This is a genomic window from Bradyrhizobium cosmicum, assembly GCF_032290525.1.
Taxonomy (GTDB): Bacteria; Pseudomonadota; Alphaproteobacteria; order Rhizobiales; family Xanthobacteraceae; genus Bradyrhizobium; species Bradyrhizobium cosmicum_A.
In genome coordinates, this window is sequence record NZ_JASXTA010000021.1 from 56,021 (window position 1) to 109,845 (window position 53,825).

59 protein-coding genes, 2 pseudogenes and 1 riboswitch (2 of these 62 running past the window's edge) are annotated in these 53,825 nt (G+C 64.7%); of the genes and pseudogenes, 29 read left to right on the plus strand and 32 right to left on the minus strand.

Translation table 11 applies throughout. The annotated features are described in order from the left end of the window. Both QSV46_RS30610 and QSV46_RS30615 read right to left on the minus strand, forming a co-directional pair. Window positions 1-178 carry the start of an acyl-CoA dehydrogenase family protein gene (locus tag QSV46_RS30610; protein WP_314960431.1) on the minus strand. 944 nt of this gene lie to the left of the window's left edge, so 178 of the gene's 1,122 nt are visible here — the first part of the coding sequence; its start codon is at window positions 176-178; its stop codon lies off the left edge, out of view. Between the two features lie 34 nt (window positions 179-212). Next, entirely contained in the window at window positions 213-755 is a 543-nt protein-coding gene (locus QSV46_RS30615) for an OsmC family protein (RefSeq protein ID WP_314960433.1), read from the minus strand. A gap of 245 nt (window positions 756-1,000) precedes the next feature. On the opposite strand from QSV46_RS30615, the gene QSV46_RS30620 reads away from it, so the two are divergent. Both QSV46_RS30620 and QSV46_RS30625 read left to right on the plus strand, forming a co-directional pair. After that, window positions 1,001-1,651, plus strand: coding sequence for a TetR/AcrR family transcriptional regulator (locus QSV46_RS30620; protein WP_314960435.1), 651 nt, complete (start codon window positions 1,001-1,003; stop codon window positions 1,649-1,651). 267 nt (window positions 1,652-1,918) lie between these two features. Beyond that, complete coding sequence (locus tag QSV46_RS30625; protein WP_314960436.1) at window positions 1,919-2,068, plus strand: hypothetical protein; 150 nt, start codon at window positions 1,919-1,921, stop codon at window positions 2,066-2,068. Between the two features lie 6 nt (window positions 2,069-2,074). Here QSV46_RS30625 and QSV46_RS30630 read toward each other — a convergent pair whose 3' ends face one another. Further along, window positions 2,075-2,518: a DoxX family protein gene (locus QSV46_RS30630; protein WP_314960437.1), complete on the minus strand. Its 444-nt coding sequence runs from the start codon at window positions 2,516-2,518 to the stop codon at window positions 2,075-2,077. A gap of 260 nt (window positions 2,519-2,778) precedes the next feature. Next, window positions 2,779-3,987: a TrmJ/YjtD family RNA methyltransferase gene (locus QSV46_RS30635; protein WP_314960438.1), complete on the minus strand. Its 1,209-nt coding sequence runs from the start codon at window positions 3,985-3,987 to the stop codon at window positions 2,779-2,781. Between the two features lie 363 nt (window positions 3,988-4,350). Here QSV46_RS30635 and QSV46_RS30640 point away from each other — a divergent pair, with 363 nt between their 5' ends. Continuing rightward, window positions 4,351-5,565, plus strand: coding sequence for an NADP-dependent isocitrate dehydrogenase (locus QSV46_RS30640; protein ID WP_314960440.1), 1,215 nt, complete (start codon window positions 4,351-4,353; stop codon window positions 5,563-5,565). A gap of 93 nt (window positions 5,566-5,658) precedes the next feature. Beyond that, window positions 5,659-6,153 carry a DUF3455 domain-containing protein gene (locus tag QSV46_RS30645; protein ID WP_314960441.1) on the plus strand — a complete coding sequence of 165 codons (495 nt, stop codon included), beginning with the start codon at window positions 5,659-5,661 and terminating at the stop codon, window positions 6,151-6,153. A gap of 4 nt (window positions 6,154-6,157) precedes the next feature. Here QSV46_RS30645 and QSV46_RS30650 read toward each other — a convergent pair whose 3' ends face one another. Together QSV46_RS30650 and alaS are read right to left on the minus strand one after the other, a co-directional pair. After that, window positions 6,158-7,384, minus strand: a complete 1,227-nt coding sequence (locus QSV46_RS30650) for a cyclic nucleotide-gated ion channel (protein ID WP_314960443.1) — start codon at window positions 7,382-7,384, stop codon at window positions 6,158-6,160. Window positions 7,385-7,388: 4 nt separating this feature from the next. After that, window positions 7,389-10,070: an alanine--tRNA ligase gene (alaS, locus tag QSV46_RS30655; RefSeq protein ID WP_314960445.1), complete on the minus strand. Its 2,682-nt coding sequence runs from the start codon at window positions 10,068-10,070 to the stop codon at window positions 7,389-7,391. A gap of 221 nt (window positions 10,071-10,291) precedes the next feature. Next, window positions 10,292-10,383: riboswitch (glycine riboswitch) on the plus strand. A 144-nt stretch (window positions 10,384-10,527) separates the two neighbouring features. On the opposite strand from alaS, the gene gcvT reads away from it, so the two are divergent. Genes gcvT through gcvP form a run of 3 tightly spaced genes read left to right on the plus strand, consistent with a single transcriptional unit; the run spans window position 10,528 to window position 14,939 of the window. Beyond that, window positions 10,528-11,676, plus strand: a complete 1,149-nt coding sequence (gcvT, locus tag QSV46_RS30660) for a glycine cleavage system aminomethyltransferase GcvT (RefSeq protein WP_314960446.1) — start codon at window positions 10,528-10,530, stop codon at window positions 11,674-11,676. A 9-nt stretch (window positions 11,677-11,685) separates the two neighbouring features. Further along, window positions 11,686-12,054: a glycine cleavage system protein GcvH gene (gene gcvH / locus QSV46_RS30665; protein WP_314960448.1), complete on the plus strand. Its 369-nt coding sequence runs from the start codon at window positions 11,686-11,688 to the stop codon at window positions 12,052-12,054. Between the two features lie 17 nt (window positions 12,055-12,071). After that, complete coding sequence (gene gcvP / locus QSV46_RS30670) at window positions 12,072-14,939, plus strand: aminomethyl-transferring glycine dehydrogenase (RefSeq protein ID WP_314960451.1); 2,868 nt, start codon at window positions 12,072-12,074, stop codon at window positions 14,937-14,939. Window positions 14,940-15,071: 132 nt separating this feature from the next. Here gcvP and QSV46_RS30675 read toward each other — a convergent pair whose 3' ends face one another. The 4 genes and pseudogenes from QSV46_RS30675 to recA all read right to left on the minus strand — a co-directional run bounded on the left by QSV46_RS30675 (window position 15,072) and on the right by recA (window position 17,508). Then, window positions 15,072-15,320, minus strand: a complete 249-nt coding sequence (locus tag QSV46_RS30675) for a hypothetical protein (RefSeq protein WP_314960453.1) — start codon at window positions 15,318-15,320, stop codon at window positions 15,072-15,074. Beyond that, window positions 15,256-16,044: a hypothetical protein gene (locus tag QSV46_RS30680; protein ID WP_314960454.1), complete on the minus strand. Its 789-nt coding sequence runs from the start codon at window positions 16,042-16,044 to the stop codon at window positions 15,256-15,258. The genes QSV46_RS30675 and QSV46_RS30680 overlap by 65 nt, the downstream gene beginning before the upstream one ends. A gap of 28 nt (window positions 16,045-16,072) precedes the next feature. Continuing rightward, window positions 16,073-16,294: pseudogene (locus tag QSV46_RS30685) on the minus strand (hypothetical protein); the annotation flags it as partial. 125 nt (window positions 16,295-16,419) lie between these two features. Continuing rightward, complete coding sequence (gene recA / locus QSV46_RS30690) at window positions 16,420-17,508, minus strand: recombinase RecA (protein ID WP_314960456.1); 1,089 nt, start codon at window positions 17,506-17,508, stop codon at window positions 16,420-16,422. A 791-nt stretch (window positions 17,509-18,299) separates the two neighbouring features. Here recA and QSV46_RS30695 point away from each other — a divergent pair. After that, window positions 18,300-18,467, plus strand: coding sequence for a hypothetical protein (locus QSV46_RS30695; RefSeq protein WP_314960457.1), 168 nt, complete (start codon window positions 18,300-18,302; stop codon window positions 18,465-18,467). 843 nt (window positions 18,468-19,310) lie between these two features. On the opposite strand, the gene QSV46_RS30700 is transcribed toward QSV46_RS30695, so the two are convergent. Both QSV46_RS30700 and QSV46_RS30705 read right to left on the minus strand, forming a co-directional pair. After that, entirely contained in the window at window positions 19,311-19,550 is a 240-nt protein-coding gene (locus QSV46_RS30700) for a DUF2798 domain-containing protein (RefSeq protein ID WP_314960458.1), read from the minus strand. A 105-nt stretch (window positions 19,551-19,655) separates the two neighbouring features. After that, complete coding sequence (locus QSV46_RS30705) at window positions 19,656-19,907, minus strand: hypothetical protein (RefSeq protein ID WP_314960459.1); 252 nt, start codon at window positions 19,905-19,907, stop codon at window positions 19,656-19,658. Between the two features lie 521 nt (window positions 19,908-20,428). Here QSV46_RS30705 and QSV46_RS30710 point away from each other — a divergent pair. Beyond that, window positions 20,429-20,617 carry a hypothetical protein gene (locus tag QSV46_RS30710; protein WP_314960619.1) on the plus strand — a complete coding sequence of 63 codons (189 nt, stop codon included), beginning with the start codon at window positions 20,429-20,431 and terminating at the stop codon, window positions 20,615-20,617. Window positions 20,618-20,804: 187 nt separating this feature from the next. Further along, window positions 20,805-21,038, plus strand: a complete 234-nt coding sequence (locus QSV46_RS30715; protein ID WP_314960460.1) for a DUF6894 family protein — start codon at window positions 20,805-20,807, stop codon at window positions 21,036-21,038. A 10-nt stretch (window positions 21,039-21,048) separates the two neighbouring features. Here QSV46_RS30715 and QSV46_RS30720 read toward each other — a convergent pair whose 3' ends face one another. Together QSV46_RS30720 and QSV46_RS30725 are read right to left on the minus strand one after the other, a co-directional pair. After that, window positions 21,049-21,303, minus strand: a complete 255-nt coding sequence (locus QSV46_RS30720) for a hypothetical protein (protein ID WP_314960462.1) — start codon at window positions 21,301-21,303, stop codon at window positions 21,049-21,051. A gap of 102 nt (window positions 21,304-21,405) precedes the next feature. Next, the gene (locus tag QSV46_RS30725) at window positions 21,406-21,702 is read right to left on the minus strand and encodes a hypothetical protein (protein ID WP_314960464.1); all 297 of its coding nucleotides are present in this window, start codon (window positions 21,700-21,702) and stop codon (window positions 21,406-21,408) included. A 379-nt stretch (window positions 21,703-22,081) separates the two neighbouring features. Here QSV46_RS30725 and QSV46_RS30730 point away from each other — a divergent pair, with 379 nt between their 5' ends. Continuing rightward, complete coding sequence (locus QSV46_RS30730) at window positions 22,082-22,546, plus strand: PaaI family thioesterase (protein WP_314960466.1); 465 nt, start codon at window positions 22,082-22,084, stop codon at window positions 22,544-22,546. A gap of 215 nt (window positions 22,547-22,761) precedes the next feature. After that, window positions 22,762-23,004, plus strand: coding sequence for a PilZ domain-containing protein (locus tag QSV46_RS30735; RefSeq protein ID WP_314960468.1), 243 nt, complete (start codon window positions 22,762-22,764; stop codon window positions 23,002-23,004). A 44-nt stretch (window positions 23,005-23,048) separates the two neighbouring features. Here the strand turns inward: QSV46_RS30735 and QSV46_RS30740 are convergent, their stop codons facing one another. Both QSV46_RS30740 and QSV46_RS30745 read right to left on the minus strand, forming a co-directional pair. Then, on the minus strand, window positions 23,049-25,094 hold the full coding sequence (locus QSV46_RS30740; RefSeq protein ID WP_409997224.1) for a pyrroloquinoline quinone-dependent dehydrogenase: 2,046 nt from the start codon (window positions 25,092-25,094) through the stop codon (window positions 23,049-23,051). A gap of 12 nt (window positions 25,095-25,106) precedes the next feature. Beyond that, complete coding sequence (locus QSV46_RS30745; protein ID WP_314960470.1) at window positions 25,107-25,337, minus strand: hypothetical protein; 231 nt, start codon at window positions 25,335-25,337, stop codon at window positions 25,107-25,109. 165 nt (window positions 25,338-25,502) lie between these two features. Between QSV46_RS30745 and QSV46_RS30750 the strand changes: the two genes are divergently transcribed. After that, a complete protein-coding gene (locus QSV46_RS30750; RefSeq protein WP_314960471.1) occupies window positions 25,503-25,907 on the plus strand; it encodes a hypothetical protein in 405 nt (134 codons plus the stop codon). Window positions 25,908-26,029: 122 nt separating this feature from the next. Here the strand turns inward: QSV46_RS30750 and QSV46_RS30755 are convergent, their stop codons facing one another. Continuing rightward, window positions 26,030-27,265, minus strand: coding sequence for an ABC transporter substrate-binding protein (locus QSV46_RS30755; RefSeq protein ID WP_314960472.1), 1,236 nt, complete (start codon window positions 27,263-27,265; stop codon window positions 26,030-26,032). Window positions 27,266-27,334: 69 nt separating this feature from the next. Next, complete coding sequence (locus QSV46_RS30760) at window positions 27,335-28,042, minus strand: DJ-1/PfpI family protein (protein ID WP_314960473.1); 708 nt, start codon at window positions 28,040-28,042, stop codon at window positions 27,335-27,337. 105 nt (window positions 28,043-28,147) lie between these two features. Here QSV46_RS30760 and QSV46_RS30765 point away from each other — a divergent pair, with 105 nt between their 5' ends. Both QSV46_RS30765 and QSV46_RS30770 read left to right on the plus strand, forming a co-directional pair. Next, the gene (locus QSV46_RS30765; protein WP_314960474.1) at window positions 28,148-29,137 is read left to right on the plus strand and encodes a GlxA family transcriptional regulator; all 990 of its coding nucleotides are present in this window, start codon (window positions 28,148-28,150) and stop codon (window positions 29,135-29,137) included. Between the two features lie 215 nt (window positions 29,138-29,352). Then, window positions 29,353-29,679: a hypothetical protein gene (locus tag QSV46_RS30770; protein WP_314960477.1), complete on the plus strand. Its 327-nt coding sequence runs from the start codon at window positions 29,353-29,355 to the stop codon at window positions 29,677-29,679. Between the two features lie 57 nt (window positions 29,680-29,736). On the opposite strand, the pseudogene QSV46_RS30775 reads toward QSV46_RS30770, so the two are convergent. Continuing rightward, window positions 29,737-30,202, minus strand: a pseudogene (locus QSV46_RS30775) (DUF6691 family protein). A 4-nt stretch (window positions 30,203-30,206) separates the two neighbouring features. Further along, window positions 30,207-30,635, minus strand: coding sequence for a YeeE/YedE family protein (locus QSV46_RS30780; RefSeq protein WP_314960623.1), 429 nt, complete (start codon window positions 30,633-30,635; stop codon window positions 30,207-30,209). A gap of 172 nt (window positions 30,636-30,807) precedes the next feature. Here QSV46_RS30780 and QSV46_RS30785 point away from each other — a divergent pair, with 172 nt between their 5' ends. Then, the gene (locus QSV46_RS30785) at window positions 30,808-31,977 is read left to right on the plus strand and encodes a GNAT family N-acetyltransferase (RefSeq protein ID WP_314960480.1); all 1,170 of its coding nucleotides are present in this window, start codon (window positions 30,808-30,810) and stop codon (window positions 31,975-31,977) included. A gap of 1 nt (window position 31,978) precedes the next feature. Here QSV46_RS30785 and QSV46_RS30790 read toward each other — a convergent pair whose 3' ends face one another. Continuing rightward, the gene (locus QSV46_RS30790) at window positions 31,979-32,644 is read right to left on the minus strand and encodes a DsbA family oxidoreductase (RefSeq protein WP_314960481.1); all 666 of its coding nucleotides are present in this window, start codon (window positions 32,642-32,644) and stop codon (window positions 31,979-31,981) included. Between the two features lie 162 nt (window positions 32,645-32,806). Here QSV46_RS30790 and QSV46_RS30795 point away from each other — a divergent pair, with 162 nt between their 5' ends. Then, entirely contained in the window at window positions 32,807-33,607 is an 801-nt protein-coding gene (locus QSV46_RS30795; protein WP_314960483.1) for a thioesterase family protein, read from the plus strand. Here QSV46_RS30795 and QSV46_RS30800 read toward each other — a convergent pair. Then, on the minus strand, window positions 33,595-34,419 hold the full coding sequence (locus tag QSV46_RS30800; protein ID WP_314960485.1) for a helix-turn-helix transcriptional regulator: 825 nt from the start codon (window positions 34,417-34,419) through the stop codon (window positions 33,595-33,597). The genes QSV46_RS30795 and QSV46_RS30800 overlap by 13 nt on opposite strands. A gap of 40 nt (window positions 34,420-34,459) precedes the next feature. Beyond that, window positions 34,460-35,281, minus strand: coding sequence for a helix-turn-helix transcriptional regulator (locus tag QSV46_RS30805; protein ID WP_314960486.1), 822 nt, complete (start codon window positions 35,279-35,281; stop codon window positions 34,460-34,462). 101 nt (window positions 35,282-35,382) lie between these two features. Here QSV46_RS30805 and QSV46_RS30810 point away from each other — a divergent pair, with 101 nt between their 5' ends. Together QSV46_RS30810 and QSV46_RS30815 are read left to right on the plus strand one after the other, a co-directional pair. After that, window positions 35,383-35,613 (plus strand): hypothetical protein, encoded by a 231-nt coding sequence (locus QSV46_RS30810; RefSeq protein WP_314960488.1) that lies wholly within the window; start codon window positions 35,383-35,385, stop codon window positions 35,611-35,613. A gap of 38 nt (window positions 35,614-35,651) precedes the next feature. Beyond that, complete coding sequence (locus tag QSV46_RS30815) at window positions 35,652-36,050, plus strand: hypothetical protein (protein ID WP_314960490.1); 399 nt, start codon at window positions 35,652-35,654, stop codon at window positions 36,048-36,050. Window positions 36,051-36,121: 71 nt separating this feature from the next. Here QSV46_RS30815 and QSV46_RS30820 read toward each other — a convergent pair whose 3' ends face one another. Further along, window positions 36,122-36,688: an SET domain-containing protein gene (locus QSV46_RS30820; RefSeq protein WP_314960491.1), complete on the minus strand. Its 567-nt coding sequence runs from the start codon at window positions 36,686-36,688 to the stop codon at window positions 36,122-36,124. 163 nt (window positions 36,689-36,851) lie between these two features. Between QSV46_RS30820 and QSV46_RS30825 the strand changes: the two genes are divergently transcribed. Then, a complete protein-coding gene (locus QSV46_RS30825) occupies window positions 36,852-37,457 on the plus strand; it encodes a hypothetical protein (RefSeq protein WP_314960493.1) in 606 nt (201 codons plus the stop codon). 22 nt (window positions 37,458-37,479) lie between these two features. Here the strand turns inward: QSV46_RS30825 and QSV46_RS30830 are convergent, their stop codons facing one another. Continuing rightward, a complete protein-coding gene (locus QSV46_RS30830) occupies window positions 37,480-38,238 on the minus strand; it encodes a TetR/AcrR family transcriptional regulator (protein WP_314960495.1) in 759 nt (252 codons plus the stop codon). Window positions 38,239-38,344: 106 nt separating this feature from the next. Here QSV46_RS30830 and QSV46_RS30835 point away from each other — a divergent pair, with 106 nt between their 5' ends. The 6 genes from QSV46_RS30835 (at window position 38,345) to QSV46_RS30860 (ending at window position 42,624) form a co-directional block, all read left to right on the plus strand. Beyond that, complete coding sequence (locus tag QSV46_RS30835) at window positions 38,345-39,742, plus strand: carotenoid oxygenase family protein (RefSeq protein WP_314960497.1); 1,398 nt, start codon at window positions 38,345-38,347, stop codon at window positions 39,740-39,742. A gap of 70 nt (window positions 39,743-39,812) precedes the next feature. Then, window positions 39,813-40,064 (plus strand): hypothetical protein, encoded by a 252-nt coding sequence (locus QSV46_RS30840; RefSeq protein WP_314960499.1) that lies wholly within the window; start codon window positions 39,813-39,815, stop codon window positions 40,062-40,064. A 76-nt stretch (window positions 40,065-40,140) separates the two neighbouring features. Then, window positions 40,141-40,716 carry a hypothetical protein gene (locus QSV46_RS30845; protein WP_314960501.1) on the plus strand — a complete coding sequence of 192 codons (576 nt, stop codon included), beginning with the start codon at window positions 40,141-40,143 and terminating at the stop codon, window positions 40,714-40,716. Between the two features lie 14 nt (window positions 40,717-40,730). Next, a complete protein-coding gene (locus tag QSV46_RS30850) occupies window positions 40,731-41,285 on the plus strand; it encodes an inner membrane-spanning protein YciB (RefSeq protein WP_314960502.1) in 555 nt (184 codons plus the stop codon). Window positions 41,286-41,393: 108 nt separating this feature from the next. Beyond that, window positions 41,394-41,690, plus strand: coding sequence for a hypothetical protein (locus tag QSV46_RS30855; RefSeq protein WP_314960504.1), 297 nt, complete (start codon window positions 41,394-41,396; stop codon window positions 41,688-41,690). Window positions 41,691-41,703: 13 nt separating this feature from the next. Further along, window positions 41,704-42,624: an SH3 domain-containing protein gene (locus QSV46_RS30860; RefSeq protein ID WP_314960506.1), complete on the plus strand. Its 921-nt coding sequence runs from the start codon at window positions 41,704-41,706 to the stop codon at window positions 42,622-42,624. Between the two features lie 155 nt (window positions 42,625-42,779). Here QSV46_RS30860 and QSV46_RS30865 read toward each other — a convergent pair whose 3' ends face one another. Continuing rightward, a complete protein-coding gene (locus QSV46_RS30865) occupies window positions 42,780-44,435 on the minus strand; it encodes a fumarate hydratase (RefSeq protein WP_314960508.1) in 1,656 nt (551 codons plus the stop codon). Window positions 44,436-44,648: 213 nt separating this feature from the next. Between QSV46_RS30865 and QSV46_RS30870 the strand changes: the two genes are divergently transcribed. From QSV46_RS30870 to QSV46_RS30880, 3 genes are all read left to right on the plus strand, one after another. Next, window positions 44,649-45,122 (plus strand): hypothetical protein, encoded by a 474-nt coding sequence (locus QSV46_RS30870; RefSeq protein WP_314960510.1) that lies wholly within the window; start codon window positions 44,649-44,651, stop codon window positions 45,120-45,122. A 150-nt stretch (window positions 45,123-45,272) separates the two neighbouring features. After that, window positions 45,273-45,446, plus strand: coding sequence for a hypothetical protein (locus tag QSV46_RS30875; RefSeq protein WP_314960512.1), 174 nt, complete (start codon window positions 45,273-45,275; stop codon window positions 45,444-45,446). 117 nt (window positions 45,447-45,563) lie between these two features. Next, window positions 45,564-46,238: an isoprenylcysteine carboxylmethyltransferase family protein gene (locus QSV46_RS30880; RefSeq protein ID WP_314960514.1), complete on the plus strand. Its 675-nt coding sequence runs from the start codon at window positions 45,564-45,566 to the stop codon at window positions 46,236-46,238. Window positions 46,239-46,290: 52 nt separating this feature from the next. Here the strand turns inward: QSV46_RS30880 and QSV46_RS30885 are convergent, their stop codons facing one another. The 6 genes from QSV46_RS30885 to fliR all read right to left on the minus strand — a co-directional run. After that, complete coding sequence (locus tag QSV46_RS30885; RefSeq protein ID WP_314960516.1) at window positions 46,291-46,998, minus strand: glutathione S-transferase; 708 nt, start codon at window positions 46,996-46,998, stop codon at window positions 46,291-46,293. A gap of 201 nt (window positions 46,999-47,199) precedes the next feature. Next, the gene (locus QSV46_RS30890; RefSeq protein WP_314960519.1) at window positions 47,200-47,880 is read right to left on the minus strand and encodes a lectin; all 681 of its coding nucleotides are present in this window, start codon (window positions 47,878-47,880) and stop codon (window positions 47,200-47,202) included. A gap of 146 nt (window positions 47,881-48,026) precedes the next feature. Then, the gene (locus QSV46_RS30895) at window positions 48,027-49,061 is read right to left on the minus strand and encodes a Tim44 domain-containing protein (protein ID WP_314960521.1); all 1,035 of its coding nucleotides are present in this window, start codon (window positions 49,059-49,061) and stop codon (window positions 48,027-48,029) included. A 170-nt stretch (window positions 49,062-49,231) separates the two neighbouring features. Beyond that, a complete protein-coding gene (gene cckA / locus QSV46_RS30900; RefSeq protein WP_314960523.1) occupies window positions 49,232-51,817 on the minus strand; it encodes a cell cycle histidine kinase CckA in 2,586 nt (861 codons plus the stop codon). Window positions 51,818-51,977: 160 nt separating this feature from the next. Next, on the minus strand, window positions 51,978-53,051 hold the full coding sequence (gene flhB / locus QSV46_RS30905; RefSeq protein ID WP_314960525.1) for a flagellar biosynthesis protein FlhB: 1,074 nt from the start codon (window positions 53,049-53,051) through the stop codon (window positions 51,978-51,980). Between the two features lie 7 nt (window positions 53,052-53,058). Further along, window positions 53,059-53,825: the 3' portion of a flagellar biosynthetic protein FliR gene (gene fliR / locus QSV46_RS30910; RefSeq protein ID WP_314960527.1), read on the minus strand. It continues 4 nt past the right edge of the window; the window shows 767 of its 771 coding nt (coding positions 5-771); the start codon falls outside the window, past its right edge — the gene reads right to left on this strand; its stop codon occupies window positions 53,059-53,061.

Below are 53,825 nucleotides of genomic sequence, written 5' to 3' on the forward strand. Positions count from 1 at the left end.
TGCCCCACGCGCCGACCTCGCCGAATTTGCGCAGTACGTCGGCCGGATAGACCGAACCGTCGTCGATGCCGGCAGCGAGCGGGGCGAGCTGCTCGCGTGCAATCCGCGCCACCTCGCCTGCAATGGACGGTGCGGGCTGATCCAAAACTTCGGCCCGCGATAAAGCCAGTGACCCCATGATCGTCTCCCGCACCTTGTCCTGTTGTCGTCTGCTAGATGCCGACCTCGAGATTGACCGGGCGGGTGAAGGTGTTGGCGACCGGCGACCATTTCTTGACATGGGAGACCAGCGCGTTGATCTCGTCCTGCGAGATGCCCTCGCACTCCATGTCGACCTTGACGCGCACGTCCGTGAAGCCGACCGGCTTGTCCGACACGTCGCCGGTGCCCCAGACCGCGGTGATGTTGAGGTCGCCTTCGAGCTCGAGCTCAAGCTTGTTGACGATCCAGCCGCGATGGACGGCGTTGGCGTGCAGGCCGACCGCAAGGCAGGAGCCGAGCGCGGCGAGCGAGGCCTCCGACGGATTCGGCGCGGTGTCGTCGCCCAGAAGCCCCGGTGGCTCGTCGACGATATAGGGCGGCAAATTGCGGATGTAGTTGGCGTGACGGAATTTTCCTTCCGCGACCGTCTTGCACTTCAAGGTCTTGATGACCTTCGGATTGGCCTTGCCGCTCGCGATCAGTTGCTCGAGGCCATTCTTGTCGATGGGCGCGAGGCAACCCGTCAGCACTGTCTTTTGAACGACGGCAGTCATCATCTTCTCCCTGGCAGAAGTGGAAATCGGCAGGATACCGAACGGTCTGTTTCCCTGCATGGAGCGTGCCAGACGAAGCCAAAAACAAAAGGCGAAGCTTTGGAGCCGCTTAGCGTTCGTTGCCTGCGGATTGATCAGCCGCCGCTTGCTCAAAGGCGATGCAGATGCGCCTCCCGTGCGAATCTTTTCGGCGCCGAACAGATGCGGCTTGCTGATGCGACGCGGCTCCGGGTAAGTTTGGATTCATGACAAAGACGTCAAAGAAAAAGTCTCAATCGCCCCACGCCGGCGCAGGCGACGAGGAGTCCGCTCGCGGACGCCTGCTCAATGCCGCAACGCATCTGTTCTGCAAGAACGGCATCAACGCCACCGGCATCGACGCGATCATCGCGGAAGCGGGCACGGCGAAGACGACGCTCTACAAGCTGTTCGGCTCCAAGACCAATCTCGTCAACGCGGTGCTGGAGAGCGAAGGCAAGCAGTGGCGCGAATGGTTCATCGGCGCCATGGAGGAAGGCGGCGGCGACGCGCAGACAAAGCTGACGCGCATCTTCCCGGCGCTGAAAAGCTGGTTCGCCGAAGAGCGCTTCTACGGCTGCCCCTTCATCAACGCAGTCGGCGAGCACGACAAGGACGCAAAACAGTTCCGCAACATCGCGCTGAAGCACAAGAAGATCGTGCTCGGCCACATCGAGAAGCTCGCCGGCGAGCTCGGATCGACCGAGCCGGCCGTGCTCGCGCACCAGCTCGGGCTGTTGATCGACGGCGCCATCGTCGCCGCCATGATCTCGCGCGATCCAGGGGTGGCGGATACGGCAGCGCTAACCGCGGGTCCCCTGCTCGGCCAGTCCAAGGCAAGGAAGAAGCGCGCGGCCGATCAGTTAGAGGCGGTGTAAGCCCTGAGCGGAGGATTGGTTAGCGAAGCATAACGCACGCCTCTCACGCCTCTTCTCGCCTCCTGGCCCAGAGCTGCCGCGACCGACATCACTCTTCGCGGTCGCCGCACGGTGTGCTTCCGTTGACGCAAGGCTGCACGCAGACTGCAATCTTCGGGCCTATTCCGAGTGTTTCGGCGCGCCACCACTTTGACGACGGCTTGCGGTGCCGGCTCCATTGGGAGCACACTGGCGGCATTGCAGAGAAGTTATTTTTGAGAGGGCATCATGCCTGACATATTGGAATTGGTGCTGTGGTGTGCCGCGCTCGCGACGTGGCTGATGCTTCTCTTCGCCTTCGTGGGCAATGCCTTGAAGCCGCTCTCAAAGACCATCCGCCGGGCGGTCGAGGACGCTTTCAAGCTCAAGGTGAAGTGATGCCGGCTACGATGTCCGATCGACACTGAAGCGGCCTGCCCCGGTGACGAAGATCAACATCGCGCCGCCCATGATCGAGATATTCTTCAAGAAATTGTTGTATTGACCCATCTGCTGCGCACCGGCGGGATATTCCCAGTAGCGATGCGCAACAATCGTTGCCACCAATACGAACAGGAACGTCAGAATGGCGCAGTAGCGCGTACCGACGCCCAGTATCAATCCAACGGATATCAATGCTTCTACTGCGATACTCACGATAGCGACCAGCTCAGGCGCTGGAAGGTTCAGGGACCTGAAATAACCCGCCGAGCCGCTGAAGTTGGATAGCGCTCCGTATGCGCTTCCGACGAATACCCAGGCAAGTAGAACACGGCCAATCAAGATCAGTACGTCAGCTGTCCTTGTGGCGACCTCGTCGACTGCTCGCGACTCAAAATAGGATTTCACTGCTAGCCCCCTTGTTGTCCAGGACCGGCTGAACACTTCCTCTGCCGAGAGGCAGCTTATCATGATTGGCGGAGCACACGAAGCGCTGTCACCGGCCCCTATGGGGGCATGCAAGCGATGCCCGCTTCGTCAGATTGGTCCGTCTGAAATGGGGCGTCGCAAACCCGGCAGGGCGAGCGGCCACCGTTGCTCAAGGGTCAGCGGACGTGACGTACATTCGCGGGCTGAGTGGATGACAAGCAGGCGCCCTAAACTTGCGCTTACGACGCGCTCGATCCTTCCGCCATCATGCCCTGCAACCGCACCAGCTCCGCCTCCAGATCGCGCTCCACATCGGCCGCCCGCATCTCGATCACCCGATAGTCCCGCGCCTCGAGCCACGTCCGCCGCGACGCGCGGTCGGCGGCGATCGCCTCGCCCTCGCCCGCGTTCACCAGCTCGATCGCGATCCGGTGCGGGAACGAGACGAAGTCCGGGATGTGGCGGCCGACCGGGGTCTGGCGCTTGAACTGCCCTGCAAAACGCCGATCCCGCGTGAGCGCCTGCCACAGCAGGCGCTCGGCGTCGGTCGGGTTGCGGCGGAGCAGGCGGGCGAGGCCGCGCACGGTCGAGCCGCTGTCGGGGACGCCGCCGCCCTGCCCGTGCTCGGCGAGCAGCGCGCGCAAGCGCGTCGCCTGCTCGCCGTCGAGCACGCCGCCCTTGGCCGGGCCCTTGCGCCCTTCCGCGATCGCCATCACCACGCCGTGCAGGGTGTGCATGTCCTGCTTGGTCGGCTCCATCCGGGTGAAGATGTTGCGCAGGTTGACCAGCATGGTGTCGCGCTTCTCGGCCGGCCGCAGGAATTCGACCCGGTCTAGCTCCCGGATGAGATTGTCGAAGAAGGCCTGCATCTGGTGCTGCGAGGCGCGCTCGGAGCGCTCCGGCATGGCGTGCGGCAGCTCGCCGGATGTCGCCTGCTTGAACCATTCGTAGCCGACCAGCAGCACGGCCTGGGCGAGGTTGAGCGAGGCAAAGCCCGGATTGACCGGAAAGGTGATGATGCGATTGGCGAGCCCGACCTCCTCGTTGGTCAAGCCCCAGCGCTCCCGGCCGAACAGGATACCGGCCTTGCCGCCGGTCGCAACGTGCCCGGAGATTTCTGCCGCAGCCGCCTCAGGCCCGACCACGGGCTTGGCCTGGTCATGGGGGCGCGCAGTGGTGGCGAACAGCAGGTCGAGGTCGGCGACGGCCTGCTCGACCGTGTCGAACAATTCGACCTTTTCCAGAATGTGGTCGGCGCCGGCGGCGGCGCGCTGGGCGGCGATGTTGGGCCAGCCGTCCCTGGGGTTGACGATGCGCAAGGCGCCAAGCGCAAAATTGCCCATGGCGCGCGCGGCCATGCCGATGTTCTCGCCAAGCTGCGGCTCCACCAGGATCACGATGGGTCCGTCGAGGGAAAGCCCCGCCTTGCTCTTGTCAGTCCCCGACATCTCGTTTCGCTTTCACACCGGTTCTCAAGGCCCTGCCAAGACGCGATCAGGACAGGCGCTCTTCAGAAATTGATTCAAGGCCGGCCAAGGCCGGACAGTCCCGGCCTTGCCCGCCCGCCTGTCGTTTGCCTGTCCTGACGAAATTCTCAAGGGAAATAACGGGTTGGATTCGGCTTTTGAATCTTGCCTGAAACTTCAGGCCCGGCCCGGCGGCAGGACCGTATCCCGCCCCCCATCTGTGGAAGCTGGATGGGCTAAAAGTGCATAATCCCTTGGCTTTCGCCCGCCGCGCGGCGGTGCTAAGAGGCGGCGGATATTCCCGTGGCGCGCCAATAGCGCCGTTCCCAAGAGGCTTCCCCGATCATGGCAAAAATCAAGGTATCCAATCCCGTCGTCGAACTCGATGGCGACGAGATGACCCGGATCATCTGGCAGTACATCAAGGACAAGCTGATCAATCCGTACCTCGATGTCGAGCTGCTCTATTTCGACCTGGGCATGGAGTACCGCGACCACACCAACGATCAGGTCACCATCGACGCCGCCGAAGCCATCAAGAAGGTCGGCGTCGGCGTCAAATGCGCCACCATCACCCCTGATGAAGCCCGGGTGAAGGAGTTCAATCTCAAGCAGATGTGGAAGTCGCCGAACGGCACCATCCGCAACATCCTCGGCGGCGTGATCTTCCGCGAGCCGATCATCTGCAAGAACGTGCCGCGCCTGGTTCCCGGCTGGACCAAGCCGATCATCATCGGCCGCCACGCCTATGGCGACCAGTATCGCGCCACCGACATCAAGTTCCCCGGCAAGGGCACCCTGACGATGAAGTTCGTCGGCGAGGACGGCACTGTCATCGAGAAGGAAGTGTTCAAGACCCCGGGCGCCGGCGTCGCGATGCAGATGTACAATCTCGACGATTCCATCATCGACTTCGCCCGCGCTTCGTTGAACTACGGCCTGCTGCGCAACTACCCGGTCTATCTCTCGACCAAGAACACGATCATGAAGGTCTATGATGGCCGCTTCAAGGACATCTTCCAGGATATCTACGAGCGCGAGTTCAAGAAGGACTTCGACGCCAAGGGCCTGACCTATGAGCACCGCCTGATCGACGACATGGTGGCCTCGGCGCTGAAATGGTCCGGCGGCTATGTCTGGGCCTGCAAGAACTACGACGGCGACGTGCAGTCCGACACGGTCGCGCAAGGCTACGGCTCGCTCGGCCTGATGACCTCGGTGCTGCTCACCCCCGATGGCCAGACGGTGGAAGCCGAAGCTGCCCACGGCACGGTGACGCGCCATTACCGCGAGCACCAAAAGGGCAAGGAGACCTCGACCAACTCGATCGCGTCGATCTTCGCCTGGACCCGCGGCCTGTCGCACCGCGCCAAGCTCGACAACAATGCCGAGCTCGCCAAGTTCGCGAACACGCTGGAGAAGGTCTGCGTCGACACCGTCGAGGCCGGTTACATGACCAAGGACCTCGCGCTGTTGGTCGGCGCCGACCAGCGCTGGCTCTCGACCACGGGCTTCCTCGACAAGGTCGCGGAGAACCTGACGAAGGAGCTGGCGGCGTAAGCCAACCGCAATTTCGCCCGACCGGGCCGGACATCGTCACGGGCCGCGTCGCAGGCGCGGCCCGTTTTTTTAGACCCGCGCGGAGATGCGACCATGTCGATCAAGCTTGCCGTTCCCTGTCTGATGTTGCTCGCTGGACCGGCTGCGGCCGCAGAGCCGCTCCCCGAAGCCATCGCCGCGCCCGGCGAGACCGTCGTGCTCAGTGTCCACGCCGAGGGCGCACAGGTCTATGAATGCAAGGCGGGCACGGACGGCAAGCTCGCCTGGGCGTTCCGCGAGCCGATCGCCACGCTGCTGGCCGAGGGCAAGACGGTCGGACGGCACTATGCCGGGCCGAACTGGGAACACGCCGACGGCAGCGCGGTGGTCGGCAAGGCAATCGGCAACGCGCCGGGCGCAACCGCGGCCGACATCCCCTGGCTGAAGCTGGAAGTGACAGCTCACCGCGGCAGTGGCGTCCTCACTCCCGTCACCACGGTCCAGCGCACCAACACCCTTGGCGGCAAGCTCGACGGCACATGCGACAAGGCTGGCGAGTTTAGAAGCGCGACCTACTCGGCAGTGTACGTTTTCCTGAAGAAGGGCTGATCGCTCAGCGATCGGTGCCCTCCCGCTCGCCCTGCGCCAGCTCCCCCGCCGCAAGATCGCCAGTCTCCTCCAGCCGCGCTTTCGCGGTCTTGTGGACATGTGCAGCCAGCGTCGGCATGCGCGCGATCAGGGCGTGAAAATCCTGGGCGTCGAGCACGAGCAGGCGCGTCTTGCGGGTGGCCGTTACCGTGCCGCTGCGTTTGGTCTTGTGCAGCAGCGCGATCTCGCCGAAGAAGGTGCCGTCGGCGAGCCGCACCTGCTGGCTCGGCAGCGCGATCTCGACCTCGCCGGCGCTGATGAAATACATCGACGAGGCGGCATCGCCCCGCCGCACCAAAACCTCGCCCTGCTCGATGGTGCGGGCGCGGAGCAGCCGCATGATGTCGGCGATCTCGGACGCCGAAAGATGCGAGAACAGCGGCACCCGCGCCAGCATGTCCCAGGTGACGACGAAGTCGCGCCGCTTCAGCTCTTCGGCAAAAGCGGTGGAGATGATCGCGACCGGCAGCGCGATCATAGCGAAGCCCGAGATGATCGCGAATACCGAAACGAATTTTCCGAGCGCCGTCACCGGCACGACGTCGCCATAGCCGACGGTGCCGAGCGTCACGATCGCCCACCACATCGCGTCCGGAATGGTGCCAAGCTTGCTGGGCTGCACGTCGCGCTCGATGGCGTAGAGCAGCGAGGCGAACGTCAGCACCGCCCCGGTCAGGATGACGATGCAGCCGATCAGCGCCCGCCGCTCGGCATGCACGGCCGCGAGCAGCGAGCGCATCGCCGGCGAGTACCGCACTAGCTTGAAGAACGGCAGTACGCCGAGGGCCGCCAGCGTCGCGTGCCGTCCGGTGGCCAGCACGATTGCCGCGGGCAGGAATGCCATGAGGTCGATAATGCCGAGTGCCGAGAACGCATAGCCGAGCCGGTCGGCCAGCGCCGAGCCCTTGCGCGGTGTGTGGCCCGCCACCGTCCATAGCCGCGCGGCATATTCCAGCGCGAACACAACCACCGACAAGATGGTGATCGCTGAGAACAGCGCGCCGAACTGCGCGTCCAGCTCCGGCACCGAGGCGAGAATCATCGCGGCGACGTCGAGCACGATGACGCCGATGATCAGCTGGATGAAGCGCGACCCGGCAGAGGAGGCCAGCGGATCGTGCTCCAGCAATTCGTAGAGGCGATCCCTCAAGTCGGGATCGCGAAACCCGATTCCTCGCGGAACGAGGCGCACGGCCTCACGCGCCGATCATGGCTTTTTCGATCGCGGTCAGCGCCGCGGCCGCATTGGCACCATCGGGACCGCCGGCCTGCGCCATGTCGGGCCGGCCGCCGCCGCCCTTGCCGCCGAGCGCCTCGGAGGCAATCCGCACCAAATTCACGGCATTGAAGCGCGCGGTGAGATCCGCAGTGACGCCGACCACCACGCCGGCCTTGCCGTCCTCGGTGACGCCGACGATGGCGACCACCCCGGAGCCGATCTGCTTCTTGCCGTCGTCGGCAAGGCTCTTGAGATCCTTCATCTCGATGCCTTCGACCGCGCGCGCCATCAGCTTGACGTCGCCGACCTCGCGCACGCCGCTGGCCGCGCCATTGCTGCCGGCGGACGCGCCGCCGCCCATTGCGAGCTTCTTGCGGGCGTCGGAGAGCTCGCGCTCGAGCTTCTTGCGCTCCTCCATCAGCGCGGCAATGCGCGCCGGGACGTCGTCGATCGAGGTGCGCAGCTCGTTCGCTGCGGTCTTGGCCAGCGCCATGGTGTCGTTGGCGTGCCGGCGCGCGTAATTGCCGGTCAGCGCCTCGATGCGGCGCACGCCGGAGGCAACCGCGCTCTCGCCGGTCAGCGTGATCAGGCCGATATCGCCGGTGCGCTTGACGTGGGTGCCGCCGCAGAGTTCGACCGACCAGCCGAGCGCGTTGGCGCCGCGCTCGCGCGCGGTCCGGCCCATCGAGACCACGCGGACCTCGTCGCCATATTTCTCGCCGAACAGCGCGCGCGCGCCGGCCTCGCGGGCCTCATCCACGCCCATCACGCGCGTGGTGACCTCGTCGTTCTCCAGCACCACGTCGTTGGCGATGTCCTCGACGCGGGCGAGCTCTTCCGCCGTGATCGGCTTCGGATGCACGAAGTCGAAGCGCAAGCGATCCGGCGCAACCATCGAGCCGCGCTGGGCGATGTGATCGCCGAGCACCTGGCGCAGCGCCTCGTGAATGAGATGCGTCGCCGAGTGATGCGCGCGGATCGAGGAACGACGCGAATGATCGACCTCGAGCTGCAGCGCGGTGCCGAGCTTGACTTCGCCGCTCTCCAACGTGCCGACGTGAACGAAGAAATCGCCGAGCTTCTTCTGCGTGTCGGTGACGCGGAACTTGATGCCGCCCTCGCCCGTCAGCACGCCGGTGTCGCCGACCTGACCGCCGGACTCCGCATAGAACGGCGTCTGGTTCAGCACGATGGCGCCGGTGTCGCCGGCCTTGAGGCCGGCGGCTTCCTTGCCGTCCTTCACCAGCGCGGTCACCACGCCCTCTGCGCTTTCGGTCTCGTAGCCCAAAAATTCGGTGGCGCCGAGCTTCTCGCGCAGCGGGAACCAGATCGCTTCGGATGCCGCCTCGCCCGACCCCTTCCACGACTCGCGCGCCTTGGCCTTCTGGCGCTCCATCGCGTCGCTGAAGGCGGACTGGTCCACACCGATGCCGCGCGACTTCAGCGCGTCCTGGGTCAGATCGAGCGGGAAGCCATAGGTGTCGTAGAGCGTGAAGGCGACGTCGCCGTCGAACATGTCGCCCTTCTTCAGGGACGCGCTCTTCTCGTCGAGGATGGCAAGGCCGCGCACCAGGGTCTTGCGGAACCGGGTCTCTTCCAGCCGCAACGTTTCCTCGATCAGGTTTTCCGCGCGCATCAGCTCGGGATAGGCCTGGCCCATCTCGCGCACCAGCGCCCAGACCAGCCGATGCATCAGCGGCTCTTTCGCCCCGAGCAGCTGCGCATGGCGCATCGCGCGGCGCATGATCCGGCGCAGCACATAGCCGCGGCCCTCGTTCGAGGGCAGCACGCCGTCGGCGACGAGGAAGGCCGAGGAACGCAGATGGTCGGCAATGACGCGGAACGAGGCCACGGTCTTCTCGTCCGGTCCACTGCCGAGCGCGGACGCAGTCGCGTCGATCAGATGACGGAACAGATCGGTCTCGAACACGCTGTCGACGCCCTGCATGATGCAGGCCATGCGCTCCAGGCCCATTCCGGTGTCGATCGAGGGACGCGGCAGCGCCACGCGCTCCTCCTTCGTCACCTGCTCGTACTGCATGAACACCAGGTTCCAGAACTCGAGGAAGCGGTCGCCGTCCTCTTCCGGCGAGCCCGGAGGTCCGCCCCAGATGTGGTCGCCGCGATCGATGAAGATCTCAGAGCACGGCCCGCACGGGCCGGTGTCGCCCATCGCCCAGAAATTGTCCGAGGTCGGGATGCGGATGATGCGGTCGTCGGAGAAGCCGGCGATCTTCTTCCACAGGCCGGCCGCCTCGTCGTCGGTGTGATAGACGGTGACGAGCAGCTTGTCCTTCTTCAACCCGAACTCCCGGGTGATCAGCGTCCAGGCGAGCTCGATCGCGCGCTCCTTGAAATAGTCGCCGAACGAGAAATTGCCCAGCATCTCGAAGAAGGTGAGATGGCGCGCGGTGTAGCCGACATTGTCGAGATCGTTGTGCTTGCCGCCGGCACGCACGCATTTCTGCGAGGTGGTGGCGCGCTGATAGGGCCGCTTCTCCACCCCGGTGAAGACGTTCTTGAACTGCACCATGCCGGCATTGGTGAACATCAACGTCGGGTCGTTGCGCGGCACCAATGGCGAGGACGACACGATCTCGTGGCCGTTCTCGGCAAAGAAGTTCAGAAAGGTCGACCTGATCTCGTTGACGCCGCTCATGTTCATCCAATCGGGTGTGCTTGGACCCGCGTCCTGGCCGTCCAAACGCAAGTCTGGGCTGATATCTGCGGGTCAGAGCGCTTTTAGACAAGGCCAGCTTCGCTGTCCAGAAACTGTGCAGATGGATCAGTGGGTTGCCGCAGGCGCTCATTCCCGTTGAAAGGAGCCGAAGCTGCGTTGACAGGCTTGGCTGCCTTGTGGTCTCTACCCATCTGTATCGTACGGCCACGTCGGGAGAGACCGGCAACTTGGTAGCCGGCGCCGAAGGAGCAACCGCCCCGGAAACTCTCAGGCAAAAGGACCGCGTGGCTTTGACGACATCTGGAAAGAGGCGCCGACGGGGTTAGACCCCGGACGACGTCCGCCGACGGGATAATACTCTCAGGCACAGCGACAGATGGGGCTTCGACTGGTGTCCACGGGAAATCGTTCCCGGGTAACCGCCGAGGGCCCCGTAATGCTTGCGCGTGACGACAAAGACTCCCTGAAACGCACCCCCCTTTACGACCTGCATGTGGCGCTTGGCGGCAAGATGGTGCCGTTCGCGGGCTATGACATGCCCGTGCAATATCCGGCCGGCGTCCTGAAGGAACACCTCCATACCCGCTCCTCCGCCGGCCTGTTCGACGTCTCCCACATGGGCCAGATCCGCTTGCTGCCGAAGTCCGGGAGGATCGAGGATGCCGCCCGCGCGCTGGAGCGGCTGGTGCCGCAGGACATCGTGGCGATCGCGCCGGGGCGGCAGCGCTATGCCCAGTTCACCAATGCCGAGGGCGGCCTTCTGGACGATCTGATGGTCGCCAATTTCGGCAATCACCTGTTCCTGGTCGTCAACGCCGCCTGCAAGGAACAGGACGAGGCGCATCTGCGCGCGAATCTCTCGGGCGACTGCGTGATCGAGCACCTTGCGGACCGCGCGCTGATCGCGCTGCAGGGCCCGAAGGCGGAAGCCGCGCTGGCGAAATTGTGTGCAGAGGCGCCCGCCATGAAGTTCATGGACGCCGGCCCGCACAGGGTTGCGGGGCTCGACTGTTTCGTCTCGCGCTCAGGCTACACCGGCGAGGACGGTTTTGAGATTTCGGTACCCGCTGCGGATGCCGAGCGCCTCGCCAAGACCCTCCTTGAAAACCCTGACGTGATGCCGATCGGCCTCGGCGCCCGGGACAGCCTGCGGCTGGAAGCCGGGCTCTGCCTCTACGGCCACGACATCGACACCACGACCACGCCGGTCGAGGCCGCGCTGGAATGGTCGGTGCAGAAGACCCGCCGCACCGGCGGCGCCCGCGCCGGCGGCTTTCCCGGGGCGGAAAAGATTCTCGCTCATTTCGATGACGGCGCATCCCGCCGCCGCGTCGGCCTGCTCGCCCAGGGCCGCGCGCCGGTGCGCGAGGGCGCGCTGCTGTTTGCTGATAGCGCAGGCGGCGAGCCGGTCGGAAAGGTCACCTCGGGCGGTTTCGGCCCCAGCCTGAACGCGCCGGTGGCGATGGGCTATGTGCCCACCAGCCAGAGCGCGCTCGGCACACAAATCTTCGCCGAGGTGCGCGGCCAGCGGCTGCCGCTCACCGTCGCCGCCATGCCCTTCGTGAAAAACACCTACAAACGCTGAGGATCGACAATGACCACGACGCTGTACACCTCCGACCATGAATGGCTGGCCATCGACGGCGACGTCGCCACCGTCGGGATCACCGATTACGCGCAGCAGCAGCTCGGCGATGTCGTGTTCGTCGAGCTGCCCAAGCTCGGGCGCGTGCTGAAGAAGGCGGAAGCTGCAGCGGTGGTTGAATCCGTGAAGGCTGCCTCCGACGTCTACGCGCCTGTCACGGGCGAAGTGCTCGAAACCAATGCTGCGCTCGCCGCCGAGCCGGCGCTGGTCAATACGGATGCGCAAGGCGCCGCCTGGTTCTTCAAGATCAGAATTGCCGACAAGGGCGAGCTCGGCGGCCTCATGGATGAAGCCGCCTACAAGGCGCATACGGCTTAAGGACGATGGAGCAAGCGATGACCGCGCACCGTAAATCCAGCGGCGAGACCGCCGCCACTTTCGCTTGCCGCCACATCGGCCCGTCGGCGCGCGATGTCGCCTCGATGCTGGAGACCGTCGGGGCGAAAAGCGTCGACGCGCTGATGGCGGAGACGCTGCCGGCTTCGATCCGGCAGGCCGCCCCGCTCGATCTCGGCAAGGCGCTCAGCGAAAGCGAAGCGATCGCACATATGGCCGAGCTCGCGCGCGACAATCAGGTCTTCACTTCGCTGATCGGCCAAGGCTATTCCGGCACGATCCTGCCCGCGGTGATCCAGCGCAACATTCTGGAGAACCCGGCCTGGTACACGGCCTACACGCCCTACCAGCCCGAGATCAGCCAGGGCCGGCTGGAGGCGCTGCTCAACTTCCAGACCATGATCTGCGATCTCACCGGGCTCGACGTCGCCAACGCCTCGCTGCTCGATGAAGCCACCGCCGCGGCCGAAGCCATGGCGCTCGCCGAGCGGCACTCGAAGGTGGAAGCGAAAGCCTTCTTCGTCGACAAGGACGTGCATCCGCAGACGCTCGCTGTGATGCGCACCCGCGCAGAGCCGCTGGGTTGGAAGCTGATCGTCGGCGATCCCCTCACCGATCTCGACAAGGCCGACGTGCTCGGCGCGCTGCTGCAATATCCGGGAACATCGGGCGCGGTGCGCGACCTCAGGCCTGCGATCGCCAGCCTGAAGGCAAAGGGCGCGCTCGCGATCATTGCCGCCGATCTCTTGGCGCTGACGCTGCTCGCCTCGCCCGGAGAGCTAGGAGCCGACATCGCGATCGGTTCGGCGCAGCGTTTTGGCGTGCCGATGGGCTATGGCGGACCGCACGCGGCCTATATGGCGGTGCGCGACGCGCTGAAGCGCTCGCTGCCCGGCCGCATCGTCGGCCTCTCCGTGGATTCGCGCGGGATGCCGGCCTATCGCCTCGCGCTGCAGACCCGCGAGCAGCACATCCGCCGCGAGAAGGCGACCTCCAACATCTGCACCGCACAGGTGCTGCTCGCCGTGATCGCCTCGATGTATGCGGTCTATCACGGCCCCGAGGGCCTCTCGCAGATCGCGCGCAATGTGCATCGCCGCGCCGCCGTGCTCGCGGCCGGCCTGCGCAAGCTCGGCTTTGCGCTGCAATCGGAAACCTTCTTCGACACGCTCAGCGTCGACGCAGGTAGCAAGCGCGCCGAGATCGTCGCGCGCGCGGCCGCCGAGAAGATCAATCTCGACATCGGAGACACCAGCTTGCGCATCGCGCTCGACGAGACCACGACGCCTGCAACCGTCGAAGCGGTCTGGCGCGCCTTCGGCGGCCAGCTTTCCTACGCCGAGATCGACGCCACCACGCGCGAGGCGCTGCCGGAGGCGCTGAAGCGCGGGACCGCTTTCCTGACCCATCCCGTGTTCCACGCGCATCGCTCGGAGACCGAGATGCTGCGCTACATGCGCAAGCTCAGCGACCGCGACCTCGCGCTCGACCGCGCCATGATCCCGCTCGGCTCGTGCACGATGAAGCTGAACGCGACCACCGAAATGATGCCGCTGACCTGGCCGGAATTCGGCTCGCTGCACCCGTTCGCGCCGCGCGAGCAGGCACGCGGCTATCACGCGCTGTTTGCGCGGCTGGAAAAATGGCTGTGCGACATCACCGGCTATGACGCGATTTCGCTGCAGCCCAACTCCGGCGCGCAAGGCGAATATGCCGGGTTGCTGGCGATCCGCGGTTATCATGCGGCGCGCGGGGAGAGCCACCGAAAAATCTGCCTGATCCCCTCCTCCGCCCACGGCACCAATCCGGCCTCCGCCGCGATGGTCGGCATGGACGTGGTGGTGGTCGCCTGCGAAAAGAACGGCGACGTCGACGTCAATGATCTCCGCGCCAAGGGGGAAAAGCATTCGGCCAATCTCGCCGCGGTCATGATCACCTATCCCTCGACCCATGGCGTGTTCGAGGAGCACATTCGCGAGATCTGCGACATCGTCCATGGCCATGGCGGCCAGGTGTATCTGGATGGCGCAAACCTCAACGCGCAGGTCGGCCTATCCAGGCCCGGCGATTACGGCGCCGATGTCAGCCATCTCAACCTGCACAAGACGTTCTGCATTCCGCATGGCGGCGGCGGTCCCGGCATGGGCCCGATCGGCGTCAAGGCCCATCTGGCGCCATTCCTGCCGGGTCACCCCGCGGCGCAAGGCGACGCGCCGGTCGGTCCGGTCTCCGCCGCGCCGTTCGGCTCGGCCTCGATCCTGACCATCTCCTACATCTACATTCTGATGATGGGCGGCGACGGCCTCAAGCGCGCCACCGAGATCGCGATCCTCAACGCCAACTACATCGCAGCACGGCTCGATCCGCACTTCCCGGTGCTCTACAAGAACGAGAAGGGTCGCGTCGCGCATGAGTGCATCGTCGATCCCCGCGCGCTGAAGACGACCAGCGGCGTCACCGTCGACGACATCGCCAAGCGCCTGATCGATTACGGCTTCCACGCCCCGACCATGAGCTTCCCGGTCCCGGGCACGCTGATGATCGAGCCGACCGAATCGGAGTCCAAGGCGGAGCTGGATCGCTTCTGCGATGCCATGATCGCGATCCGCAAGGAGATCGCCGAGGTCGAGGCCGGCCGCTTCAAGATCGAAGCATCGCCGCTGCGCCACGCTCCGCACACCGTGCACGACATCGCGGATGATGCGTGGAATCGCGCCTATACGCGCAGCGAAGGCTGCTTCCCCGCAGGCACCTCGCGCACCGACAAATACTGGAGCCCGGTCGGCCGCGTCGACAACGTCTACGGCGACCGCAACCTGGTGTGCTCGTGCCCGCCGGTCAGCGATTATGCGGAAGCCGCTGAGTAACCGTTTGTAGGGTGGGTTAGCCACCGGCTGCGCGAAGCGCAGTCGCTGGCGCAACCCACCACTTCGGTCTCCGAGGAAATGGAAGAGGTGGGTTACGCTTCGCTAACCCACCCTACGGCACGGAACACGCATCTAGGGCGCAACCAACGAGCGCGTCTCGCGATCCCACCGCCAGAGTCGCTCGTTGGTGAGTTCAGTACCGCCCCACCAACGTTTGATCGGATTGTGGCGCCACATGTCGTCTTCGCGGGCCAAAAGCGAACGACCGAGTTCAGTCAGCGTGACCTTCCACTCGCTCCTGCCGAAGTAGCGATCCTCATTGTCGAACAACGGATCGCCCAACAGCACCGGCGGCGACGAATATTCCGCCAGTTCGAGCAAGGCATCTCTCGCGTCGTTTTCGTCGAACACATCGCGAAGCCAGCTCGCCTCGCAGACGCGCCTCGGGTCGGTGTGCCTGTCGTTCACAAAATCCAGCAGATCCATTTCGCTGGCACCGAGTCCCGTCACGCTGTCCGGAAGCTTCGAGCACCGCAACCAGCGCCGATCGAAGTCTCGGCAGGATCGCCAGATCCGTCATCAGCAGATCGAAACAAGATTCCGGCGTTTCAGCCCGGTGGGCTCGCCAGGCGCGGCTTGCGGCCACCAAATGGTTGTCGGTTACCTTGAAGGCCGGCAGCTTCCATTTTGCGACAGACTCCGGGGCATAGTTGGCAACCTTGTCGTCCGTATGCACCAGGCTCAGTTTCGTCGTGATCTCCTTGTAGGGGCGCAGCAGGTCGAGCAGCCAGACCAGCACGAGTTGATCATTGGGCAGCGGGTCGACCCATATTTCGATCGAGTCGAACTTCGCACACAGTTCGAACAAACCGACATCCCGCGTCCCGAACCCCTCCAGCGAGCCGCGACAAACGTCATCGAGCCAGTGATCGCCGGGATTGCAGTGCTTTGCCGATCGGCGCTCCAGCCCTGTCAAAAGCCGCTCCTCGGAAGGCAATTTCCTCCAGACGAAGCGTGGATAGAGTCCGAGCACGACATTCGCGAGGCGCGTCTGGCGAAGCCTGCTCTCCGCCCGATCGTTCGTCGCCAGGATCAAATGGGACACGATTGCCTCTCAAATTGATACGCAATAGTCATTCGGGCGCGACAAGGGCGCGGGTCTCGCCGTCCCACCGCCAGAGCCGCTCATTGGTCAGGTGAGTACCGCCCCACCAGCGATCAATCCGGTTGTGCCGACGAAAATTCTGGTCGCCTTCCAGCACCGCCTTGCCGAACTCGGTCAGCGACAATTGCGACCGCTTGTACCGATCGAAGCGGGTTGAATCGTCGTGCATCTCCAGCGAAAACGGACCTTCATCCTGGCAGGATCACATTCTTCATGGCCCCCACCCCACACGCCAAAACGAAACGGGCACTGACGACGTCGGCAACTCAACGTCCTCAGCGCCCGCTCCTCGCGAAAAACTCTTCGCGTTAAAGCTTACTCGTCCGCCGGCTCATCGCCATCGGCATCACGCTCGGGGGTGCCGGCCAAAATCTGCTCGGCGATCAGGCCGGAGTTCTGGCGGATCGAGGTCTCGATCTTGGCGGTGATGTCGGGGTTGGCCTTCAGGAACGCCTTGGAGTTCTCGCGGCCCTGGCCGAGACGCTGGCTGTCATAGGAGAACCAGGCACCTGATTTCTCGACGATGCCGGCCTTGACGCCGAGATCGAGTATCTCGCCCATCTTGGAGACGCCCTCGCCGTACATGATGTCGAACTCGACCTGCTTGAACGGCGGCGCCAGCTTGTTCTTGACGACCTTGACGCGCGTGGTGTTGCCGACCACTTCGTCGCGCTCCTTGATCGCGCCGATGCGGCGGATGTCGAGGCGGACGGAAGCGTAGAATTTCAGCGCGTTGCCGCCGGTGGTGGTCTCCGGCGAGCCGTACATCACACCGATCTTCATGCGGATCTGGTTGATGAAGATCACCATGGTGTTGGACTTGTTGATCGAGGCCGTCAGCTTGCGCAGCGCCTGGCTCATCAGGCGGGCCTGGAGGCCCGGCAGCGCATCGCCCATCTCACCCTCGAGCTCGGCCTTCGGCACCAGCGCCGCGACCGAATCGACCACGAGAACGTCGACCGCGCCTGAGCGCACCAGCGTGTCGCAGATTTCCAGCGCCTGCTCGCCGGTGTCCGGCTGCGAGATCAGGAGCTCGTCGATGTTGACGCCCAGCTTGCGGGCATAGACCGGGTCGAGCGCGTGCTCGGCGTCGATGAAGGCGCAGATGCCGCCCTTCTTCTGCCCTTCCGCCACCGTGTGCAGCGCCAGCGTGGTCTTGCCCGAGGATTCCGGACCGTAGATTTCGACGACGCGCCCCTTCGGCAGGCCACCGATGCCGAGCGCGATATCAAGCCCGAGCGAGCCCGAGGAGACCGCCTCGACATCCATCGAACGGTCGTTCTTGCCGAGCTTCATCACCGAGCCCTTGCCGAACTGGCGCTCGATCTGGGAGAGCGCTGCGGCCAGAGCTTTACTCTTGTCCATGGAAGATCCTTCGACGATACGCAGGGCAGTATTGGACATTGGGTCGTGCTCCTTATGGCGAGGATTCGCTAGGGGGACAAACGATTGGCGCGGCGGGTCGTCGATAAAAGCAGTGTACCCTATTTGTTCTAGGTTCGCAATATGTTCTTTTGCGGATTTGGGCACTGTCCGTATTTAACCCCTAGTGAGGCGTCGCTTGAAATCGCGCTGAAGCCATCCCTGCTCACCCATGGTCGCGTGGTGGAAAACCATCCTCGGTGACGTGTTCAATCCGAGCTAGCGACTTTCCCAATTCCCCACCCGCGAGTGCAAACGAAATGGCCCCAGCTCTGGGGGGCAATGGGGATTGCGAGCTGGGGCCGGTACACGCCCTCGGGGAAGGGCTACCGGGAAAACGTGGCAACAGCAGCAACGTTCCAAAGCAAGGGCCGCTGTCTTAGAGACAGCGACCCCTTACGCTTCCGGGTTTCAATAATTCCGAAATGAAACGGCTCTGCCAGCCCGAGGTTGCCAGTTTTTCCCGGTTAACAAATCCTTGCCATAACAAAAGTGAATCGGGGCCTGTCCTAATTTTAAATGGCGAGTGTCCCAACTAGGACAGTACCCGGATTTTGGCGCTGGCCTGTTTCCGCTACCTCACCTGGTGAGGACCCGCGGCCGGCGGCCTCCTGCCGCTCTGTATGTGCGATCTCGCGGTCGATTCTTCGACCGAATCTGACGCGCATCGAAGACGCGTGCCCGGCCGCCGTCATAATTCCGTAATCCTGCCGCACCGAACTTTTCGCGGTCGTGGGGTTTTGCCTGGGTCGGGACCGCCACAGTGGGGACCTATGACGAAAAATACGCATCACGACGCAAACAGGCGCAATCGCCTCCTGGCGTCGGCGCATGAGGAGATGGTGAAGTTCGAGCGGAAGGAAAACGAGTTCCGCAAGAAGGACCGCGAGGAGCGCGCCGCCGAGCTCCGCCTTCCCCTGGACGAGATCAAGGTCCACTAAGGTCCGCGAGCGCCGGGCTTCGGATCCGGCCGAGGCGCGCCGGTGGGGATAGCCGACCGACCCGCCGGGATCCGCCTCGCAGAAGGTTGGCCGCGAGGAGCGGTCGCCTGTTCACCTCGGACAGCCTGCATCGCGCATCGGGATGCGCCCCAGGAGGCGGGTTGCACGCGCTAAAGGTATCGGACCACCATAGCTAAATCGTTGATTCGACAGCAAAATCGCCCGGCTGCCTACTGTGCATGGGGTTGTTTTCAATTTTTTGAGCCGAGGGCGATGAGTGCCGATCTCGGTGAATCGGCCCAGGTCCCCTCCCGCCGCGCTACATCAGCGCCAGCAGCACGATGCCGATCACCAGCACGACGAAGCCAGCCGCCGTCGCGGCGGCGAATGACCGCTCTACGTTATCCATGATGCCACCCCGCTGCCGGCGTGCCACGTTTCCCCCATGGCAGCGCCGGACGATGCGGAATCTCGCCGAGGCGTGTGGCTCCAGTGGTGCGATCGGGTGGCCAAATTGGGACGGGTGCGGGGCCAGTCTGCGGCTGTCTCGACCCAGCGTCGGTGCTGCCGTCAGGCGCGTGTAAGCCTGGTCTCCTAGTCTGGCCCTGCCCGGTGGACCAACACCGGGCCTCCATACCAAGCCGAGGACCCCGCTCCAGCCGGAGCGGGGTTTTCTGCCTGTGGGCCCGGACCCGGGCCGGAAGCCGATCTGCTGTCAGGCTGTCGTAAGCTCAACCGGCTAGGGTCGCTTGGCTTACGGTGTTGCAGCCCAGCACCTCAGCCTCCAATAACCTTCCACCCGCTTGGCTCTCCAAGCGGGTTTTTTCATGCCTACCATCCAGCTCACAAGGCCCCCTCCTCCCGCGTCAGCCGCAGCGAGAAGGCGCGGATCGCAGGCGCAGCCAGCAGCACGATCGGCAGCATCGCCGCCCATGCGATCAGCCACGACACCATCCAGTGCTCGAGGAAGACCATTGCGCCACTTGCCGGAAAGCTGGCGATGCCCGCTGCGATCAGCGAAGTCAGACCGGACTGGATGACACCGAAGACGAAATGAGAGTAGCGACGGGGAATGCCGAGCATGAGGCGCCCATGTTGTTGGCCGTCATGAGGACAAGCAAGGCATATGCCGCGCGATACTGAATTCCAAAATGGGCCGCGACGACCGATCGCATCGCCGGCCTTGCATCAGTGCCGCTGGTCGGACAGCCGCGTGCGGCGCATCGCTTCGACGCAATCGGAGCGGGACGAGAACCCCTCGAAGCGCCAGAACGTGACGACACTGTCCTCGCCACACTCTTCGCAAGAGAGCTTCTCGTCACCGAGCATGAAACGCCCGCGCCTGAACGTCGTCGAGGACGCGGGGTGCCGGCAACGAGGACAGACGAGCGAGAAATTCCGTGCACCCCAGCGCAGAACAAGATGTTTCAGCCAGTTCACGCCTTCCTCTTCGTGACATTCACCTTCGAACCGTCGTTCACAACAGAGCATGGATGCACGACACGCAAAAGTGGAAAAACGTCGAACACATCCGCTCGCTTCGAATGGCCGCGGCCGTTCCGGGTTCCACAAGACACTGATGGAACCCGGATACCGCTCGCAGTGAACACGATCATGACAAGCTGGCGTCTGCCGCATTGGGCATGGCGGTTCAGCCCAGTTGAAATGGCGTCGGAACCCGGACCAGCGAGATTCAAGTCAGCCCTCCTGCCCGTGGTTCTCCGACCATGAACAAAGTTCCTCAGCGCGAACGGCTTGCCGGAAAGACCGGAAGAATTGCTCTTCCTTGCCGGAGTCCGTGCACGCGGTTTTTCGATAATCCTGTTCGTTTGCTTCGGACTGCGCGCGCCTCGGGGTTTCGGGGAATTATCCAAGACTTATCGGCAAATTATACTTGTCGCGGGAATAGTGTGACGGCCAACATGTTCACGTGTGATGGAAAGTGAATCGTGGAGGCGACCATGAATCACAGGGGCGTCGAGTTCAGCGTTGCCAAGACGGCGATTCCGGGAATCTGGCAGTGGCAGTTCCGCATCGGCGAGGAGACAAAGAGAGGCAAGACCGAGACAAAGTTCGATCTACTCGCGATCCGGCGGGTGCAACTGCGTATCGATCGGGAGCTGAAGGCGATCGGGCGCAAAACGCCTTGAACAAAGACGCCTTGAACAAGACCGCATGACCCGACCCGGGGCCGCCGCAGCCCATCAGGGAACCGCGGCGTACCCGCGAGGTACCCGCCCGTAGCGGCCCGGAATTGATCTGTCCCTGATTTCGGGTTGCATTGCACGCGCCCATGGCCCGGGAGGCGGGGCCTCCTTCACGCGACCGGTGCCAGTCATGCCGCTCTACTTCTTTCGAATCCGGAACGGCCGCTATTCCGGCTGTGCCGACCAGGCGACGGAATTTGCCGATCGCAATACGGCCTGGAAGGAGATGACCAGCGTCTGCGCCGACATGGCCGCCGGCATCGCCCGCAAGCTGCATGAAAATACCGAATGGCACATGGAGTTGCTGGACGAGGCCAAAGAGCCCGTGTTCCGGATCCGTATCGTCGCGGAAACCTTGGAATAGGCCCGGCGGTCTAGTCGGCGCTGGGCAGCCGTCGCATGGTGAATTCGATGTCGCCGCCGGGCAGCTCACGCCAGGTCTCGACCGCACTCATGTAGCCGGCCTTGGGGTAGCGGGCGAAGAAGGCTTCGGCTCTTGCCCGCGCCGCCGCACGCGGCAGCGTGAAAGTCTCGCGCAGGTAACCGTCGCCACAGCTTTCGCCCGGCTTGTCGCCCATCTTGCGCCGGCGCGCCATCCGCTCGGCGAGATCCCGCGGACGATCGGCCATGCCGTTCCTCCTCAACGCAATACGCTCTCGAAGATGTAGGAAGCGGGCCGGCCGAAGAGGAGTCCCGGCCGGAGGCGTCAGCCGCCCCGATTGGGCAGAAAGTCAATTGGCGGTCGCACCGGACTTCTTCTTGGGCGTGCTGGTTGCGGCCGAGGCCTTCGGCGCGGCCGCCTGCTTCGGCGGATCGGAGCGCATGCCGCCCCAGGGATCGTTGGACGCCTTGGAGTCCGGAATCTTCTTCAGCGTTTCCTTGTAGGCCTTGTCACGCTCGGCTTCCGCGGCCTTCTCCTCGGGGGTCTTGCCAGGGCCGTCCTGCAGCAAATTGAGATTTGGCATTTGCGCATAGGCCGGTCCCGACGCGACGGCCAGCAACACCGCCGCCATACGGAAAAGCTTCATTACTCACTCCTTGATCATCCATCCAGGTGCGGATCAACCGCGCCCTGTCATTTCTGTCAACGGCTCGCCTGCCAACGGCCCGCCCGGGGCCGAATGTCGCGCTAGAGCCGGTCCGATCTGCACGATTTCGGCGCGTGCAGCCAGTCGTCCCAGATCGGGCCGCACCTGGTGCACCCGCTCAGCACGAGGCCGAGCGCCACCAGCGAAAACACGAGGACACACCGACGCAACATCGTCCACCCGCTCCCAAGCGCGCCATCATACCGGGCGAAGTCGGGCATTTTCAAGCCGGCGGGCCGACGCAAGACCGGGTGACTTTGCTGCGCCGATCCGCGCAAGATGGCCGAAACATCCGGCAACACAGGAGGGACCGACAGCAATGCCATCGCAGCCAGAAGCCGAGTTCGGCATCACCGATGCAAGACGCATCCTCGGCGAGGTCTTTGCGCCCTGGGTCCTCGACCTCAACCTCTCCGTCGAGCGCATCGAGCATGCGCCGCCAGCGGACGCGCCGGACTGGCAACCGGGCGCGCTCTTGCGCATGCCGTTCTCGGAGCGGCTGTGCCGCAACGGGGGCCTGGTCTGCGGCCAGGCGCTGATGGCGCTTGCCGACACCGCGATGGTGATCGCCAACCTCGCCGCCAACCGCGGTTACCGTCCGATGACGACGGTCGACCAGACCACGCATTTCATGCGTGCGGTCTCCTCGTCGGACGTGCTGGCTGACGCCCGCGTGGTGCGGCTCGGACGCACCATGAGCTTTGGCCGCGTCACATTGCTCTCGGCCGCCGACAGCAAGCCGGTGGCGATGGTGTCGAGCGCGTTCGCGATGCTGCCGGGGTGATCCCAAAGACGAGAGCCGCGTGAGCGCGAGGCGCACCGCGGCTCTCCATCACGATCGTGTCGAAGCAACAGACCGAAGGGCGACACACCCGCACTTCGGTCCGCTGCAACGTCGTAAACGAAGTCTGAAGCGCCGTGCAAATAGCGCCAGTATTGAGTTTAGTTCAACGTAATTTCTATGCACTAATTCATAATCGTCACTATGGAATAATGCGGATGATCGAGAAACGTGCAGCGCAGCGTTACCGTGTTTTCAAGGGCGGAACGATCACCTTCGATAGCAGCGGCATCGCGTGCACGGTGCGAAACATGTCGGCAGGCGGAGCCGCGATCGACATCGATTCCCCCGTCGCATTGCCGCAATCATTCACACTCTCGATCGCGCGCGACAATTTCGTGCGGAATTGCCGCCCCGTCTGGCGCAGCGACAGGCGCATCGGCCTCGCCTTCGTGCAGTAATGCGCACGATATGAACGACGGTTCGCACCGCGTCCACAATGCGATTATGACTGCGTGATACGACGACGGCGTCGCCAGCGCGGGCCCGCGATCGCAAGCGCGACGACCGCGATCACGATCGCCGACGAGGCCGCAAGAAATCGTCCGCCGGGACGATCGATCGTGCGCGACCACAGCGACGGCCCTTCATCCGGTCGTGCCAGGCGGAACGCAACGACGCTGTCGCCGATCGAGGTGCCTGCCTCGGAGTGGCCGCCGGCACCGATCGCGACATACTGCTCGCCCTTCCAGAGATAGGTCATGGGATTGGCGACGCCGGGTACCGGCAACCGGCCCTGCCACAGCTCCCTGCCGCTGCGCGCATCGAAGGCACGCAAGTAAGCGTCCATCGCGCCGGTGAAGACGAGCCCGCCTGCGGTGACCGCGAGGCCGTTGACGAGCGGCGCGCCCCACGGCAGCGGCACGCCGAGCGGCGCCAGGTCTTCGGTGGTGCCGACCGTCGAACGCCAGAGGATCTTGCCGGCCTTCAGGTCGACCGCGACCATCTCGCCCCAGGGCGGCTTGTTGCAGAGCAGACCGAGTGGCGACACCATCACCCAACGCGACATCGCGAACGACGCGCCGCGCTGCTGGCCGAAATCGTGGCCAGGTGGCGGGTTGTATCCGGCAGCCTCGGCGCGCGGGATCAGCTTGATGAGATGAACGGCGCGGCCCGTGTTGGCATAGAGGATCTGGTTGAGCGGGTCGAAAGCAGCGCTGCCCCAGTTCACGCCGCCACCGGTGAAGGGAAACTCCAGCGTGCCCTGCACTGAAGGCGGCGTGAACAGACCCTCGTTGCGCGCACCTGCGAACTGGCGTTCGCAGGACGACCGGCCCAAGCCGGGCAACAGCGAGAGCGCATCCTCGGTCGAGATTTTCTGCGACATCAACGCCGGCACATGCGTCGGGAATGGCTGCGTCGGCGACAAGGCCTCGCCTTCCGCGCCGCCCTGCGGCACCGCGCGCTCTTCCACCGGCCACACCGGCTCGCCCGTGTCGCGATCGAGCACGAAGACAAAGCCTTGCTTGGTCGGCTGGATCACGACGTCGCGCTGGCCGTCACCGGTGTCGATGCGCGTGAGCGTCGGCTGCGCCGGCAGATCGTAATCCCAGACATCGTGATGCACGGTCTGGAACGCCCACACGAGCTCGCCGGTCTCGATGCGAAGCGCGACCACCGAATTGGCGTGCTCGTTATTGCCCGGCCGCCGGCCGCCCCAAAAATCCGGTGACGGCGAGGATGTCGGCAGGAATACGAGTCCGCGCGCTGCGTCGACCGACATCGGCGCCCAGACATTGGCGTGACCGGCTTCGATGCCGGCGCGCTTGAGCGGCTCGAAAGTCCAGCGCGGCTGGCCGCTGCGGGCATCATACGCGCGCACGACGCCGCTGGGCGCGTCGACGCGGCGATTGTCGCCGATCGCGGAGCCGACCACGACGACACCGCGGCCGACCGCCGGCGGCGAGGTGATCTGGAATTCGCCGGGCCAGTCCAGGGGCATGCCGATCTCGGGCCTGACCTCGCCGCCATTGCCGAAACCGGCGCAGGGAATTCCCGTCTTCGCATCGAGCGCGATCAGGCGGACATCGTTCGTGCCCATGAAGATGCGCGATCGGCAGGCGGCATTCGCGGGCGCCTCGTCGTCGATCCACCAAGTGACGCCGCGGCAGACGTAGCGATTGGCGGGACGCTGGTTGATCGCGATCTTCGGATCGAATCGCCACTTCTGCGCGCCCGTGCCGGGATCGAGCGCGACCACCTCGTTGAAGGGCGAGCAGAAGATCAGGCTGTCCTCGACGAACAACGGCGTGGCCTGGAACTTGGTTCGCCGCATCACCTCGGGTGGACGCGAGGCAAGATCGCCGGTGCGGAATTCGAAAGCCCGAACCAGATTGCCGACATTGTCGGGCGTGATCTGCCGCAAGGGCGAGAAGCGCGAGCCGCCGGCGTCGCCGCCCCAACTCTCCCAGGCGATGCATGGCCGCGCCAAAAGCAAGAGGAACGTCAGGAGAGCGAGGAGAGCGGCCGAACGATACGGGCGGGTCGCCAACGCCCGCCCCGCTTATTTCGACTTCTTGGCAGGTTCAGCCGGGCGCGCGCCGCTCCACGGGTCGTATTTCTCCTTGGGTTCGGGAATGCGCTCGAGCGCGGCCTTGTAGGCCTTCTCGTCGACCTTGGGCTTGTTGTCAGCCTTGGGCGCGCCTTCATTCGGCTGGCCTCTGCCACGCCCCTGCGCCTCGGCCGAGGCAGCCGTCAGTGCCAGCATTGCGGCTGCTATGACCAAAATCCTCATTGGTGCAATCCCCCTCGCGTGGGGTACAAACTAGCTTGCATTCCCGCAATAGCAAATGCCGCGGGCTGACCCTCGGTAAGACCTGACTTCAGCAAATCTTGATCAGCCGGGACTTCGCCGGACCGCATTCCTGCCTATCTGTTGGCCCGCAGGGGACCTTCACGGATGTTGCGGATTGTTGCTCATGCGACGCTGATGGCCGGCGCGCTCGCGCTCGGTGGCTGCGGCTTTGCCGACAGCCGCGCGCCGGTGCCCGAGTTCATGCGCATGAAGGAGACCGAGCAGCCGCCGCCCGAGCAAGCTCCCGACGTCAAGCGCGTGGTGCGCGAGCAGATCGGCGTGGTGTTCCTGAGCACGTCCTATCCGCGCGAGGTGCACGTCGCCCCGCCCCATCGCGAGGTACGGGGACCGGGATGGACGGCTTGCGTCCGCGCACAGCTCACCTCTGCGACCGGCTCCGCGCTCGGCACCCAGATCTACATCGTGACCATCAATGGAGGAAATGTCGTCGATCGCCGCCGCGCGGAGGCGGACGATATCTGCGGATCGGAAAACTACGAGCCGATCTAGCGTAGCGTAATCCGCCATCTCGTTTAAACTACAGCGGCGGATCACGCCTCCGGCTGGACTTCCCTACGGCCTCGCCCCTTGTTCAAAGCTCCAACTTGCAGCGTGATGACGCTCCAGCCGTCTCAATGGAGCGGCTTGATCAACGGGCATTCACTTTCAGTCAAACTGGCGTAAACCTCGGCGCTCGGAACTTTTTCAAGGACGTCATAGTACTCCCACGGGGCCTTGACGTCGGCTGGATCCTTCACCTGAACCAGGTAGAAGTCGTGCACCAGCTTGCCGTCCTCGCGCACCTTCGCGCCCCTGGCGTAGAAATCGTCAACCGGCATCGCACGCATTTTCTCCAGCACCGGATCCGTTGCATCGCTGCCGACCGCTGCGACGGCTTTCAAATAATGACTGACGCCGGAGTAAACGGCCGCCTGCGGGGCCGTGGGCATGGTGCCGCGCAGCTTGAAGAAGCGCTGGCCAAACGTCCTGGTCTCGTCGTTCAACGCCCAATACCACGCCGTGAGCGTGGTCAGGCCTTTTGCGATTTTTGGGCCCATGGCATGAACATCGGTGAGGAACATCAGCTCGGCGACGGGCTTTTGCTTGCCGGTGTTCATGCCGAACTCGTTCCATTGCTTCATCAAGGTCACCAGCTGCTCGCCGGCATTGGCAAATGCGATGGCCTTGGCGCCGGACGCCTGGGCCTGCAGGATGAAGGAACTATAATCCGCAGTGCCGATCGGGTGATACACGGCGCCGAGCGACTTGCCGCCTGTCGCCGCCAGCACGCGCTGCGACTCCAGCACCATGTTCTTGCCGAACGCATAATCGGCCGCGATAAAGAACCAGGTATCGTAGCCCTGGCTGACCAGCGTACGGACCGGCCCCGACACCAGATTGTAGGAATCGTGCAGCCAGGCCAGGCCGTTGCGCGAACATTGCTTTCCATTCAGTTCGGTGGTCGCGACGGCCGAATAAACCACGATCTTGTTCTTGTCCCGCGCCTGGGACTGGATCGCGAGGCCCACGGCCGAGTTGGACACGTCGGCAACCATGTCGACGCCATCGACGTCGAACCATTTCCGGACAATGCCGACGCCGATATCAGGCTTGTTCTGGTGGTCCGCGGCGACGATCTCGACCTTGATCGACGGCATGGATTTTTGAAAATCTTCCACCGCCATTCTGGCGGCAACGATCGAACCCGGCCCGCTCAAATCAGACAATGGCCCGGTCTGGTCGTTAATGATGCCAATCCTGATGACGCCGCCGGAGAGTTCGGCAGCGCGCGCGGCCGGGAAGGATCCGACGAGCGTACCGGAGATCAAAAGCGCACCGACCTTGAGCATCACACTTCCCCCGTTCATGCGACGCTCCAAATCATGCAAGTATCTTTCCAAAAATGGCGCAATGTTTCCGGCCGTCTAACCAATCGCTCAAGCAGCCGTCTTCGCATTCGATTTGAGCTTTGCGACCGCCTTCTGCACTGCCGCCGCGCGCTTGCGCAGCCACGGTTCGGCGTCAGTCCGCATCCGGGAAATCACTTCCGGCGGCGCATTCTGCACGGTGATATCGAACGGAGGCTGCGGCTGGTATTCCAGCATCAGTTGGAGGTTCTTCGCGACGTCCTCGCCGCACAGCTCGGCTGCGACTTGAAAGCCGAAATCGACGCCGGCGGTAACGCCACCGCCGGAAATGCGATTGCGGTCGATCACGACGCGTTCGTCGACCGCGACGGCGCCGAAGGCGGCGAGCTGGTCGCTCATCAGCCAATGGCAGGCCGATTGGTATCCGTCGAGCAGGCCGGCGGCGCCGAGGACCAGGCAGCCCGCGCAAACCGAGGTGATGTAGCGGGCGGACCCGCCCTTGTCGCGCACGAACGCGATCACCTCATCGTCGTCCATGATCTCGACCATGCCGGGTCCGCCGCCGATGCAGAATACGTCCAGGTCAGGGCAGTCGGCGAACGTCGTGGTCGACAGCAGCGGCAGGCCGACGTCGCTGACGACAGGCTCGATACGCTTCCAGAGCAGATGCACGCGAACGTTCGGCAGGCGGGCCAAGACTTCGAAGGGCCCGGTGACATCCAGTTGGGTCATTCCGGGATAAAACAGAATTCCGATCTCGATCCGCTTGCCGGACATGCAGCACCTCTCTGTTGAACAGGTGCAGGTTGACAGGCCGGCGGGTTTGCCGAAACGTCATTAAACACGCATTTCCTGCCAAGACTCCCCGAGAAGGCCCCTTTCATGGCCCATGCCGCTCCTGCCCGCCGTCTGGTCTTCGTCCTGTTCGAGGATTGCCTGCTGCTCGACTTCGCCGGGCCGCTGCAGGCCTTTGAGCTGGCCTGCGAAACATCAGAGCCCGGCCGTGCGCCCTATGTCTGGCAGATATGCTCGTTGAAAGGCGGACCGGTCAAAACCTCGTCCGGCCTGGAGGTGATGACGACCTCCCTCTCCGACTGCGGCCCTGCGAACATCGACACGCTCCTCGTCGGCGGCGGGCCCGGCGTTCATCGTGCCGCTGCGGAGGCCGCACTGGTCGACTGGTTTCGTCTGGCTGCGCCAAAGGCCAGACGTGTCTGCTCGATCTGCACCGGCACCTTTGTCCTGGCTGCAGCCGGCCTGCTTCACGGGCGACGTGCGGTGACCCATTGGGGCTCCTGCGACCTGCTCAAGGCGCAATACCCTGATGTTTCGGTTCTGGTCGATCCGGTCTTTGTGCACGACCGCGGAATCTGGACGTCTGCGGGTGTGACGGCTGGCATCGATCTGGCGCTCACCTTGCTGGAAGATGATCTCGGCCACCGCGAAGCCATGCGTATCGCACGCCGGCTGGTGGTGTTTCTGAAGCGCCCCGGCGGGCAGGCCCAATTCAGCGTGCCGCTAACCCTGCAGTCGTCCGAAGACAGCGCGTTTGAAAACATCTCGACCTGGATGCAGGATAATCTCCGCCGCGATTTGCGTGTCGAGAGCCTGGCCGAAAGAGTCGGCATGAGCCCCCGCACCTTCGCGCGGGTGTTCCGGCAAAAGACCGGCCGCACGCCGGGCAAGGCGGTGGAAGAGCTTCGCGTCGAGGCTGCCCGCCGGGCGCTGGAAGAATCCGCTGCCCCCATCAAGGAAATCGCTGCGCGCGCTGGATTCCAAAGCGAAGAGCATTTGCGGCGCGCGTTCCGGCGGCGGCTGAATGTGTTGCCGCAGGATTACCGGGTGAGGTTTTATCAGGGGCAGAGGCAATGAGCCGTGGGACAGATTAGCGACTTGTCCGCCGACGAGCGAAGGCGGAAGCGCAATCCGCCGTCCCGTTTGAAACACAAGGCGGATTGCGCCTTCGATTAACTAGGAACAATCACGCCAACGCGCGATCGGGTTCCGGGAAAAACCTGCGATTCGCCCGGAACGATCATGGCCTCCCCTTCTTGTTACCGCCGAGGGCAGTTTCGGAGGAGGACAGGATGAGGACTTTAACAATTGCACTGCTGGCCGGCGTCGGGGCTCTCGCCGCGGCGAGTGGCGCGAAGGCGGCGGACGTCTACACGACCAGCGAATACGCCAACCCCGATCTCATTCAGGAGGTGCGGCTGGTGTGCGATGACGCCGGCAATTGCTATCGCTCCCGTCGGGGCGCGCGCGTGGTCGTGCGCGACTCCTACGCCACCATGCCGCGCGAGCGTTATTACGAGCGCCGTACCTATCGCGACTGGGACGACGGCCCGCGCGCCGGCGTCGGCATCCGCACGCCGGGTGTCAGCGTGGGCGTGGGTGTCGGCGACCGCTGGTAATCGATGAAGTCATGATGGGCGGGATCGGACGAGACAGCTCGGCCGGTCCCGCCTCCATCATGTTTCGAGCGGATCAGTCGGCGGTGGCGTGCGACGACGAGGGAAGGTTCGCGATGAAGCGCGCAAGCATCATGCCGCCGCACATCGCCGCGACGAAGATGAAGGCCGAGGTCGAACCGAAACCGAGCGCAGTGAGCGCGGGTCCGGGACAGAATCCCGCCAGCCCCCAGCCAATGCCGAAGATCGCGGGACCGACGACAACCCTGAGATCGATGTCCTGTCGCGTCGGAACGTAGAAGCGTTCGGCGAGGACAGGGCGCGGGCGTTTCAAGACATGGCTGAAGCCGATGAAGGTCACCGCGACCGCGCCGGCCATCACGAAGGCGAGGCTCGCGTCCCACGTCCCTGCGGGGCTACCGGCGACGTCGAGAAAATTCAGCACCTTTGCCGGATTCGACATGCCCGAGACAATGAGCCCGAGGCCGAAGATCAGGCCGATCGCAAACTGAACAAGAATTGCCATCGGCTCAACTCCCGTGCCGCATCGCGAAGACCGTGACGATGCCAGTCGCCATGAAGGTGAGGGTCGCGACCAGCGAGCGCACCGAGAGCCGCGACAGACCGCAGACGCCATGGCCCGAGGTGCAGCCACTGCCCCACACCGCGCCGAAGCCGGTGAGCAAGCCCGCGACAATCAGCACCGGTGTTCCCGCTGCGATCGTTTGCATCGGCAGGCTTCCGGTGACGATGCGCACCAGGATGGGCGCGGCAGTGAGGCCCGCGACGAAGGCGAGCCGGCCTGCGAACTGGCGATCCTCGTAAGGCGGAAACAGCCGCGCCGCGATGCCGCTGACACCTGCGATCCGGCCCGTCGCCCACATCAGGAGCACGGCGGACAGGCCGATCAACGCGCCACCAAGGAGCGACGCAATCGGCGTGAAAGGCGTGGCGACCATCATGATTCTCCGGGTCGAGAGCAAGTCTGGCGTATCCATCGGGGCGTCCGGCCGCCGAGCATCCGCATGCTCAATGAGACGTTAATACTACCACTCGAATTGAAGCGGCGTCCCAACGGTATTTTCCAATGTTTTGCGCTAAGCATGCCTCCTGAACGGGGAACGACGGGACGTGGTCGACATCGCGCACCAGGCTGCGATCAATCCGGCATCGGCAAAGCATGCCGCGGCAACCCGCGCGCTCGTCCCGCTCACGGCGATCGACCCGGGCCATTGGCGCGCGCTCGCCCAGCGGGCGGTCGAGCCGAACGGATATTATCTGCCAGGCTGGGCACTCGCCGTCAGCGCGACCGCACGCGGCCGCACGGATGCCGCGGCGCTTCCCGCATTCGACGGTTCTTCGGCGCGGCTGATCGGCCTGATGCCGGTGATCTCGCTCTGGCGCGCCTGGAAGATCCCCCTGCCCGCACTGGTGAGCGCACATCCCTATGGCACGCTGTGCAGCCCGCTGATCGACCGCGAGGCCCCGATCGAGGCGGCCGCGCATCTGTTACAGCAGGCGCGCGAGGCCGGCGCGCATGCGCTCGTGCTGACCGACGTCGCGCTCGACGGCGCGGCGATGAATTCGCTCAAGGACGTTCTCGAGCGCGACGGCCTGAAGCCGCGCATCCTCGGCTCCTACATGCGCGCCAGCCTCGACGCGACGCAGGATGGCGAGACGGTGCTGCGCGACGCGCTCGGTGCCAAAAAGCTCAAGGAGCTGCGCCGCCTGCGCCATCGTCTCGAAGAGCATGGCGCCGTCGCGTTCGAAGTCGCGCGCAAGCCGGATGAGATCCGGCCGGCGCTCGAAACATTCCTGCAGCTCGAAGCCAGTGGCTGGAAGGGCAAGCGCGGCACCGCGCTGGTCCAGCATGCCGGCGATGCCACCTTCATCCGGCGCGCGGTTCTCGCGCTGGCCGAGACCGCGCAATGCGAGATCATCACCTTGCGCGCTGGCAAAACGCCGATCGCCGCCGGCATCGTGCTGCGCCACCAGGACCGCGCCTTCTTCTTCAAGCTCGGCATCGACGAAAACTTTGCGAAATATTCGCCGGGCGTGCAGCTCACGCTCGACCTCACCCGCCATCTCTGCGCCGATTCCGCCATTGCCAGTGCGGATTCCACGGCGAGCGCCGACCACCCGATGATCAATCCGTTCTGGCGGGGACGCTTCGCGGTCGGTGACGTGCTGATCCCGCTGCGGCGAAACGATCCGGTGGTGGCGCTCATTCACGGAGCGCTGGTCGGTCTCAACGCCGCGCACGAGGCCGCGCGACGCGTAGTCCGCCGGCTCCGCAAATAGCCTACTCCGCCGCCTGCGCGTTGATCTCCGCCGAGACCTCGCGGATGGCGCGGGCGAGCAGGTTCGGGTCCTGCGCGCCAGAGACGGCGTATTTCTGTGCGAACACATAGGTCGGCACGCCGGAGATGCCCTTCTCGGCGGCTTCCTGCGCGTCGGCCGACACGCGCGCCACGTCCTCGTCGGTGGCGAGGCGCTTGCGCACATCGTCGGCATCGAGGCCGACATCGGCGGCCGCCTGCACCAGCACGTTCGCGTCGGTGAGATCGCCGCCGTCGCGGAAGTACAGCTCCATCAGGCGCTGCTTCATCTCGGGCGCCTTGCCGATCGCCTCGGCCCAGAGGATCAGGCGATGGCAGTCGGTCGTGTTGGGCTGGCGCGCGACCAGCTCGGGTTTGTAGACGAGGCCCTCCTCGCCCGCGGCCGCGACGACGCGCCCGGCAATGCCCTTATAGGCCTCGACCGAGCCGAACTTCTGGGTGAGATAGGCCTCGCGGCTGATGCCCTCGCGCGGCACCCAGGGATTGAGGAAGAAGGGGCGGAAATTCAGCTTCACGGGAACGTCGGGCACGAGCGCCAGTGCACTCTCGATCCGGTGCTTGCCGATATAGCACCAGGGGCACACCACGTCGGAGACGACATCGATCTGGAGCGGTTTGAGGGTGCTCATGGTGCCTCCTTCGGGCGGTGCGAGTTCGCCCGAAGATAAGCCGAACCGGAGGCGACGCAAGCCGCCGGTCCTGCATGGCTCACGACTTCACCTCTGCGGTTATTGTGACCGGTGTCTTCCGCCCCGATACTCGCGGCCAGGAACGAACCACGGGAGACCGCGATGACCGCCATTTTCGAGCTGGAAGGCCAGCAGTTCCGGGCCACGGAGCATGCCGGCGGCCCGTGGTCGCCTGACATGTTGCAGGGAAGCGCCACCACCGCGCTGATGACGCGCGACGTCGAGCGTCTTGCCGCCGAATCCGGCTTTGCGGTGCGGCGCCTGACCTTCGACCTCTGGCGACCGGCGAGCCTGCGCGTCTTCCAGACCACCACCGAATTGTTGCGCGACGGCCGCAAGGCGAAGACCGTGCAGGTGCGGCTGATGGACGGCGAGACCGAGATCGGTCGTTGCACGGCGCTCCTGACGGCGCAGAGTGGTGAGTCGCCCGTCGATCCGTTCGCGAAGCCGGCTGCGACCGACAAGGGACCCGAAATCGGCACCGCACCGCCGGCCTTCGTGCAGAAATGGAGCCGCTATTTCCAGAATGTGTCGGTGCGGCTGATCGAGGGCGCGTTGGAGAAGCCCGGCCCGGCTGCGGCCTGGATGCGGCTCGATGCGCCGCTGGTCGAGGGCGAGCCGAACACGCCGCTGCTCCAGGCGGTGCAGGCCGCGGACTTTTCCAGCGGCGTCGCGCAGATCGTCGACATGCGCAACTGGACCTTCATCAATCCCGAGATCAGCCTTTACTTCTTCCGTCCACCGGAGGGCGAATGGATATTGATCCGCGCCGCCACGCGCGTCGGGGCCAATGGCGCGGGCCTGACCGCGGCGACACTGAGCGATCGCAAAGGTCCGTTTGCAGAGGTGATGCAGGCCATGAGCTTCGAGCGGCGTGACGCCGCTCAGGCTCAAGCGTCCTGAGCCGCAAGCGCGATCAGGGCGGCCTCGGACGCGGCATCCGCCGGCATGAACATCTCGACGCGAAGCTCTTGGAGCGTCACGTCTTGCGGCGTGCCGAGGGTGAGAACAGCACCGATCAGGCCGATGCCGACATCGCCCTTGCGCAGGCGCACTTCGCAGAGCGGCCCCGGCACCGCGTTGTCCTCGATCTCGGGCGCCGGAAGCTCCGGCAGCCGCAACAGTTCGCGCCAGGTCGATTGCAGGGCCTCATCGAGCGGCGCGGCCATCGCCTCATGCCGCGCGCGCGATAGAAGCGCTGACGCCAAAGCCGGCCAGTTCTCGACGAACGGCTTGAGTTCGTTCGGCGCTAGGAACATGCGCATGTGGTTGAGCGGCCGCTGCACGCGCTCAGGGCCGAGCAGCATTGTCATCAGGCGCGAGGCCGCGCGGTTGGCCTGCATCACATTCCAGCGCCGGTCGGTCACGATCGCGGGAAACGGCTCGTGCCGCCGGAGCAGAAGATCGATGGCCCGCCGTGCATCGGCAAGCTCCGGCGCGGCAAGATCGCGCTCGCCATATTGCCGTGCGAAGCCGCCGGCCTCGAGCAGCGCATTGCGGTCACGCAGCGACAGATCGAGGGCGGATGCGAGTTGCAGCAGGATCTCCCGGCTTGCCGCCGCCTTGCCGGTCTCGACATGGCTCAGATGCTTGACCGAAATGTCGGCCTCGAACGCCAGCTCCGCCTGGCTCAACGCACGGCGCACGCGCCAGGCGCGCAGGAGATCGCCGGCGGGGTTGGCCGGCCGAACTGTTCGGGACGAGCGGGTGTCCATCGACAGATTATGCGGGGCCCGCTTCTGCCTGTAAACGCCGCTATCGCAATCCGGCCGCCGTCTGCTTCAGCCATTCGGCGGTACGCTCGTCGGCCGGGAAGAAGGTCTCCAGCGCCAGCTCCGACAGGGTGATGTCCACGGGCGTGCCGAACACCATGGTGGTGGAGAAGAAACTGAGTAATTCGCCGCCGTGGCGCAGCTTGAAAGGGATCGCGACGTTGTCGCTCGACAGCGGCGCCGAGCGCGCCGGAATGGGATAGCTCTTGAGATCGTTGTAAAGCTTGATCAGCTCGGGGTCGGCCGTCGCCTCGCATTGCCGATGCAGCCGCTCGAGCAGATGCCCGCACCATTCCGCAAGATTGACCGTGCGCGGCGCCAGCGCTTCCGGGTGAAAGGCGAGCCTGAGCACGTTGAAGGGCTGGCCGAGCAGCCGCTGAGGGATGCCGTCGAGCAGCGGCGCCACCATACGGTTGGCGGAGACCAGGTTCCAGTGCCGGTCCACCGCGAGCGCGGGATTGGGCTCATGCGCCTTGAGAACGAGGTCGATCGCCTGGCGGGCTGATTTCAAGGCCGGATCCTCCAGCGGGCGCTGCGGAAACGCCGGGGCATAGCCGGCGGCGACCAGCAGCACGTTGCGTTCGCGCAAGGGCACGTCGAGACGCTCGGCGAGCCTGAGCACCATGTCGCGCGAGGGCGCGGCGCGTCCGGTCTCGACGAAGCTCAAGTGCCGCGCCGAGATCTCGGCCTCGCCGGCGAGATCGAGCTGGCTCATGCGGCGGCGCTGCCGCCATTCGCGCAAATGGTCGCCGATATGGACCGGCTGGCTGCGTTCGGCCTGCGCCGTGGAAGCATGTGCGTTCATGGTCGAAAACCTAGCATGCGGATTTCGGCCCTTCCATTACCCGCGAGGTAATCGAATTGGTCCCCGGCGCGGTGCATCTTCGGTCGCAACAGGAGATGACCATGATCGCGCTGCTGCTGTACCGGACCATCGCGGACCACATCGTTCCCTGGGCCGTCACGCTCGCGACCCGCATGCTGGCGCGCAGCCTCAACATGCCGGAGCCGCTGGTGCAGTCGACCGGCGACTATGTCGTCGCGCAGGTCACAGCCTTCGAGCACAGCGTCGGCAGAAGCCTCTGCCCGTTCCGCCTCGCCCGCCTGCTTCGCGCCTGGTGGCGCTGTTTGCACTGAGTTTCACCCCGAGCCCACCCCAACCATGGAGACCCAAGATGATCGACGCATCCACCTTCCTCCGCCGCGCACTGCTCGCCGACGCGATCTTCAGCGGCGTCGCAGCGATCGGCTTCACCTTCGGAGCCGGCGCGTTCGCGGCGCTGTTCAACCTGCCCGAAGCGCTGCTGCGCGAGACCGGGCTGTTCCTGATCGTCTACACCGCACTGGTGGGCTGGCTTGCCTCGCGCGCCTCCGTGCCGAAACCGCTCGTGCTGCTGGTCGTGGTCGGCAACGCGGCCTGGACGGTCGGCAGCATCGCACTGCTGCTCTCGGGCGCGGTGTCACCGAATCTCGCCGGCGAGCTCATGGTCGTCGCGCAGGCGATTGCGACCGGCGTGTTTGCCGAGCTGCAATATGTCGGATTGCGGAAGAGCGGGAGTGTGGTGGCGGCGTGAGCCTCTCGTGTCCCGGGCGCGCCGCAGCGCTTTTGCAGCTGCGGCGCAGAGCCGGGATCCGAGAGCGGAAGCTACGCCCGGGCGCGGCCGACCTTGCCGCCGAAGTGCTTGCCGTTCAGCTTTTTCTTTTTGGTCGCAGGGCCCTTCGCGCCCGGCTTCTGCGCTTTGCGCTCGGCGCGCGCCTTCACCTTGGCGCGTTCGGCGCGCGCCTCGGCGCGCAGCTTCTTGCGCTTCTTCTCGCAGGAGGGGCACTTGCAGCCGATCGGCTTCAGATAGGCTTTGAAATAGTCGGTGCCGTAATCGTAGTTGATCTCGTCGCCCGGCTCGATGTTCTTGATGGCGCGGATGAAGACCTTGCGCTCGCGCGGCCGCACGTCGGACTCGGCGTTGGGCCGGCAAGAATGGTTGATGTAGCGCGCGAGGTTCTTGCGCACCGAGCCATCGATGGTCCAGCGGTTGTTGAGCTCGAACAGGTATTTGTTCTCGATCTCGTCATGCGCAGGAATCTTGGAGTCCAGGATCGGTCCGAAATAACGGATGATCCGGGTCCCCTTCTTGATCGGCATGGTGGCGAAGAGGCCAAGTCCGGTCTTGGAACGGCCGACACGATAGGATTTGCGGGATGCGATGGCTGGCATGATCGAGAAAAATGAGGACGCGAACGAGGCCCGATGCCCCAAGCGAAGCCGCCCTTCTAGAACGATTCCGCGCCGCTGTCAGGTCTATCCCGCTTCCATTTGAACCTTGCCCACAATCAAGACGTCTGATGCAACGAGGTTCCGCTCGCATCGAGACACCATCATGATCCGCATCGCTGCCCTGTGCCTGGCCGTGTTGCTGACTTGCATCGGCCTGGACAGTGTCGCCGCCCAATCGCTAGGCAGCAGCTACACCTCGACCGCGCCGAAAGACTGCCGTCAGATCGGCAAGTCCAGCGAGCTCGACGGCAGCACCACCCCGGTATGCCCCGGCAAGAACGGTCTCGTCGTCCTGATTGCCGAGGACGACCTGCGCGAAATCGTCTCGGTCGGCCGCAATCGCAAGCTGGCCGCCGAGGAACCGGCGGCCGAGGTCTGGTTCGCGCCGTTCAATTCATCGGAGACCACCGTCGAATGGCGCACCGCCGACGCAAAGCCGTTCGCGATCATCCAGCGCTGGCACATCGCGGATGGCACCGACCGCGACAAGCAGGGTCGTCCGAACACCAAGGCCATGCTGGTGGTGACCCGGTTGCCGCCGGGACCGGTCTGCCACGTCGCCTATGTCGATGCCATCGCCAATCCGAACGCCAATGAGCTCGCCCGCAAGGCCGCCCACGATGTCGCCCGCAGCTTCACCTGCGGCAAGGACGAGGTGAAGATCATCGGCACGCGCGGCCGCGCGGTCGAACTGGCGACGGTGCGCTAGGGATTCGCCGGTCAGACGTCCGCTAGACAGGAAGTTTCGTGGTCACAGGCGCCGTCAGCATCGCCTCCAGTAGCCGTTCGGCCGTCGTGCCCTCTGGCAGACGTCCCAAAATATCTTCGAGCCGACCATCGAGCAGCAGCATGGTGAAGCCATGCACCAGCGACCAGGCGCGTGCGATGGCGGCGCCCTGATTCAGCGTCAGTGCATCGCCGCTGATCTGCTCTTGCCGCATCATGCCGATGGCGTTGGCAAGTCCGGCGAAGGAGGCTTCGGCCGCCTCATGCAGCGAGGGCCGGGAGTAATCGAGCCGTTCGGTGCGGAACATGATGCCATACATGCCGGGATGCGCCTGCGCATAGGCGACATAGGCCTTCGGCCGCGCCAGCGCGGCCTCCAGCGGCGTGGTCGCGGCATCGCAGGACGAGGCCATCGCCGCGTTGAACTGGCGGAAGCCGACCGCTGCGAGCTCGCTGAGAAGACCCGTGAGATCGCCGAAATGATGCGTGGGTGCCGCATGCGAGACGCCGGCCTCGCGCGCCACCGCGCGCAATGTCAGGCCGGAGAGCCCGTCGCGTTCCAGCACCCGCTCGGCGGCCTGAAGCAACGCCTCGCGGAGGGCACCATGATGATAGGGCGTCTCGGCCTTCGCAGCCGCCGGCCGTCGCGCGGAACGCGCCGGCATGCCCACTGCCGGCGATGTCTTTCCCGGAGTGCGCGGACGGCGCGCGGTTTCGCTCTTGGTTTCGCTCTTGGTTTCGCTCTTGGTCTCGTTCTTGGCCATGGGACAAGCTATATGACGCGATATTGACAGTGTAAAGATTTCACTTGACCGGAGCTGCGCGCAAGACTATCAGATCTTTACGATGTAAAGATTGGGAGGATACGCCGTGCAGCAGGACGCCGTCATCGGACGCCGCGATAACCTCGGGCCGATTCCATTCGAGGCCGACGCGCCCTTCCTGAAGATCGTCGGCGAATTGCCGCGCGATCTGAACGGCACGCTCTATCGCAACGGCCCCAATCCGCAGTTCGATTCTCCCGGCGCGCACTGGTTCGTCGGCGACGGCATGCTGCATGCCTTCCATCTCGAGAACGGCCGCGCCAGCTATCGCAACCGCTGGGTCCGCACGCCGAAATGGCTGGCCGAGCACGATGCCGGCCGCGCCTTGTTCGGCGGCTTCGGGCGCAAGCTGCCGGATGCGCCACAAAACCTCACCGATGGCGGCGTCGCCAACACCAACATCATCTTCCACGCCGGCAAGCTGCTCGCGCTCGAAGAAGCGCATCTGCCGACCGAGATCGAGCCGGGCACGCTAGCGACGCGCGGCTACCACAACTATCACGGCCGCGTCGCCGGCAGCTTCACCGCACATCCGAAGATCGATCCGGTCACCGGCGAGCTGGTGTTCTTCGGCTACAATGCCGCGGGACCGCTGACCTCCGCCCTCTCCTATGGATCAATCGACGCCTCCGGCAAGGCGACGCGCTTCGAGCGGTTCGAGGCGCCCTATGCCAGCATGGTGCATGACTTCATCGTCACCAAGCACCACGTGCTGTTTCCGATCCTGCCCATCACCGGCAGCATGGAGCGCGCGATGAGCGGACGGCCGCCTTATGCCTGGGAGCCGGACAAGGGCGCCTATGTCGGCGTGATGAAGCGCGACGGCACGGCAAAGGACATCGTCTGGTTCCGAGCTGAGGCCTGCTACGTCTTTCACGTCATGAATGCATGGGAGGACGGCAATCGCATCTTCGCCGACGTCATGCAATTCGAGGAAGCGCCGCTGTTTTCGCATCCAGACGGCCGGCCGACGGATCCGGACAAGTCGCGCGCCCGCCATTGCCGCTGGACGTTCGATCTCTCGGGCAACACCGAGCGTTTCCAGCAGACTTATCTCGACGATCTCACCGGCGAATTCCCGCGCATCGACGATCGCCGCGCCGGACTGAAGAGCCGTCACGGCTGGTACGCCTGCGCCAATCCGCGGCTGCCGATGTTCGGCGCGCTGTCGGGCCTCGTCCATGTCGACGGCAACGGCAGGCGGCTCGGCCATTATCTGCTGCCCGCTGGCGACACCATCTCCGAGCCCGTGTTCGTCGAGCGATCACGGGACGCCGCCGAAGGCGACGGCTGGCTGCTCACACTGATCTGGCGCGCGCGAGAGAACCGCAGCGACCTCGCCGTGTTCAACGCCACCGACGTCGAGGCCGGCCCCGTCGCGCTGGTGCAACTCGGGCATCGCGTGCCGGATGGCCTTCACGGCAATTGGGTGAGGGCGGAATAGCGGCCGTCATTCAGGGGCGCGGCACTTGGTGCGAGCCCTGCGATGACATCGCAGATGCAGAGAGCCTCACATGCACATCCCCTCGATCGCCGTCGACTGCCTCGCCCTCCTCGCCCTCGCCGGCGCCGCGCTCGCATTCCAGATGCGCCGCGGCACGACCATCTTCAACGGCGGCATTTTGGTCGCCATCGGCCTCCTGATCGGCGCCGCGCTGCCGATCGTGTCGCACTTGCCCTGGGCGGAATTGGCCGAGGAAGCATCCGACCAAGCCATTGCAGCACTTCATTTTTTGGAAGTCACTTACGCCATTTTGACACTGTAAAGATTCCGCTTGACCGGAGATCCTCGCCGCGCTAATGATCTTTACATCGTAAAGATTAGCCCGACCGAGGCGTCCCATGGCGATTTTCCTGATCCTTGCGCCCTACGGCGCTTACACTTTGCTAATGCTCGTGACGTCGGCCACTTCAAGCGTATTCGCCGCGTGCGCGATCTGTCTCGCGACCGTCGCAGTCGATGTCGCGCGCGGCCGTTCGGTGAAGATCCTGGCCGCGGGCTCGGCGATCGTGTTCGCCGCAATCGGCCTCTACCTCGGCCTGGTCGATCCGGCGCTGGGCACGCTCGGCGTCAAGCTGGCGGTCGATATCGGCATCTTCGTGATCTCGCTCGGCTCGTTGCTGGTGCGCCGTCCGTTCACGCTGCAATATGCGATTGAAACCGTTCCCGCCGAAACCGCCGCACTACCCGGCTTCCTCACCGCCAACTACATCATCACCGGTGCATGGACCGCAGCCGCGCTGCTGATGGCGGCCGCCAACATCGCCCTGCTCTACTTCCCCGGCCTGCCGCTCTGGTCGAGTCTTGCGGTCGCCTTCGCCGCCCGCAACAGCGCGATCTACTTCACAAAGTGGTATCCCGAATATCGCCAGATCAAATATGCTGCGCCCGCCACGGCCCTGCCCCACACCCATTGAAAACAGGACAGACGATGAAAGACGTATTCCGCCGGCTCGTCTCCGACTTCCTCTCCACCATCGTCTTCCTGGTGATTTATCTGGCGACCGACAACGTCATCCTCGCGACCGCCATCGCGATCCTCGGCGCGATCGGCCAGGTGGCCTGGTCGCGGATCAAGGGCCAGACGCTCGGCTACATGACGTGGGCAAGCCTTGGCCTCGTCATCGTGCTCGGTAGCGCAACGCTGCTCACCAGCGACCCGCGCTTCGTGCTGGCCAAGCCTGCGATCGGACATGTCGCGATCGGCTTCATCATGCTCAAGCGCGGCTGGATGCTGCGCTATCTGCCCGCGATCGTGACCGAGACCATTCCGGAATACGTCACGGTGGCGGGCTACGCCTGGGCCGCGCTGATGTTCGTGCTTGCCGCGGGGACCGTCGCGGTCGCCATGACAGGGGACATGAAGCTGTGGGCTTTCTATATTTCGGTGGTCCTGATCGGCGCGAAAATCGCCGCGTTTGCCATCCAGTATGTTGTCTTCCGCCTGCTGGTCGGCAGCCGCATCCGCGCTGCCGTCCGAGCTTGAGGCCGCGTCAAAGAGAGCGTTAGGCACCCTACCCGAGTTGGGCTATAGGCGTCCTTGGCCAGACTTGCGGATTGTCGCGAGGCGCCGGGAAAAAACTGGGAGACACGAATGGCCGTGGACGGCAATTGGATTCTGACCATGACGACGCCCATGGGCGAACGCAAGGCGACGCTGAACCTGAAGGCCGCCGGCGGCACGCTCACGGGCGTGCAGGGCGCGGAAGGCGATACCGCGGAGATTTTCGACGGCACCGTCAGCGGCCATGCCGTCAACTGGAAGGTCTCGATCACCAATCCGATGCCGCTCACGCTCGAATTCATCGGAACGGTTTCCGGCGACAGCATGAGCGGCGAGATGGGCATCGGCCCGATGGGCAGCTTTCCGTTCACAGGCGCTCGCGCCTAAGCCGCGCAACGTTATGCGCGTGCTCCGTCTCATCGCGGCAACCATCCTGTGCGCCGCGACACAAGCGGCGCGCGCGGACGACACCGAACCGGCGTGGCGCGCAAGCGCGCTCGCCATGGTGCCCGCGGGCTACGTCGCGGGCACAGCCTACCGGACCGATGGTTCGACCGGCTACCTCGCCGTTTATCCCGCAACATCGAACGATCCGAAAACGCCGGCAAGCGTGTTCGCTGCGCGACAGGCCCTCGTCGTCACGCTGAAGGCGGATGCGGCGCGCGCGATCTCAGCCGAACTGAAGCCACGCACCGGGCCCGATTCCGATAACGACGACACCGATTTCGCAAAACCGCATGCCGATCTCGCCGCGAAGCGCATGGCGCTACCTGAAGGCACGGAACCCTGCGATCTCGGCGCCTGGTCCATCGACAAGGATCCTGATGGCCTCAACGTGCGCGCCGGGCCCTCGGTGAAAGCGCGTCTGCTCGGCACCCTGCCGCCGCCCTACCGGCTCAAGCTCGGCGGCGCCGAAAACACGCCCGACGGCGGCTGGCTCACCGAATTCCGCGTCGTCGGATTCAAGGACGGCTGGTTTCTGATCGAAGGCGCCAAGCCGCCGGGCAAGAATTACGAGGACGAGAAGAGATATCCACGCAATGCGCCAAAACCCTATGCCGGACGCGGCTGGGTCGCCTCGAACAAGATCGGCGCTTCCTACGCCAACGGCGCGACGCGCATGGGCGGACTTTTCCAGGCGCCCTTCGTCGATGCGAAGTGGATGCCGGCCCAGCGCGAACTCGGCGGCCCCATCGACACTGACGGCGGCCCGAAGCGCATCTTGGCTTGCAGCGGCCTCTGGGGCCTCGTCGAAAGCCAGGACGGCGTCCGCGGCTGGTGGCGTTCGCTGTGCTCCAACCAGGTCACGAATTGCAGTTAGACGTCGAAGCTTCCGCGTCGTCATGGCCGGGCTTGTCCCGGCCATCTACGGTCTTACCGGCGGCACTAACGTGGATGCCCGGGACAAGCCCGGGCATGACGGTTTCCTGTGGGGGCTTATCCACAATCGCCCACGAGTAAGCGTGGTGTGAAAGCTCAGCCCAGATTCAACGCCTTGAAGAAGTCGTTGCCCTTGTCGTCGACAATGATGAACGCCGGGAAGTCGACCACTTCGATGCGCCAGATCGCTTCCATGCCGAGCTCGGGATATTCGAGCACCTCGACCTTCTTGATGCAATGCTCGGCGAGGTTCGCCGCCGCACCGCCGATCGAGCCGAGATAGAAGCCGCCATACTTCTTGCAGGCCTCGCGCACGGCCGGCGCGCGGTTGCCCTTTGCGACCATCACCATCGAGCCGCCAGCGGCCTGGAACTGGTCGACGAAGGAATCCATGCGGCCAGCGGTGGTCGGGCCGAATGCGCCGGAGGCATAGCCCTCGGGCGTCTTGGCCGGGCCGGCATAGTAGACCGGGTGGTTCTTGAAGTAATCCGGCAGCGGCTCGCCCTTCTCCAGTCGCTCGCGCAGCTTGGCATGCGCGCTATCGCGCGCCACGATCATGGTGCCGGTCATCGATACCCGCGTCTTGATCGGGAATTTCGAGAATGTCGCCAGAATGTCCTTCATCGGCTGGTTGAGGTCGATCTTGACGACCTCGCCACCGAGCGACTGCTCGACCTCAGGCAGATACTGCGCCGGATTGTGCTCGAGCTCCTCGAGATAGACGCCGTCCTTGGTGATCTTGCCGAGCACCTGACGATCGGCCGAGCAGGACACCCCTAACCCGATCGGCAGCGAGGCGCCGTGACGCGGCATGCGGATCACGCGCACGTCGTGACAGAAATATTTTCCGCCGAACTGCGCGCCGACTCCAAGCGACTGCGTCATCTTGTGAATTTCCTGCTCCATCTCGACATCGCGGAAGGCGTTGCCGTCGGGCGAGCCGTGGGTCGGCAGCGCATCGAGATAGCGCGCCGACGCCAGCTTCACCGTCTTCATGCAGAGCTCGGCCGAGGTGCCGCCGATCACGATGGCGAGGTGATAGGGCGGGCACGCCGCGGTGCCGAGCGTGAGGATCTTTTCCTTCAGGAAGGCGAGCAGCCGGTCCTTGGTCAGCACCGAGGGCGTCGCCTGAAACAGAAAGCTCTTGTTGGCGGAGCCGCCGCCCTTCGCCATGAACATGAACTTGTAGGCATCATCACCCTCGGCGTAGATCTCGCACTGCGCTGGCATGTTGTTGGCGGTGTTCTTCTCCTCGTACATCGAGAGCGGTGCGACCTGCGAGTAGCGCAGATTGCGGCGCAGATACGCATCGCGCGCGCCCTCCGACAGCGCCGCCTCGTCGTCACCGTCGGTGATGACGTTGCAGCCCTTCTTGCCCATGATGATCGCGGTACCGGTGTCCTGGCACATCGGCAGCACGCCACCGGCCGCGATGTTGGCGTTCTTCAGAAAATCCAGCGCGACGAACTTGTCGTTCGGGCTGGCCTCGCCGTCCTCCAGGATGGCGCGGAGCTGCTTCAGATGGCCGGGCCGCAGATAGTGGTTGATGTCGCCGAAAGCCGCTTCCGACAGCGCCCGCAACGCCTCGCGCGACACCACCAGCATGTCCTTGCCCAGCACCTTCTCGACCCTGATACCCTCGGCCGTGATCTTCTTGTAGGGCGTCTCGTCCTTGCCCAGCGGAAACAGCGGGGTGTGCTTGTAAGGCGGAACGGGCTTTGCGGGGTCAGGGAAGGCGGTGGGAGCGTTCATGGGGCGAATCTCGGGGTTTTGGAGCCCTCGCGGGCCTCTAAGCATAGAAGCGTTCTAAGCGCATTTCGGACGGAAAAGAAAGGGAGTGGCGCGCATGGGATAGTTCGGCGCGGGTTCGGCTGGGCATCGGCACGGCTCGTGGAAAGGCCACCACCCACCCTTGCGCTTCGCGCTGACCGACGCTTGAATGCGCCCTCCAAGGGGCTTTTCATCATGATTTTCAAACTGCACGTCCGCGGCGCGATCCTGGTCGCCGCCGCCATCACCGGCCTTGTGACCCTCGCCTCGCCCGCCCGCGCGGACCGCTGCGACGACAGCGCCAAGGAACTGTCGAGCCAGGTCGAGCGCCTCAAGGTGAATTTCCGGGCCGCCAACGTCGTCTACCTCTCGCATCCGGCGGCCAAGGAGCTGTCCGTGGGTTGCCGGGGCGACAAATATTCGATCGAGCTTTTTGCCAAGGGCGATCGCAAGCCGACGCCGGAGTTCCTTGCGCTGGTGGGGTCGACGGCGGCGATCGTGTTCACCGTGACCAAGGACGACACCACGACGGGCGCGACACGCTGCCTGAAGCGGATGGGACTGCTGCGCGGCGACAAGGTCGTCATGCGCTACCGTCGGCTCAACATGGAATGCACCCGCACCAAGACCGACGCGTCCATCGCGATCACGCGCGGCAAGGACGAATAGGCGAGCTTCGCTCACTTTCGCCAGGCGCGGTGTGCGTGTGTCAGCACACCGCCCACCACACCAAGTCCCTCGCATTTTAACGATTGGCTTGACGGAAGTTTTGCTCCTCACGGCGCAGGGTCAATTGTTTCCATGTGTGAGGATTTGCGGATGAACGTTTCGACCGTTGCGCCGCCGCCGATCGCGATCGTGGTGCCGAACTACGACACGACCAAGCAGCAGGACGATCAGACCAAGGTCAAGGACACCGACCCGACCTACAAGCCGCAGCCGCCCGCGCCGCTACCGCCGGGTCAGGGCACGCGGATCGATCAGCTCGCCTGATCAGCCCTTGCCGGGGATGAAACGCCCGATCCGGTCGATCGGGCTTTTCGCGTGTCCGGCCGCATCTTTGCCGGATAGCGGGACCAATATCGCGCGCGGCTGACCTGAGACCTGCGCATGATCGCAAGACTGCTGTTGCAGAACACGATCACCACTGTCGCGATGGGCGCGCTGCTGTTCGCGTGCGCCGGGACCCTGCACTGGCCTTCGGCCTGGGTGTTCCTCGCCACCTGTGCCCTGCTCGGCCCGCTCTGCGGCTGGTGGCTTTATCGGGTCGATCCCGCACTGCTCGCCGAACGTCTGCGGCCGGTGCTGCAAAGGGACCAGCCCGCGGCAGACAAGGTCTTCATGACTGTGTTCGTCGCCGCGATGCTGGCTTGGCTGGTCGCGATGGGGCTCGACCGGCGCATGCTGTCCTCGGACATGCCGGTCGGGTTCCAGGTGCTCGGCCTCGTGCTGTTTCTGCTCTCGACGCTGTTCGTCCTCTGGGTGTTCCGCGAAAACTCGTTTGCCGCCCCCGTCGTGAAGCTGCAGGCCGAGCGCGCGCAGCGCGTGATCTCGACCGGGCCTTACGCGCATGTGCGCCATCCCATGTATAGCGGCATGATCCTGTTCTTCGCCGGCGTGCCGCTGCTGCTGGGCTCGTGGTGGGGACTTGCGATGGTGCCACTCATCCTCGCATTGTTTGCGGTCCGCATCGGGATCGAGGAGCGCACGCTGCGCGAGGGCCTGCCCGGCTATTCCGACTACGTCGCGCGCGTGCGCTATCGGCTGCTGCCCGGCGTGTGGTGAGCACGCATCAGCCTCTGCGCGGCACGGCGCATCTACTTCGCTCGAATGCGCTTTAGCCGTCGAGCTCGCGATAACGGCGGAAGATGCCCTGCTCGTTGAAGGGAATGCGGCGCTCGCTTGCGAGATAGGCCTTGATGTTCGGCCGCGCGGCGATGCGATCGTGCAGGCCGACAAGGCCCGGGATATCTTTCTCGAATGCCTTCATCCGCTTGGGGAAGGCGTAGCGCAGTCCATCGACGATCTGGAACAGCGAGAGATCGACATAGCTCAGCCTGCGGCCGGTGACATAGGCACCGCCATTGCCGGCGAGAAGCTGTTCGAAATAGCCGAGGAACTTCGGCACGCGCTCGCTCCAGAAGTCGGCCGTGCGCTTCTTGGCCGGCGCCTTCTGGTCCTCGTAATAGAGCGAGGGCCCGAGCGGATGGTGGGTGTCGTGGATCTCGACCACGAGGTCGGTGATGGTGAGCTGGAGCTGATGCACCCAGAGTTTTCCGGCTTCCGTCTTCGGCGCCAGCCCGTGACGGCTGCCGAGATAGAGCAGGATGTTGGCGGTCTGACCGATGACGAGCTTGCCGGCTTTCAGGAACGGCGGCGCAAAGGGCGGCGTGCCCTCACGCGCGTCCATCATCTTCATCATCGCAGCCGTGCCGCGCGGGCCGCGCGCGACGTCCGCGTAGGCCGCGCCCCCCTCCTCCAGCGCCAGCCGCACATATTCGCCGCGGCCCTGGATCTCGGGCCAGTAATAGAGCTCGTATTTCATGGGAGAGGTCCGTGCACATTGGGGCGACGGGACCAATGTAGCATGTGGCTCCCGGTTCCCGCAGAGACGAGCGGAACTCAGCCGTCACGCGCTCGTCATTGCGAGCGCAGCGAAGCAATTCCAGAAATGGCTTCTGCGGAGACAGTCTGGATTTGCTTCGTCGCGAGAGCCGTCGCAAGACGGTTGGGAGGGTTCAGCGCCTCAATTCGACGCGAAGCAATACAGCAACCCGTCGCCGCCGGTGCTCTTCAGATCGGATTGCGAGCAGCCGCCATCGGGACCGCGCGAGGGGTGAGAGCTGTTCCAGGATTTCGACGGCTCGTCATCGGACAGGCCTCGACGATCGGCGTGGCCGACGACCGCTGCGCCTTGCGTGCTCGACGTCCAGTTCTTGCAGGTCTTGTCGTCACCCGCGGCAAAAGCGGTGCCGTCGGGTTGCGATCCCGTGAGGATGTCGTGCCGGTTCGGCGTGTCGCCGGCGCCGTTGATGACCTCGCCTTTCTCGCTGAGTGCGGTCTGCTTGGTGAGGTTGTTGGCCGGTCCGTGCAGGTCGGCGACGTCCTTGGCGATCACCGCGTCCTTGGCGTTCTGCCAGGGTCCCCTGCCGATGCGATCTTTGGCGTTGACGGCCGGCTTGCCGTCGGCGGCCTGCGTCGACAGATAGGCGCGCCAGGTCTTCGTGCCGGCGCCGCCGGCCTGTGCCAGCTTCTGGCATTGCGCATCGGCCCCCTCCAGGCCGCCGAGATCGGCGCCCTTGCCAGGACCGCTGGAGGTCACGAAGAACGTCATGTCGGCCGACTGCGCCTGCGCCGATGGCGCCGCAATCAAGGCCGCGGCAAGTGCGAGGCCCGAAATCGTCAGGGATCTCTCGATACGGATCATGCTGTCCTCCAGTTGTGTTTTTCGTTGGCCGCCAGATGTCAACCCGACGCGCGCCGGCTTATTCCGATACCGCGGTGCGAGACGCCCAAAAAGAAAAAGGCGCCGTGCAAAAAGCACGACGCCCTGGTTCCTCATGTCGTCTGCGATCAGTTGGTCTGCTGGATCGCCGACAATTCCCAGCCAGTGCCCGGACGGCGGGCAAAGGTCCAGACTTCAGTCGCCTCGCCCGGCTGCTCGCTGCCGGCGACAACCGCGCCGGTGTTGCGATCGGTCGTCTTGTCGGTGAGCGCGAAGCGCAGCGCCACCGTGGCAAACTCGGTCTCGCCTTCCCGCCAGGCTTCCGCAAGGTCGCCTTGCAACAGCTTGACGTTGGTCACCTTGTTCACGACGTTGCGCGCACGGTTCTCTGCGAGGTCCTTCTCGAAATAGGAGACCATTTCCGGCGTCGCGAGCGTGTGCAGCTTGGCCACGTCCTCGTTCGACCAGGCGGTCTGGACATCGGCGAGCAGGCGCTCGAACGCCTCATAGTCATCAGGCTTGATCTCGACCGGCGCGTTGTTGGCGTTGGCGCCGAAGCCGAAGCCGCCAAGACCGCCGGCAAGTCCACCACCGAGACCGCCGCCACCGGGGCCACTGCGATAGTTCGGCTGCGGCCCCTGACCGGCACTGGCGTCAGCGTTGGCGTAGGCCGCCTGCTGCGAGTGGCGGCGCTGCCACCACGACATCGCCAGCCGCACCACGACCACCACCAGCACGATCTGGATGATCAGGCCCAGGATCGACGACAGGCCGCCGAGGCCACCGAACAGGCCGCCGCCGAACAGCATGCCGAGCAGGCCTGCGCCGAGGAAGCCGGCCGCAAGGCCGCCCATGAAGCCGCCGGCGCGGCCGAACATGCCACCGCGCGCGGGTGCGGCAGCAGCCGAATTCATGCCTGCGCCCGGCTGGGTGTAGGTCCGGTTGAACTGCGACGTCGAGCCCGGCGCGGTCGTGGTCGACGGGGGGGCTGAGTAGGTCCGCGAGCCGCGCGAACCCGACGACATGCCGCCTCCGACGCGGGCGTCGGCCGACGAGATCACCAGCGCAGTCGGCAGCCCGAGCGCCAGTACGACGGCAATCGTCTTGAAGAGACTGCGGCTACGTTGCGAGAAATTCATGTTCTTTTCCCAAATCCCCGGCATGGGGATGTGCCTCTAAGATGGTCAGCCTTCTCGAAAAGGGAAGCCGGTTTCGGAACTTGTGGCTGCGGCCCTCAGTCGCGGGGATGCGGCAAAAGCCCATATTTGACGAGGGTTTGTCCGGAAAGCCCCGGAACCGCGGTCGCCCGCTACCGGCGCGTTGACGCAGGCGGTTACCCCACTTTCGCCATCGTCTCCTTCACGGCCGCCACGAGCTGGCTGAGCGTGAACGGCTTCGGCAGGAAGTCGAACTGCTGTCCCTCGGGCAGGCTCTTCTCGAAGGCATCCTCGGCGTAGCCGGAGACGAAGATGAACTTGATCTCAGGGTTCTTCTCGCGCATCGCCTTCAGCAGCGTCGGGCCATCCATCTCCGGCATCACGACGTCGGAGACGACGAGATCGATCCCGCCGCTCTGTTCCTCCAGGACCTCCATGGCCTCGACGCCGTTCTCGGCCTCGACCACAGTATAGCCGCGCGAGCGCAGGCCGCGTGCATTGAGAGCGCGCAGGCCCTCTTCGTCCTCGACCAGCAGGATGGTGCCCTGTCCGGTGAGATCGGTGCGCGGCTTGGCCTCCGCTGCGCCAGCCGCAGCTTCCTTCGCGGCGCCATTGGCCGCGCTGACCGCTGCGGCAGGTTGCTCGACCTGCGCTTCCAGCTCGGCGTGATGGCGCGGCAGGAAGATGTGGAACGAGGTGCCCTGCCCCGGCTCGGAATCCACGTAGATGAAGCCGCCGGTCTGCTTGACGATGCCGTAGACGGTGGAGAGCCCGAGACCGGTGCCCTTGCCGACTTCCTTGGTCGAGAAGAACGGCTCGAATATCTTGTCACGGATGTCGGCGGGAATGCCGGTGCCGGTGTCGGCGACCTCGATCCGCACATAGTCGGCGGCCGGCATGCCCTTGTAGGCGAGCTTGGCCGCCTCTTCGACAGTGACGTTGGCGGTGCGGATGATCAGCTTGCCGCCGTCAGGCATGGCGTCGCGCGCGTTCACCGCGAGGTTGACGATCACCTGCTCGAACTGGGAGACGTCGACCTTCACCGGCCAGAGATCGCGGCCGTGGATGGTCTCGTGCTTGACCTTCTCGCCGATCAGCCGGCGCAGCAGCATGGCGAGGTCGGACAGCGCATCTCCGAGGTCAAGCACCTGCGGCCGCAGCGTCTGGCGCCGCGAGAACGCCAGCAGCTGCCGCACCAGCGTCGCGGCCCGCGTCGCGTTCTGCTTGATCTGCATGATGTCCTGGAACGACGGATCGGTCGGCTTGTGCGCGTTCAGCAGGAAGTCGTTCGCCATCATGATGGCGGAGAGCACGTTGTTGAAGTCGTGGGCGATGCCGCCGGCAAGCTGGCCGACCGTCTCCATCTTCTGCGACTGGTTGATCTGGTTCTCCAGCGCGCGCCGCTCGGTGGTCTCGAGCATGTGCACGATGGCGGCTTCGGCGTCGTTCTCGCCCCCGTCGACCGGCGTGACGAAGAACTGGCCCCACCGCTCCTTGGTCCCCTCCAGCGCCACCTCGACGGGAGCGATGTCGGCCTGGTTCTCGGCGGCCTGGTTGATGGCCGCGATCAAGAGGTGGCGGTCGCGCGAATTGACCGCGCGGAAGATCGACTTGGAGGCGCTGTCGAGCCCGAGCGCCTGTCCAAGCTTGGCGTAGCGCGCATTGGCGCGCACGACGTTGCCGCCGCGGTCGACGGTCGCGATCGCCATCGGCGTATGGTCGAAGAAGCGCATGAAGCGCACTTCGGCGGCGCGGTCCGGATCGCTGCGCTCGTCGCGGGCGCGGCTGATGACCAGCGTGCGCGACGGTCCCGGCGCGCCGTCGGCGCCGAAGGCGAGCTTGTGATAGAGCCGCACCGGCATGGTCTTGCCCGTGCGCATGCGCAGGTCGATGTCGAAGACTTCGGTCTTCACCTCGCCCGGCACCGCCACGATCGAGGTGAGCAGCGAAGCGCCGTCGCCGGAGACGATGTCGGTGAGCTTGAGCCCGCCCGAGCCGATCTCGGCGAGGTCGTAGTCGAGCCAGTTCGCCAGCGTCGCGTTGACATAGGCGAGCTCGCCGGCCGGATTGACCGAGAAGAAGCCGCAAGGCGCGTGATCGAGATATTCGATCGCGTGCTGGAGCTCCTGGAACACGTCCTCCTGGCGCTCGCGGTCGCGGGTGATGTCGGCGATCGACCACACCGCATATTTCGACTCGCGCTTGCCGGTGCCGAGCGGGCGCACCCGCATGCGCAGCCAGCGGCCCTGGCTGCCGTCATGGCCGGAGATGCGCACCTCTTCCTGCTGGCGCTTGCCTTCGCGCGCTGCTTTCAGCAGACGGAACACGGCCTCGGAGACATCGGGATTGCCGATGAAGATGCGCTCGACGGGACGCACCTCCTGCGGGCCGGTGGCCCCGGTCAGCGTCAGATAGGCCGCATTGGAATAGACCACATGACCGCGCGGGTCGGTCACCGCCAGGCCGTCGAAGGCATGGTCGGCGATGCGCCCCATCACGGGGTCGTCGAGATTGCGGTCGACGAAACGGATGATGCCGGCGGCGAAGGCGAACAGGTTGAACAGGCCGACCATCGCCAGCACGGCGAGAATGCCGAGGATATAGGGCTGCGCCTGCGCGCGCCCGAGCGTCATCAGCCCGACGGCGACGGCGACGAGACCGGCGGCCACCAGCAGCACCAGCGCAATGCTGCCCGAGCGCGGCGATGGCTCGTGCGCCGCAACGGGCTCGCGTGTGAGGTCGTGGTCGGTCTCAGCAGTCATCTCAAGCTGACGCAGCCTGTTGGCAGAGAATCAACGCGCTGCGGCGCGCGCGGGGCCTTCCCTGCCTCATCAGGACCCGCAGGCGCAAGGGCAGCAAGGACGAATGGTACGCTGATTCCCAGTTTACGGCCATTTCCGGTACTTTTCGGGTATTTTAGCCTCACCCGGCGCCGAATCCGCGCTTCAGCCGCATGACGTAGCCGATGACTTCGGCGACTGCATGGTAGTGCTCGGTCGGGATTTCCTGGTCGATTTCGACGCTGGCGTAGAGCGCGCGCGCCAGCGGCACGTTTTCGACGATGGGGATGTCGTGCTCGCGCGCGATCTCCCGGATCTTGAAGGCGAGATTGTCGACGCCCTTGGCGACGCAGATCGGCGCCGACATGCCGCGCTCGTAGGACAGAGCAATCGAATAGTGGGTCGGGTTGGTGATGATCACGGAGGCCTTGGGAACCGCCGCCATCATGCGTTTCCTGGAGCGCTGCTGGCGCAATTGCCGCAGCTTGCCCTTGATGTGCGGGTCGCCTTCGGACTGCTTGAACTCTTCCTTGATCTCCTGGAGCGACATCTTCTGCCGCTGGAACCAGCTGCGGTACTGGAAGAAATAGTCGCCGATGGCGATGATGGCGAGCGCCGCGACCACCGCGCCGAGCAAATGGATGGTCATGCTGGTGGTGGCCCCCAGCATGGCGGCCGGATCGAGCCTGACCATCGCCTCCATGCGATGCCGCTCCGGCCACAGGATCATGGTCATGACCACGCCGAGCACGATCAGCTTGCCGATGCCCTTGAGGAAGTTCGCCGCCGCCTGCTTGCCGAAGATGCGCTTGAAGCCTTCGGCAGGCGACAGCTTGCTGAATTTGGGCTTGAGAGATTCGGCCGACCAGACCAGGCGATGCTGAAGCATGTTGCCGGCAATCGCCGCCAGCACCAGCATCAGCAAGGGCACGCCGACCGCCGCGAGCACGGCGACCTCGATCTGCTGCATCAACGCGAGCAGAGCCTTGCCGTCGGTCTTGATCATCCAGGCATTGGCGAGCAGGTTGCGCATCGGCGTCAGCAGCCCGCTGCCGACCGATCCCGAGAAGGTCGAGACCACGAGCGTTGCGCCCGCGATCATGAACCAGGTGTTGATCTCCTGGCTCTTGGCGACGTCGCCGCGTTCGAGCGCCTCTTCGAGACGTTTTTGCGTCGGGTCTTCTGTTTGACTGTCGGGATCTTTGTCTTCGGCCATCGATCTCTCACTTCAACAGCATCATCTGGTGCATGACACCGATGAAGTAGTCGAGATACGTGCCCATCATCGCGGTGAGCACCACGGCAAGCACCAGGAAGCCCGCGAAGATCGACAACGGCACGCCGACGAAATAGACCTGCATCTGCGGCATCAGACGTCCCAGCACGCCAAGCCCGATGTTGAAGACGAGGCCGAACACCAGGAATGGCCCCGATAGCTGCAGGCCAAGCAGGAACGCAGCGGAAAAGGCCCGCGTCGCAAGCGCAGCGATATCGCCGCTCGACACGGTCTCGCCCGGCGAGAAGATCCTGTAGCTGTCGTTCAGCGCCGCGATCACCAGATGATGGCTGTCGGTGGCGAACAGCAGCGTCACCCCGAGCATGGTCAGGAAATTGCCGACCAGCACGCCCTGCTGACCCTGCGTCGGATCGACCGAGGTGACGAAGCCGAGCCCCATCTGCTGCGCGATCACGGCACCTGCGACCTGGAGCGCCGACAGCGTCACGCGCGCGGTCGCCCCCAGCACGATGCCGATCACGATCTCATGCAGCATCAGGACCAGCAGCGGTGCGATCGACTCCATGTCGACGTGATAGGCGCCCCGATGCAGCGGCAGGATGATGAGCGTGAGCAGCAGCGCGATCGACAGCTTGATCCGCGTCGGGATGTTGGTCTCGCCCAGGCCCGGCAGCAGCATTACCATCGCACCGACCCGGGCGAAGGCGAGCATGAAGGACGCGGCGAGCGCCGGCAGCAGCGATACGTCGATGC

Coding starts and splice junctions, on each gene's coding strand:
- QSV46_RS30615 (WP_314960433.1), bottom strand. CDS start 755: ATGACTGCCGTCGTTCAAAAGACAGTGCTGACGGGTTGCCTCGCGCCC.
- QSV46_RS30620 (WP_314960435.1), top strand. CDS start 1,001: ATGACAAAGACGTCAAAGAAAAAGTCTCAATCGCCCCACGCCGGCGCA.
- QSV46_RS30625 (WP_314960436.1), top strand. CDS start 1,919: ATGCCTGACATATTGGAATTGGTGCTGTGGTGTGCCGCGCTCGCGACG.
- QSV46_RS30635 (WP_314960438.1), bottom strand. CDS start 3,987: ATGTCGGGGACTGACAAGAGCAAGGCGGGGCTTTCCCTCGACGGACCC.
- QSV46_RS30640 (WP_314960440.1), top strand. CDS start 4,351: ATGGCAAAAATCAAGGTATCCAATCCCGTCGTCGAACTCGATGGCGAC.
- QSV46_RS30645 (WP_314960441.1), top strand. CDS start 5,659: ATGTCGATCAAGCTTGCCGTTCCCTGTCTGATGTTGCTCGCTGGACCG.
- alaS (WP_314960445.1), bottom strand. CDS start 10,070: ATGAGCGGCGTCAACGAGATCAGGTCGACCTTTCTGAACTTCTTTGCC.
- gcvT (WP_314960446.1), top strand. CDS start 10,528: ATGCTTGCGCGTGACGACAAAGACTCCCTGAAACGCACCCCCCTTTAC.
- gcvH (WP_314960448.1), top strand. CDS start 11,686: ATGACCACGACGCTGTACACCTCCGACCATGAATGGCTGGCCATCGAC.
- gcvP (WP_314960451.1), top strand. CDS start 12,072: ATGACCGCGCACCGTAAATCCAGCGGCGAGACCGCCGCCACTTTCGCT.
- recA (WP_314960456.1), bottom strand. CDS start 17,508: ATGTCCAATACTGCCCTGCGTATCGTCGAAGGATCTTCCATGGACAAG.
- QSV46_RS30695 (WP_314960457.1), top strand. CDS start 18,300: ATGACGAAAAATACGCATCACGACGCAAACAGGCGCAATCGCCTCCTG.
- QSV46_RS30700 (WP_314960458.1), bottom strand. CDS start 19,550: ATGCTCGGCATTCCCCGTCGCTACTCTCATTTCGTCTTCGGTGTCATC.
- QSV46_RS30710 (WP_314960619.1), top strand. CDS start 20,429: ATGAATCACAGGGGCGTCGAGTTCAGCGTTGCCAAGACGGCGATTCCG.
- QSV46_RS30715 (WP_314960460.1), top strand. CDS start 20,805: ATGCCGCTCTACTTCTTTCGAATCCGGAACGGCCGCTATTCCGGCTGT.
- QSV46_RS30720 (WP_314960462.1), bottom strand. CDS start 21,303: ATGGCCGATCGTCCGCGGGATCTCGCCGAGCGGATGGCGCGCCGGCGC.
- QSV46_RS30725 (WP_314960464.1), bottom strand. CDS start 21,702: ATGAAGCTTTTCCGTATGGCGGCGGTGTTGCTGGCCGTCGCGTCGGGA.
- QSV46_RS30730 (WP_314960466.1), top strand. CDS start 22,082: ATGCCATCGCAGCCAGAAGCCGAGTTCGGCATCACCGATGCAAGACGC.
- QSV46_RS30735 (WP_314960468.1), top strand. CDS start 22,762: ATGATCGAGAAACGTGCAGCGCAGCGTTACCGTGTTTTCAAGGGCGGA.
- QSV46_RS30745 (WP_314960470.1), bottom strand. CDS start 25,337: ATGAGGATTTTGGTCATAGCAGCCGCAATGCTGGCACTGACGGCTGCC.
- QSV46_RS30750 (WP_314960471.1), top strand. CDS start 25,503: ATGTTGCGGATTGTTGCTCATGCGACGCTGATGGCCGGCGCGCTCGCG.
- QSV46_RS30755 (WP_314960472.1), bottom strand. CDS start 27,265: ATGAACGGGGGAAGTGTGATGCTCAAGGTCGGTGCGCTTTTGATCTCC.
- QSV46_RS30760 (WP_314960473.1), bottom strand. CDS start 28,042: ATGTCCGGCAAGCGGATCGAGATCGGAATTCTGTTTTATCCCGGAATG.
- QSV46_RS30765 (WP_314960474.1), top strand. CDS start 28,148: ATGGCCCATGCCGCTCCTGCCCGCCGTCTGGTCTTCGTCCTGTTCGAG.
- QSV46_RS30770 (WP_314960477.1), top strand. CDS start 29,353: ATGAGGACTTTAACAATTGCACTGCTGGCCGGCGTCGGGGCTCTCGCC.
- QSV46_RS30780 (WP_314960623.1), bottom strand. CDS start 30,635: ATGGTCGCCACGCCTTTCACGCCGATTGCGTCGCTCCTTGGTGGCGCG.
- QSV46_RS30790 (WP_314960481.1), bottom strand. CDS start 32,644: ATGAGCACCCTCAAACCGCTCCAGATCGATGTCGTCTCCGACGTGGTG.
- QSV46_RS30795 (WP_314960483.1), top strand. CDS start 32,807: ATGACCGCCATTTTCGAGCTGGAAGGCCAGCAGTTCCGGGCCACGGAG.
- QSV46_RS30800 (WP_314960485.1), bottom strand. CDS start 34,419: ATGGACACCCGCTCGTCCCGAACAGTTCGGCCGGCCAACCCCGCCGGC.
- QSV46_RS30805 (WP_314960486.1), bottom strand. CDS start 35,281: ATGAACGCACATGCTTCCACGGCGCAGGCCGAACGCAGCCAGCCGGTC.
- QSV46_RS30810 (WP_314960488.1), top strand. CDS start 35,383: ATGATCGCGCTGCTGCTGTACCGGACCATCGCGGACCACATCGTTCCC.
- QSV46_RS30815 (WP_314960490.1), top strand. CDS start 35,652: ATGATCGACGCATCCACCTTCCTCCGCCGCGCACTGCTCGCCGACGCG.
- QSV46_RS30820 (WP_314960491.1), bottom strand. CDS start 36,688: ATGCCAGCCATCGCATCCCGCAAATCCTATCGTGTCGGCCGTTCCAAG.
- QSV46_RS30825 (WP_314960493.1), top strand. CDS start 36,852: ATGATCCGCATCGCTGCCCTGTGCCTGGCCGTGTTGCTGACTTGCATC.
- QSV46_RS30830 (WP_314960495.1), bottom strand. CDS start 38,238: ATGGCCAAGAACGAGACCAAGAGCGAAACCAAGAGCGAAACCAAGAGC.
- QSV46_RS30840 (WP_314960499.1), top strand. CDS start 39,813: ATGCACATCCCCTCGATCGCCGTCGACTGCCTCGCCCTCCTCGCCCTC.
- QSV46_RS30845 (WP_314960501.1), top strand. CDS start 40,141: ATGGCGATTTTCCTGATCCTTGCGCCCTACGGCGCTTACACTTTGCTA.
- QSV46_RS30850 (WP_314960502.1), top strand. CDS start 40,731: ATGAAAGACGTATTCCGCCGGCTCGTCTCCGACTTCCTCTCCACCATC.
- QSV46_RS30855 (WP_314960504.1), top strand. CDS start 41,394: ATGGCCGTGGACGGCAATTGGATTCTGACCATGACGACGCCCATGGGC.
- QSV46_RS30860 (WP_314960506.1), top strand. CDS start 41,704: ATGCGCGTGCTCCGTCTCATCGCGGCAACCATCCTGTGCGCCGCGACA.
- QSV46_RS30865 (WP_314960508.1), bottom strand. CDS start 44,435: ATGAACGCTCCCACCGCCTTCCCTGACCCCGCAAAGCCCGTTCCGCCT.
- QSV46_RS30870 (WP_314960510.1), top strand. CDS start 44,649: ATGATTTTCAAACTGCACGTCCGCGGCGCGATCCTGGTCGCCGCCGCC.
- QSV46_RS30875 (WP_314960512.1), top strand. CDS start 45,273: ATGAACGTTTCGACCGTTGCGCCGCCGCCGATCGCGATCGTGGTGCCG.
- QSV46_RS30880 (WP_314960514.1), top strand. CDS start 45,564: ATGATCGCAAGACTGCTGTTGCAGAACACGATCACCACTGTCGCGATG.
- QSV46_RS30885 (WP_314960516.1), bottom strand. CDS start 46,998: ATGAAATACGAGCTCTATTACTGGCCCGAGATCCAGGGCCGCGGCGAA.
- QSV46_RS30890 (WP_314960519.1), bottom strand. CDS start 47,880: ATGATCCGTATCGAGAGATCCCTGACGATTTCGGGCCTCGCACTTGCC.
- QSV46_RS30895 (WP_314960521.1), bottom strand. CDS start 49,061: ATGCCGGGGATTTGGGAAAAGAACATGAATTTCTCGCAACGTAGCCGC.
- cckA (WP_314960523.1), bottom strand. CDS start 51,817: ATGACTGCTGAGACCGACCACGACCTCACACGCGAGCCCGTTGCGGCG.
- flhB (WP_314960525.1), bottom strand. CDS start 53,051: ATGGCCGAAGACAAAGATCCCGACAGTCAAACAGAAGACCCGACGCAA.